This is a genomic window from Streptomyces endocoffeicus, assembly GCF_016741935.1.
GTDB classification, from domain to species: domain Bacteria; phylum Actinomycetota; class Actinomycetes; order Streptomycetales; family Streptomycetaceae; genus Streptomyces; species Streptomyces endocoffeicus.
The window spans coordinates 345,292-402,962 of record NZ_JAERRG010000008.1 but is presented as its reverse complement, the minus strand read 5'-3'; the positions used below and the strand labels follow the sequence as shown (position 1 = coordinate 402,962).

47 protein-coding genes and 1 pseudogene (2 of these 48 only partly in view) are annotated in these 57,671 nt (G+C 73.0%); 24 read left to right on the top strand and 24 right to left on the bottom strand.

Translation table 11 applies throughout. The features are described 5' to 3' along the window. The 4 genes from JK364_RS22205 to JK364_RS22190 form a co-directional block, all read right to left on the bottom strand. Positions 1–341 carry the start of a CDP-alcohol phosphatidyltransferase family protein gene (locus JK364_RS22205; RefSeq protein WP_201852881.1) on the bottom strand. It extends 694 nt beyond the left edge of the window, so only the first 341 of its 1,035 coding nucleotides appear in the window; the start codon lies at positions 339–341; its stop codon lies off the left edge, out of view. 159 nt (positions 342–500) lie between these two features. Next, the gene (locus JK364_RS22200) at positions 501–1,811 is read right to left on the bottom strand and encodes an ABC transporter substrate-binding protein (RefSeq protein ID WP_201852880.1); all 1,311 of its coding nucleotides are present in this window, start codon (positions 1,809–1,811) and stop codon (positions 501–503) included. Continuing rightward, positions 1,811–2,752 (bottom strand): carbohydrate ABC transporter permease, encoded by a 942-nt coding sequence (locus JK364_RS22195; protein ID WP_372461974.1) that lies wholly within the window; start codon positions 2,750–2,752, stop codon positions 1,811–1,813. The genes JK364_RS22200 and JK364_RS22195 overlap by 1 nt, the downstream gene beginning before the upstream one ends. Beyond that, positions 2,749–3,693: a carbohydrate ABC transporter permease gene (locus tag JK364_RS22190; protein ID WP_201852879.1), complete on the bottom strand. Its 945-nt coding sequence runs from the start codon at positions 3,691–3,693 to the stop codon at positions 2,749–2,751. Before JK364_RS22190 ends, JK364_RS22195 begins: the two co-directional genes overlap by 4 nt. 152 nt (positions 3,694–3,845) lie before the next feature. Between JK364_RS22190 and JK364_RS22185 the strand changes: the two genes are divergently transcribed. After that, positions 3,846–4,766 carry a phosphotransferase enzyme family protein gene (locus JK364_RS22185; protein WP_201852878.1) on the top strand — a complete coding sequence of 307 codons (921 nt, stop codon included), beginning with the start codon at positions 3,846–3,848 and terminating at the stop codon, positions 4,764–4,766. A 330-nt stretch (positions 4,767–5,096) separates the two neighbouring features. Here JK364_RS22185 and JK364_RS22180 read toward each other — a convergent pair whose 3' ends face one another. Then, positions 5,097–5,819, bottom strand: a complete 723-nt coding sequence (locus JK364_RS22180; protein WP_201852877.1) for an exonuclease domain-containing protein — start codon at positions 5,817–5,819, stop codon at positions 5,097–5,099. 179 nt (positions 5,820–5,998) lie between these two features. Between JK364_RS22180 and JK364_RS22175 the strand changes: the two genes are divergently transcribed. Both JK364_RS22175 and JK364_RS22170 read left to right on the top strand, forming a co-directional pair. Then, positions 5,999–6,760: a FadR/GntR family transcriptional regulator gene (locus tag JK364_RS22175; RefSeq protein ID WP_230992298.1), complete on the top strand. Its 762-nt coding sequence runs from the start codon at positions 5,999–6,001 to the stop codon at positions 6,758–6,760. Beyond that, positions 6,757–7,575, top strand: a complete 819-nt coding sequence (locus JK364_RS22170) for an ABC transporter ATP-binding protein (RefSeq protein WP_201852876.1) — start codon at positions 6,757–6,759, stop codon at positions 7,573–7,575. The genes JK364_RS22175 and JK364_RS22170 overlap by 4 nt, the downstream gene beginning before the upstream one ends. Before the next feature lie 7 nt (positions 7,576–7,582). Here JK364_RS22170 and JK364_RS22165 read toward each other — a convergent pair whose 3' ends face one another. The 3 genes from JK364_RS22165 to JK364_RS22155 form a co-directional block, all read right to left on the bottom strand. Next, the gene (locus tag JK364_RS22165; RefSeq protein WP_201852875.1) at positions 7,583–8,830 is read right to left on the bottom strand and encodes a DUF5919 domain-containing protein; all 1,248 of its coding nucleotides are present in this window, start codon (positions 8,828–8,830) and stop codon (positions 7,583–7,585) included. A gap of 89 nt (positions 8,831–8,919) precedes the next feature. Further along, complete coding sequence (locus tag JK364_RS22160) at positions 8,920–10,251, bottom strand: copper amine oxidase (protein WP_201852874.1); 1,332 nt, start codon at positions 10,249–10,251, stop codon at positions 8,920–8,922. A 55-nt stretch (positions 10,252–10,306) separates the two neighbouring features. Continuing rightward, positions 10,307–11,104, bottom strand: a complete 798-nt coding sequence (locus JK364_RS22155; protein WP_201852873.1) for a Tat pathway signal sequence domain protein — start codon at positions 11,102–11,104, stop codon at positions 10,307–10,309. A 241-nt stretch (positions 11,105–11,345) separates the two neighbouring features. Here JK364_RS22155 and glgX point away from each other — a divergent pair, with 241 nt between their 5' ends. After that, a complete protein-coding gene (glgX, locus tag JK364_RS22150; RefSeq protein ID WP_201852872.1) occupies positions 11,346–13,490 on the top strand; it encodes a glycogen debranching protein GlgX in 2,145 nt (714 codons plus the stop codon). Positions 13,491–13,708: 218 nt separating this feature from the next. On the opposite strand, the gene JK364_RS22145 is transcribed toward glgX, so the two are convergent. After that, entirely contained in the window at positions 13,709–14,014 is a 306-nt protein-coding gene (locus JK364_RS22145; protein WP_201852871.1) for a hypothetical protein, read from the bottom strand. Positions 14,015–14,086: 72 nt separating this feature from the next. After that, positions 14,087–15,229, bottom strand: coding sequence for an FAD-dependent monooxygenase (locus tag JK364_RS22140; protein ID WP_201852870.1), 1,143 nt, complete (start codon positions 15,227–15,229; stop codon positions 14,087–14,089). A gap of 170 nt (positions 15,230–15,399) precedes the next feature. Here JK364_RS22140 and JK364_RS22135 point away from each other — a divergent pair, with 170 nt between their 5' ends. The 6 genes and pseudogenes from JK364_RS22135 to treZ all read left to right on the top strand — a co-directional run bounded on the left by JK364_RS22135 (position 15,400) and on the right by treZ (position 23,759). Next, a complete protein-coding gene (locus JK364_RS22135; protein ID WP_201852869.1) occupies positions 15,400–15,735 on the top strand; it encodes an ArsR/SmtB family transcription factor in 336 nt (111 codons plus the stop codon). A gap of 239 nt (positions 15,736–15,974) precedes the next feature. After that, positions 15,975–16,267: pseudogene (locus JK364_RS22130) on the top strand (IS5/IS1182 family transposase); the annotation flags it as partial. A gap of 446 nt (positions 16,268–16,713) precedes the next feature. Next, positions 16,714–19,311, top strand: a complete 2,598-nt coding sequence (gene treY, locus JK364_RS22125; RefSeq protein ID WP_201852868.1) for a malto-oligosyltrehalose synthase — start codon at positions 16,714–16,716, stop codon at positions 19,309–19,311. Between the two features lie 240 nt (positions 19,312–19,551). Next, positions 19,552–20,667, top strand: a complete 1,116-nt coding sequence (locus JK364_RS22120; RefSeq protein WP_201852867.1) for a lytic polysaccharide monooxygenase — start codon at positions 19,552–19,554, stop codon at positions 20,665–20,667. A gap of 322 nt (positions 20,668–20,989) precedes the next feature. Next, positions 20,990–21,898, top strand: a complete 909-nt coding sequence (locus tag JK364_RS22115; RefSeq protein ID WP_201852866.1) for a GNAT family N-acetyltransferase — start codon at positions 20,990–20,992, stop codon at positions 21,896–21,898. A gap of 103 nt (positions 21,899–22,001) precedes the next feature. After that, positions 22,002–23,759: a malto-oligosyltrehalose trehalohydrolase gene (treZ, locus tag JK364_RS22110; protein WP_201852865.1), complete on the top strand. Its 1,758-nt coding sequence runs from the start codon at positions 22,002–22,004 to the stop codon at positions 23,757–23,759. Positions 23,760–23,771: 12 nt separating this feature from the next. Here treZ and msrB read toward each other — a convergent pair whose 3' ends face one another. The 4 genes from msrB to JK364_RS22090 all read right to left on the bottom strand — a co-directional run bounded on the left by msrB (position 23,772) and on the right by JK364_RS22090 (position 27,189). Then, entirely contained in the window at positions 23,772–24,179 is a 408-nt protein-coding gene (gene msrB, locus JK364_RS22105) for a peptide-methionine (R)-S-oxide reductase MsrB (RefSeq protein WP_201852864.1), read from the bottom strand. Positions 24,180–24,193: 14 nt separating this feature from the next. Next, positions 24,194–25,615, bottom strand: a complete 1,422-nt coding sequence (murC, locus tag JK364_RS22100) for a UDP-N-acetylmuramate--L-alanine ligase (RefSeq protein ID WP_201852863.1) — start codon at positions 25,613–25,615, stop codon at positions 24,194–24,196. Between the two features lie 212 nt (positions 25,616–25,827). Continuing rightward, positions 25,828–26,304, bottom strand: a complete 477-nt coding sequence (locus JK364_RS22095) for an indole-3-glycerol phosphate synthase (RefSeq protein WP_201852862.1) — start codon at positions 26,302–26,304, stop codon at positions 25,828–25,830. Positions 26,305–26,379: 75 nt separating this feature from the next. Then, on the bottom strand, positions 26,380–27,189 hold the full coding sequence (locus tag JK364_RS22090; RefSeq protein WP_201852861.1) for a pyrimidine reductase family protein: 810 nt from the start codon (positions 27,187–27,189) through the stop codon (positions 26,380–26,382). 67 nt (positions 27,190–27,256) lie between these two features. Between JK364_RS22090 and zapE the strand changes: the two genes are divergently transcribed. Both zapE and JK364_RS22080 read left to right on the top strand, forming a co-directional pair. Then, positions 27,257–28,381 carry a cell division protein ZapE gene (gene zapE, locus JK364_RS22085; protein ID WP_201852860.1) on the top strand — a complete coding sequence of 375 codons (1,125 nt, stop codon included), beginning with the start codon at positions 27,257–27,259 and terminating at the stop codon, positions 28,379–28,381. A 124-nt stretch (positions 28,382–28,505) separates the two neighbouring features. After that, a complete protein-coding gene (locus tag JK364_RS22080; RefSeq protein ID WP_201852859.1) occupies positions 28,506–29,909 on the top strand; it encodes an alkaline phosphatase PhoX in 1,404 nt (467 codons plus the stop codon). 331 nt (positions 29,910–30,240) lie between these two features. Here JK364_RS22080 and JK364_RS22075 read toward each other — a convergent pair whose 3' ends face one another. From JK364_RS22075 to JK364_RS22065, 3 genes are read right to left on the bottom strand one after another with little or no spacing between them, the layout of a single operon-like run. Continuing rightward, complete coding sequence (locus JK364_RS22075; protein ID WP_166483361.1) at positions 30,241–30,393, bottom strand: hypothetical protein; 153 nt, start codon at positions 30,391–30,393, stop codon at positions 30,241–30,243. A 10-nt stretch (positions 30,394–30,403) separates the two neighbouring features. Continuing rightward, positions 30,404–31,072 carry an ABC transporter gene (locus JK364_RS22070; protein WP_201852858.1) on the bottom strand — a complete coding sequence of 223 codons (669 nt, stop codon included), beginning with the start codon at positions 31,070–31,072 and terminating at the stop codon, positions 30,404–30,406. Next, positions 31,069–32,037, bottom strand: coding sequence for an ABC transporter ATP-binding protein (locus JK364_RS22065; RefSeq protein ID WP_201852857.1), 969 nt, complete (start codon positions 32,035–32,037; stop codon positions 31,069–31,071). Before JK364_RS22065 ends, JK364_RS22070 begins: the two co-directional genes overlap by 4 nt. Positions 32,038–32,172: 135 nt before the next feature. Here JK364_RS22065 and JK364_RS22060 point away from each other — a divergent pair, with 135 nt between their 5' ends. Then, positions 32,173–33,042, top strand: a complete 870-nt coding sequence (locus tag JK364_RS22060; RefSeq protein WP_201852856.1) for a peptidyl-tRNA hydrolase — start codon at positions 32,173–32,175, stop codon at positions 33,040–33,042. Between the two features lie 77 nt (positions 33,043–33,119). On the opposite strand, the gene JK364_RS22055 is transcribed toward JK364_RS22060, so the two are convergent. Further along, complete coding sequence (locus tag JK364_RS22055) at positions 33,120–34,031, bottom strand: class I SAM-dependent methyltransferase (protein ID WP_201852855.1); 912 nt, start codon at positions 34,029–34,031, stop codon at positions 33,120–33,122. Between the two features lie 280 nt (positions 34,032–34,311). Between JK364_RS22055 and JK364_RS22050 the strand changes: the two genes are divergently transcribed. Next, entirely contained in the window at positions 34,312–35,379 is a 1,068-nt protein-coding gene (locus JK364_RS22050) for an NAD-dependent epimerase/dehydratase family protein (protein WP_201852854.1), read from the top strand. Positions 35,380–35,464: 85 nt separating this feature from the next. On the opposite strand, the gene JK364_RS22045 is transcribed toward JK364_RS22050, so the two are convergent. Together JK364_RS22045 and JK364_RS22040 are read right to left on the bottom strand one after the other, a co-directional pair. Then, entirely contained in the window at positions 35,465–36,580 is a 1,116-nt protein-coding gene (locus JK364_RS22045; RefSeq protein ID WP_201852853.1) for a sensor histidine kinase, read from the bottom strand. Then, the gene (locus JK364_RS22040; protein WP_230992297.1) at positions 36,573–37,463 is read right to left on the bottom strand and encodes a response regulator transcription factor; all 891 of its coding nucleotides are present in this window, start codon (positions 37,461–37,463) and stop codon (positions 36,573–36,575) included. The genes JK364_RS22045 and JK364_RS22040 overlap by 8 nt, the downstream gene beginning before the upstream one ends. Before the next feature lie 116 nt (positions 37,464–37,579). Between JK364_RS22040 and JK364_RS22035 the strand changes: the two genes are divergently transcribed. From JK364_RS22035 to JK364_RS22020, 4 genes are all read left to right on the top strand, one after another. Further along, on the top strand, positions 37,580–38,302 hold the full coding sequence (locus JK364_RS22035; RefSeq protein ID WP_201852852.1) for a glycosyltransferase family 2 protein: 723 nt from the start codon (positions 37,580–37,582) through the stop codon (positions 38,300–38,302). A gap of 305 nt (positions 38,303–38,607) precedes the next feature. Further along, complete coding sequence (locus JK364_RS22030; protein ID WP_201852930.1) at positions 38,608–39,234, top strand: TIGR04282 family arsenosugar biosynthesis glycosyltransferase; 627 nt, start codon at positions 38,608–38,610, stop codon at positions 39,232–39,234. Continuing rightward, entirely contained in the window at positions 39,231–40,061 is an 831-nt protein-coding gene (locus JK364_RS22025) for a methyltransferase domain-containing protein (RefSeq protein ID WP_201852851.1), read from the top strand. Before JK364_RS22030 ends, JK364_RS22025 begins: the two co-directional genes overlap by 4 nt. Before the next feature lie 444 nt (positions 40,062–40,505). Beyond that, entirely contained in the window at positions 40,506–42,194 is a 1,689-nt protein-coding gene (locus tag JK364_RS22020) for a glycosyltransferase 87 family protein (protein ID WP_443732263.1), read from the top strand. 447 nt (positions 42,195–42,641) lie between these two features. Here the strand turns inward: JK364_RS22020 and JK364_RS22010 are convergent, their stop codons facing one another. Beyond that, positions 42,642–43,925, bottom strand: coding sequence for a molybdopterin-dependent oxidoreductase (locus JK364_RS22010; protein ID WP_201852849.1), 1,284 nt, complete (start codon positions 43,923–43,925; stop codon positions 42,642–42,644). Positions 43,926–44,078: 153 nt separating this feature from the next. On the opposite strand from JK364_RS22010, the gene JK364_RS22005 reads away from it, so the two are divergent. Further along, positions 44,079–45,539 carry a hypothetical protein gene (locus tag JK364_RS22005; RefSeq protein WP_201852848.1) on the top strand — a complete coding sequence of 487 codons (1,461 nt, stop codon included), beginning with the start codon at positions 44,079–44,081 and terminating at the stop codon, positions 45,537–45,539. A 143-nt stretch (positions 45,540–45,682) separates the two neighbouring features. After that, positions 45,683–46,939 carry a polysaccharide deacetylase family protein gene (locus JK364_RS22000; RefSeq protein ID WP_307841350.1) on the top strand — a complete coding sequence of 419 codons (1,257 nt, stop codon included), beginning with the start codon at positions 45,683–45,685 and terminating at the stop codon, positions 46,937–46,939. A gap of 81 nt (positions 46,940–47,020) precedes the next feature. Here the strand turns inward: JK364_RS22000 and JK364_RS21995 are convergent, their stop codons facing one another. After that, a complete protein-coding gene (locus JK364_RS21995; protein ID WP_307841349.1) occupies positions 47,021–49,075 on the bottom strand; it encodes a transglycosylase domain-containing protein in 2,055 nt (684 codons plus the stop codon). A 427-nt stretch (positions 49,076–49,502) separates the two neighbouring features. On the opposite strand from JK364_RS21995, the gene JK364_RS21990 reads away from it, so the two are divergent. The 4 genes from JK364_RS21990 to JK364_RS21975 all read left to right on the top strand — a co-directional run bounded on the left by JK364_RS21990 (position 49,503) and on the right by JK364_RS21975 (position 55,207). Further along, the gene (locus JK364_RS21990) at positions 49,503–50,924 is read left to right on the top strand and encodes an MbnB/TglH/ChrH family RiPP precursor modification enzyme (protein ID WP_201852846.1); all 1,422 of its coding nucleotides are present in this window, start codon (positions 49,503–49,505) and stop codon (positions 50,922–50,924) included. 5 nt (positions 50,925–50,929) lie between these two features. Continuing rightward, positions 50,930–51,946 carry a TIGR04222 domain-containing membrane protein gene (locus tag JK364_RS21985; RefSeq protein WP_201852845.1) on the top strand — a complete coding sequence of 339 codons (1,017 nt, stop codon included), beginning with the start codon at positions 50,930–50,932 and terminating at the stop codon, positions 51,944–51,946. 491 nt (positions 51,947–52,437) lie between these two features. Beyond that, positions 52,438–53,244 carry a TIGR04222 domain-containing membrane protein gene (locus JK364_RS21980; RefSeq protein WP_201852844.1) on the top strand — a complete coding sequence of 269 codons (807 nt, stop codon included), beginning with the start codon at positions 52,438–52,440 and terminating at the stop codon, positions 53,242–53,244. 85 nt (positions 53,245–53,329) lie between these two features. After that, positions 53,330–55,207, top strand: a complete 1,878-nt coding sequence (locus tag JK364_RS21975) for an alpha/beta hydrolase (RefSeq protein WP_201852843.1) — start codon at positions 53,330–53,332, stop codon at positions 55,205–55,207. Positions 55,208–55,502: 295 nt separating this feature from the next. Here the strand turns inward: JK364_RS21975 and hemQ are convergent, their stop codons facing one another. Then, entirely contained in the window at positions 55,503–56,219 is a 717-nt protein-coding gene (gene hemQ, locus JK364_RS21970) for a hydrogen peroxide-dependent heme synthase (RefSeq protein WP_201852842.1), read from the bottom strand. A gap of 4 nt (positions 56,220–56,223) precedes the next feature. Beyond that, positions 56,224–57,671: the 3' portion of a protoporphyrinogen oxidase gene (gene hemG / locus JK364_RS21965; protein WP_201852841.1), read on the bottom strand. 88 nt of this gene lie beyond the right edge of the window; the window shows 1,448 of its 1,536 coding nt (coding positions 89–1,536); its start codon lies off the right edge, out of view; its stop codon occupies positions 56,224–56,226.

The window sequence follows — 57,671 nt, the reverse complement described above, 5'->3', positions numbered from 1 at the left end:
ATCCGGTCGAAGACGAAGTCCAGCCACGCCCCGAAGACCGAGCCGGTGCCGGTCAGCCGGGCCAGCTTGCCGTCCATGCAGTCGAAGATGAAGCTCACGTGGTAGAGCACGGCCCCGAGCAGCAGCCATCTCCAGTCGCCCTGAGCGAAGCACGCGGCGGAGCCGAGGCCCACCAGGAACGCACCCCAGGTGAGCTGGTTGGGGGTGGCCCGGGTGTACTTGGCGATCCAGCGGACCAGCGGTGTGGCCACCGGGTCCACGAGCATGACGGTCCACCACGCGTCTCGCTTCTTCTCGGTGATCCGGCGGACCTCGGCGAGCGGCGGTATGTCTCGGGGCATGGTCAATCTTTCTGGCGTTAGACACGAGTTCACCTGAAGGTAAGAAACCGTTAAGGGAAGAGACAAGATCGGGCAAGGGCAACCTTTGCCAGGGGGTAAGGGTCTGCTTGGAGGACCGGGTCCATGGCAGGACCAGGTGCGCCGACGGCGCAGCGGGTCTTACCGCTGGTAGCGGGCGAGCACCAGGTTCCCGTCGTCGACGAGCCGCTCGCGCAGCTCCCCCATTCCGATCGCCCCGCTGTAGTACTCCTGCAGCGCCGGAGTGGCCACCTTGTCCTTCCACTCCGGATAGCCGCGCACCGTCTGCGCGGGCGCCGGGCGCAGCTGTCCGGCCAGAGCGGTGCCGGTGGCCCAGCCGTGGCGGCGGGTGCGCAGGGCGGGATCCCGCAGCGCGGTCCGGCCCGTGGGGAGCATCCAGTCGCCCAGGGCGAGCCGCACCATGTGCGGCGGGCGCAGGAAGAAGTCGATGAAGCGGGCCGCCTCCCGCTGGTACGGGCTGTCGGCGGCGATGGACAGCGTCTGCGGGCTGACCCCCTGCCGCTGGTCGCCGCCGGGCCCGGCCGGGGACGGCAGTACGGTCCAGGCGAACCCCTTGGGCGCCTGCTGCACGATCTGCTGGCGGTAGGAGAAACCGAGCGGCACCATCGCGTACTTCCCGCCGAAGAAGCCGGGGAGGGTGTCGGAGCCGCCCATGCCGAGGGTGGTCCGCGCGGCGGTGCGGTCGCCACCCAGCTGGTCGTGGATGACGCGGGGCACCCGCTGGTCGGCGGCGTCGAACCGGACGGTGACCTTGCCGTCCGCGCCCCGGCCCCGGCCCCGGCCCCGGCCCCGATGGAAGACCTTGCCGCCGGTGGAGAGCGAGAGGTTGAGGGTCGCGGAGACCGGCTCCTTGAGCGGCCAGGCCACGCCGTACGCCCCGTCCCGGGTCAGCGCTTCGGCCGCGTCCTCGAACTCGGCCCAGCTCCAGGGCCGTTCGGCGGTGGGGATCCGCACCCGGGCCCGCTCCAGCAGCGCGCGGTTGGCGATGAGCACGCGCGGCTCCTGGAGGAACGGCACACCGTGGACGCCGCCGCCGAAGGTGGCGGTCTGCCAGGTACGGGGCGGGATCTCGTCCTTGAGCCGCCGGGGCAGCAGGTCGGTGAGATCGGCGAGATAGCCGCCGTAGGCGAAGTCGGCGAAGTCGTCGGTGGCGTCATGGATGATGTCGGGTGCCTCACCGCCCTCGAAGGAGGTGAGCAGCTGGTCGTGGACGCCGTCCCAGCTGCCCTGGACATACTCGACCCGGATGTCGGGATGGGCCGCGTTCCACTCCCCCACCAGTTGCTTGTTGGCCGCCACCGATTCCTGCTGCCAGGCCAGGGACTGGAAGCGCAGGGTGATCCGGCCGCCGGTCGCCCGCCGCCGCTCCGGCGCGCAGCCGGACAGCAGCGCCCCGGTGGCGGACGCGGCCAGCAGCGTTCGGCGGCGCATCAGTGCTTCACCGCCCCGGCCAGGGTGCCGCTGGTGATCCGGCGCTGGATGAGCGCGAACAGCACGAGCGAGGGCAGCGTCGCCAGCAGTGAGGCGGCGGCGAGCGGGCCGAGATCGGCGACACCCTCGGTTCCGATGAAGTGGGTGAGGATGATCGGCATCGTCTGTTTCCGCGGGGACTTGAGCAGGACGAGCGCGAAGAAGAACTCATTCCAGGCGGTGATGAACGCGAAGAGGGCGGTGGCCACGATGCCCGGGGTCAGCAGCGGCATGGTGACGGAGATCAGCACCCGCAGTCTGCCCGCGCCGTCCACGGCCGCGGCCTCCTCCAGTTCGCGCGGTACGGCCCGGGCGTACCCGGCCAGCATCCACAGGGCGAACGGCAGGGACCACACCACGTACACCATGATCAACCCGCCGAGGGAGTCGATCAGTCGGACCTCCTTGAGCACCAGGAACAGCGGGATGATCACCAGGACGAAGGGGAACGCCTGGCTGACCACGATCCAGCCGGTGGCCGCCCGGGACAGCGACGAGCGGTGGTGGCGGGCCATCACATAGGCCATCGGGGTGGCGATGACGACGGTGATGACCGCGGCGGCGAGGGAGGCGATCAGGCTGTTGCCCGCGGACCGCAGCAGCGGCTGCTCATCGAACGCCTGACGGAAGTTGTCGAGGGTGGGGTGGTCGGGGAGCCAGCCCGGGTGGAGGCTCGCCAGCTCGCGCGGCGGCTTGAACGCGGTGGAGACCAGCCACAGCAGGGGGAAGGCGAGGAAGACCAGATAGCCGAGGAGGGCGAGGTACTGGCCGGTGCGCGCCGCGCGGCGCCGGGCGGCGGGGCCGCGAGGGACGGCGGCGGGGGTGGTACTGGGGCTGGGGCGAGGCACGGCGCCGGGACGGGGACGGGGACGGGAACGCCTGACGGTGATGCGGGACCTCATGCGTCCTCGTCCCCCTTCAGCCGGGCCACGAGATGGACGGCCAGCAGGATGGAGACCACCGCCACCAGCACACAGCCCATCGCCGCCGCGTAACCGAACTGGCCGTAGCGGAACGCCTCTTCATAGGCGAAGAGCATCGGCAGCCGGGTGCGGCCGCCGGGCCCGCCGCCCGTCAGCACGTACACCAGCGCGAAGGAGTTGACGTTCCAGATGAAGCTGAGCGCGCTGATGGCGAGGGCGATGGGCCTGATGGCGGGCCAGGTGACGGCGCGGAAGCGGCGCCACGCACCGGCGCCGTCCATGGCCGCGGCCTCGTGCAGTTCGCGCGGCACATTCGAGAGCCCGGCCAGCAGGGTGACCGTGACCTGCGGAAGCCGTGCCCAGATACCGACCACGACGACGGCGGGAAGGGCGGTGGACAAGCTGCCGAGCCAGTCGCGGTGGGTGCCCAGCGTTTCGTTGAGCACCCCCGCGTCGGGGTGGTAGACCAGCCGCCACATGATGCCGACCACGACCTCCGGCATCGCCCAGGGGACGATCGCGAGCGCCCGCGACAGCCAGCGGAACCGCAGCTCCTGGTGGAGCAGCAGCGCGAGGCCGAGCGCGAGCAGGAACTGCGGTACGGAGACGGCCACCGCCCACACCAGGCCGATCCGGAAGGACTCCCAGAAGAGGGTGTCGCGCAGCAGGTCCTGGAAGTTGAGCAGCCCGATCCACTGGGTGGGTTCGGTGCGGCCCGCCTGGGAGTCGGTGAAGGCGAGCGCGATGCCGTAGAGGAGCGGGCCGACGCTGAGGAGGAGGATCGGGATCAGCGCGGGCAGCACCAGGAACCACGCCCGGTGGCCACTCGCCGCACGGCCCTGGCCCTTGCCGGGGGCGCCGGACGGGGGTGGGGCGGAGCCCTGGTCCGAGCGCGCCGGGTCGGCGGTCGCGGGTATCACGGCAGGGCCCCCTTCGGACGCGGTGGGAGGGCGGTCCGGGTGGGAGAGCCCACGTCATCGTGCGGAGGGCGGGCGGTGCGGTCAAGAGGTGCGTCGGCCGGTTCACCTGCGGCGCCTGATGCGAGACTTGAGCGCCGACGAGGAGAAGAGGCATGGCGGTGGCGGAAGTCGCGTTCACGGAGGAGCGGGCGCGGGCGGTGCTCTCGGCCGCGCTGCCGCCCTACCGGGCCGGTACGGCGGAGGCCCGGCTGCTGGCCCTCGGTGAGAACGCCGTCTTCGCCGTCGACAGCCTCTCCCTAATGGTCCGGATCAGCCGCGACCTGGAGGTGTGGGACCGGGCAGCCCGGGAGCTGAGGATCGCCGACTGGCTCGCCCGGGAGGGGCTGCCCGCGGTCCGCCCCGACCGGCGCTTCGGCCCCGAGCAGCCGCTTCCGTTCGCCAACCATCTCGTCACGTACTGGCAGCGGCTTCCCGATCCGGTACGCCCCGCCGGGGCACGCGATCTCGCGGAGCTGCTGCGGATGGTGCACGCCCTGCCCGACCCGCCCGGCGACCCGGCGCCGCTTCCGCTGCCGCGCCGCGATCTGCTGGGCGGGGTCGAGCGCTGGCTGCGGCTGGCCGGGGACGCGATCGACCCGGCGGACGCGGCGTATCTGCGTGCCCGCCGGGACGACTTCGCGTCCGCCGTCGAGGAGCTGACCCCGCGCCTCACTCCCGGCCCGATCCACGGCGACGCGCTGCCGCGCAATGTGCACATCGGCCCGGACGGCCCGGTGCTGGTGGACCTGGAGACCTTCTCGCACGATCTGCGCGAGCACGATCTGGTGGTGATGGCCCTGTCCCGGGACCGCTATGGGCTCGGCGCGGCGGAGTACGACGCGTTCGTGGCGGAGTACGGCTGGGACGTCCGCGAGTGGCCCGGCTGCGCGGCGCTGCGGGGCGCGCGCGAGACCGCCAGCTGCGCCTGGGTCTCCCAACACGCCCCGGGCAACCCGGCGGCCCGCACCGAGTTCACCCGCCGCATCGCCTCCCTGCGCGAGGGCGACACGGCGGTGCGCTGGCACACATTCTGAACGAACGACTCCGCTCCAGCGCCCACCACGCGGCACACCATGCGGCGGAGCCGCATATAGGTGCTGCGGGAAGGGGCGAAGCCCCGGTCCGAGGTCTGGGCCGAAGCCCCCGCCCGAGGCCTGGGCCGGAGCCAGGTCCGGGGTCTGGGGCGGAGCCCCAGTTTCGGGAAGGGGCGGGGAGGGGAACAGCCCGCCGCAGGCGGCACGATCCGCTCGACACCCCCAGGCCGGGGCGAACGGGTTGGAACCGGGGCCGTGCGGACCGGCCATCCGCCGGAAACTCATCGGCGCGGCGCGCCCGGATATCCGCCCGGCGGGCCGCTGCCCCGGTTACCCCACCACCGCGCCCGCCTCCCGCAGCGGCCAGCCGCCGTCCACGACCGCGTCCGGGGTGCCCTTGCGGCGCAGCCAGGACTGGAAGTCGGCCGCCCAGTGCGCGTACCACCCCACCTGCTTGCGGTGGAGGTCCCACAGCTCGAGCCCGGCGACCTCGCCGTACCGCTCGGCGAGCGCGCGGGCGACCCGCACCGCCGCCAGCGCGTCCGCACCGGCGTCATGGGCGCGGTCGTGCACCACCCCGTACTCCCCGCAGACGGCCTCCAGCGTGCGCTTGCCCTTGCGGTAGCGGTCGACGGCGCGGTCTATCGTGTACGGATCCACGACGGGTCCGGTCTCCGCGCCCTCCAGCCGCTCGCTCAGCGGGCGCAGCCCGTGCCGCCCCAACTCGGCGGCGAGCAGGCTGAGATCGAACGCCGCGTTGTACGCCACCACCGGGGCGCCGGCGCGCCAGTGGGCCACCAGCACCTCGGCGACCTCCTCGACCACCTCGCGCGCGGGCCTGCCCTCCGCCGCCGCCCGCTCACCGGTGATCCCGTGCACCGCCACGGCGTCCTCGGGGATGGGCACTTGAGGGTCGGCCAGCCACTCGCGGCGCCCGACCGGCTCCCCGCCCCTCACCTCGACCACGGCCGCCGTCACGATCCGTGCCGCGCGCGGGTCGGTGCCCGTCGTCTCCAGGTCGAATCCGATCAGCAGCCCCCGGTGCCAGCTCATGGCCGCCCCTCCCTTTGTCGTACTTCCCCCATGTGTGCACCACCTTCCCATGCACCACTGACAACGGCCGGTGCGCCGAAGCGAGTCCTCAGACGTCTGAGGACTCTGTGTTAGAGTCCCCGCCGTCCTCGGTTGATCGTTCAGGGAGAGGCGGCGCGGTGGCGGCGGAGACGGCACGCTTGCGGCACGGACCCGTGGTGCCACGGGTCGAGAGCGCCCTGCGCGCGATGCTCACCGAGGGCCGCTGGCGGCCCGGCGAGCGGCTGCCCAACGAGGTGGCGCTCGCCGCCGAACTGGGCGTCGGCCGCTCCTCGGTGCGGGAGGCCGTGCGGCTGCTGGCCCATGACGGGCTGGTCGAGGTGCGCCACGGCTCGGGCACCTACGCCGCGCGGCCCCCGGCCCCCGCCGGGGAGGGCGATATGCGGCGGCTGCTGCGCCGGGCCCGGCTGCGCGAGGTGTACGAGGTGCGCCGCGCCCTCGAGGTGGAGGCCGCCCGGCTGGCCGCCGGGCGCATCCGCCCCGAGGACATCGGGCGGCTGCGGGACCAGCTCGCGCTGCGCGAGGAGCGGGCCGGAGGCGATCCGTCCGCCTTCATCGACGCCGATCTGGCCTTCCACCGGACCGTGGTGGAGCTGTCCGGGAACGCCGTGCTGCTCGGCCTGTTCACCTCCGTCCTGCCGGTGCTGCACGAGGCACTGGTGGAGATGGTCAGCCACGAGCCGGCCCTGCCCGATGTGTCGTGCGCCCACGCCGAACTGCTGGACGGGCTGGCGCGCGGCGACGCCGACACCGCGATCGCGGCCACGGTCTCCCATCTCGAGGCCGTCATGGAACTCTTCGACAGCGGCAGCGGCAGCGAGAGCAACACCGACAGCGACACCGACAGCGACACAAGCGAACTCGAAAGCGACAACAGCGAAAAGGAGGTGGCGGCCCCGTGACCGCCCCGGCCGTCCCCGTACTCAACCTGCGCGAGGTGGATGTGGTGCGCGACGGCGCCCCGCTGCTGCGCTCGATCTCGCTCACCGTCCACCAGGGCGAGCACTGGGCGCTGCTCGGTTCCAACGGCGCGGGCAAGTCCACCCTGCTCAGCCTCGCGGGCGCCCTGGTGCACCCCACGCGTGGCACGGTGGAGGTCCTCGGCCGCACGCTGGGGCGGGTGGACATGCGGGAGCTGCGGTCGTTCGTGGGCCATGTGGATCCCCGGCATCCGCTGCGCTCCCCGCTGCGGGTGCGGAACGTGGTGCTCACCGGGCTGACCAACACCGTGGAGCCGGTCCCCCGCCACCGCCCCACCCCCGACCAGTGCGACCGGGCCGAGCGGCTGCTCACCACCCTCGGCATGGGCGGGAAGCTGGACGCGCGCTGGCCGACCCTGTCGCATGGCCAGCGCGGCCGGGTGCTGATCGCCCGGGCGCTGATGCCCCTCCCCCGGCTGCTGCTGCTCGACGAACCGGCCACCGGTCTGGACCTGGCCGCCCGTGAGCAGCTGCTGGAGAGCCTGGACGCCCTGCGCCGGGACCACCCCGAGCTGGCCACGGTCCTGGTCACCCACCATCTGGAGGAGCTGCCCGCCAGCACCACCCACGCCATGCTGCTGCGCACCGGGGAGTGCCTGGCGTCGGGCGCGGTGGACGAGGTGGTGACCACGGACCACATCACCAAGTGCTTCGACCACCCGGTGCACATCAGCCGCACCGACGGCCGCTGGGCCGCCCGCGCCCTACGGCCCCCGCACCGGGGCACCGGCTCATGACGTCAGTTCAGGACACCGGCCGGGAGTCCGCCCAGACGCTCTCGAACTCCTCGCGGTAGGTGCCGAAGAGCCCGCCCTCGCCCTCCTCGGCCACGCCCTCGCGGACGACCTCGCGGCCCCGCCCGCCGCCGCGCAGCACCAGGACCGGGGCCTCCATGCCCCGGGCCTTGCGCAGATACGACTGGACGACGGCGAGGCCGTCCGTGCCGTCGCCGTTGACCAGGTAGGCGGTGAAGCGGGGGGTCTCGTCGAAGACATGGATCTCGAACGCGCCGGGGTCCCGCAGCCGGGCGCGCACCCGCCGCATATGGAGGATGTTCATCTCCACCGAGCGGCTCATCTCGCCCTTCTTCAGGCCGAGCTCGCGCTCCCGCCGCCGCACCGCGCTGCTCGCCGGGTTGAGGAAGAGCAGCCGGGCCCGGCAGCCGGATTCGGCCAGCCGGACCAGCCGGCGGCCCGAGTAGTTCTGGACCAGGAGGTTGAGCCCGATGCCGACGGCGTCGAGGCGGCGGGCGTTGCCGAAGAGGTCCTCGGCGGGCAGCTGGCGCTGGAGCCGCACCCGGTCGGAATGGACGCCCACCACATCCGCGTAGCGGTCGCCGACGAGGTCCTCGACGGCGTCGATGGGCAGCCGGTCGGCGGAGGGGGAGCCGGTGCCGCTGCCGAGGATCTCCAGCAGCCGGGCGGAGGCCCGCTCGGCCTGGGCGAGGACCGTCTCGGACAGGGCGCGGTTACGGGAGACCACATTGCGGGAGACCTCCAGCTCGTCCAGGGCCAGCTCCACCTCGCGGCGGTCGTCGAGGTACGGCTCGAAGCACGGCCAGTGCTGGACGAGGAGCTCCCGCAGCTGCGGCAGGGTCAGGAAGCTGATGACGTTGTCGTCGGCCGGGTCGAGCAGATAGCCCTTGCGCCGGCTGACCTCCCGTACGGCGACCGCCCGCTGCACCCACTCCTGCCCGGCGGGGCCGGCCGCGGCGATGACCCAGTCCTCGCCGTGGACGGGTTCGTAGATGGGCCGCAGCACGGCGCTGACGACGGCGCGCAGCCGCTGTTCCACGAGGTTGAGCCAGATATAGGCCCGCCCGGCCCGGCGTGCGCGTGTGCGCACCTCGCTCCAGGCGTCGGCGCCCCAGTCCAGTTCCGCTCCGATCTCCATCGGCCGCACCAGGGACACCGCGCCGGGAGGTGCGTCGGTGGAGCCATCACCCCCGGGACCTCCGTCACCGGGGGGCAGCTCCAGCCCGCCCGAGCTCACCTGTGCACCGCCTTCCGCCCCCGTCCAACGATCACCGCAGACTACTGCGCTGCCGGGGGCGGTGCGACACTCAGGTCCTGCCTATCAGGTCAACCTTCCTCTTCTGTATGGCCGTTGTGTCCGGACAGTGCAGGAGGCGTGAGGGGATTCATAGCGGTGACATCGCGCGGGGAGAGCTGGAAGCCCTGCCAGTGCAGCGGCATGGGCTCCTGATCCTCGTCCCGGGCGATGTGATGGAACCCGATGTTGACCCATACGATCGGGTGTTTGAGGGTCTGGCCATTGACCCACTTGTCGACGCTCTTGCCCGCCCCGGCGCCGCAGTTGCGCAGGTTGTTGCTGGCGAACTGCTCACACTTCTTGTACTCGGTGAAGTAGACGTCGTGTTTAGTGAAACTACGGCCCTGGTACTTGGTGGTGTGGCCGGGAACGATCTCGTAGCTGCGCGGATGGCCGTCCTTGTTCTTGCCCGCCGAGCTGACCACGCGCCACCACCGCGCCGCCGCCGCGTCGCCCGCCAGCTCCTTGGTGACCTTGGTGCGGGTGGTCTTGGTCTTCGGAATCCGCCCCGAGGTCGCGGTGGTCTTCGAGTCGTACTGCTCGACCTTGTTCTTGGACGAGCCGTCGAGCCCGAAGTTCAGCCGCCAGAAGACGTTGTGCGCATGGCTGGTGGCGTAGTCCTTGGCGCCCTTGCCGATGGGCCAGCCGCGGCCGTCGCCCGCGTCGTAGTCCATCGGGGAGAGCGTGCCGGTGGCGCCGACCTGCATGGTCATGGTGCCGTCACCGGCGAACCGCCACTCGGTGATGTACTCGTACCAGCCGACCTGGTTGACGGTGTAGACCAGCAGGTCCTTGCCCTGGAGCTGGTAGACCTTGTTGGCCTCGTCACCGCCGAAGCCCCCCGTGCCCATGCGGTAGGCGTGGCCGCGGGCCCGGGTGGTGGCGCACAGGCCCTTCACATTCGGGTGGTCGGGGTCCCAGGCGTCGGGCACCCGCACGGTCTTGATGGTGCCGCCGGGGCATTCGGCCGGGTCGAGCTGCTGAAGCCCCTGGGCGAAGCCCTGCCCGGTGAGGTCGTCGTACTCATTGCTGCCGTCGTCGTACGGCACATGGATCTGGCCCAGCTTGGCCGAGGTCAGCACCTTGATCGGGGCGCTTTCGCCCTTGGGCTGGTACGAGACCTTGTCGAGCACCAGCCCGGCGTTGCTCTCGTAGTGCCAGCACATCCGCCAGGTGGTGCCGCCGTCGAGCTTCTGCTCGATTCTGTACGGGGCGCTGCAGTCCGCCGCGGCAGCGGTCCGCGGGGCCGCCTGGGCGCTGCCGACCGGCCCGGCGGCGATCGCCACGGTGCCGAGCAGCGCCGAGGCGCCGATGGCCGCCGCGACCCGGGCACGGGCGCGGCGGAGCCTGCTGTCAGGCATGGGGAGACTCCTGTAATGAAGCGTTGAGAGGTGTGCGAGACGCTGGGACCGGGCCCTAGCCGAGCTTGGTGACCTTGTGGGCGCTCAGGTCGACCACCATCTGCCGGGTGTCGATCCAGGGGCCGTTCACCACCCGGGTGAACAGCCGGACGCAGCGGTGCTTGCCGCAGTCCTGGACCGAGGCCGGACCGGGGTTGCTGCCCTCGCCCGCGCGGTAGACGAAGCCGGTGGCGGTCAGCTGGTCCGGTCGGGTCAGCGCCTTACCGGTGGCGTCCTTGAAGTCCTTCTTCAGCCCCTCGCCCAGCTTGTCGCCCATCAGCAGCCGCGCGGCCTCCATCACCTCGTCGCGGTTGGGCGGCGGCTGCACCCCGTGCTGGGTGTCGGTGCCGGTGACCTTGCCGCTGCCGAGGTCGACCGTCTTGGTGACGTAGGAGTCGTCCTTGTAGTCGTAGTACGTCACCTCGGCGCGGCGCGGCGGGTCGGCGGCCCCCACCTCGCCGGGGCTCAGCTCCGCGAGGTCGGTGGAGAGCCGCTCGGGGCCCTTGGCACCCTTGACGTCCTCGCTGCTCATGCGGAAGTCACGGCCGGCCGCGAGGCTCTGGGCGCGCTTCATCTCGTCGTCGGTCAGCGGATCGCGGCCGCTGCCGGTCTTGCCTTGCTCCGGCGCCTCTTCCACCACTCCGGGCTGCTGCCGGGCCGCCTGGCCCTGCTCCGCCGAGGAGCTCTGGGGTCCCCCACCCGACCCCTCCTCGCCGGACGCGCTCCCCGGGAGCGTCACCCCGATCAGGACCGCCGTGGCGGTGGCCGCCACGGCCGCGCCGGCCACCACCTTGCCCAGGTGGCGGTGCATCATCTTGCGCACATCCTCCCCCAATCCCCCCTGTCATCACATCGGACCGCATAGCGGGATACGCGTACGCGGAGGTCACCCGGTAGGACGAACCGAAATGGCCGTAGGTTGCCTCACTTTTGAGGAAGTTCTGTCGAAAGAGCGGATGGGTCAGGCCAGTTGGGCAAGGATGCAGGGTCGGTCATGTTCCGTCCGGTGCCCGGGGTGCTCGCGGCCCCCGGAGAAGAAGTGGAAGAGTCGACGTATGCAGGTCTGGCCGGGACAGGCTTATCCCCTTGGCGCCACCTACGACGGCGCCGGAACCAACTTCGCGGTGTTCTCCGAGGCCGCTGTCCGTATCGAGCTGTGCCTCCTGCACGACGACGGCTCGGAGACGGCGGTCGAGCTGCGGGAGTCCGACGCGTTCGTGCGCCACGCCTATCTGCCGGGGATCATGCCGGGGCAGCGCTACGGCTTCCGGGCCCACGGCCCGTACGAACCGGAGCTCGGCCACCGCTGCAATTCCGCCAAGCTGCTGCTGGATCCGTACGCCAAGGCGATCAGCGGGCGGGTCGGGTGGGGCGAGGAGGTCTACGGCTACCACTTCGGGCGGCCCGACAAGCGCAATGACCTCGACTCCGCCCCGCACACCATGGCGTCGGTGGTGGTCAATCCGTACTTCGACTGGGGCGACGACCGCCCGCCGCGCACCGACTACCACCGCATGGTCATCTACGAGGCGCATGTCAAGGGGCTGACCATGCGCCACCCCCGGCTGCCGGAGGAGCTGCGCGGGACCTACGCGGCGCTCGCCCATCCGGCGATCATCGAACACCTGACCGAGCTGGGCGTCACCACGCTGGAACTGATGCCCGTGCACCAGTTCGTCCACGACCACCGGCTGGCCGACGCGGGGCTGGCCAACTACTGGGGCTACAACACCATCGGCTTCTTCGCCCCGCACAACGCCTACGCCTCCTGGGGCGACCGTGGCCAGCAGGTACTGGAGTTCAAATCGGCCGTCCGGGCGCTGCACCAGGCGGGCATCGAGGTCATCCTGGACGTGGTCTACAACCACACGGCCGAGGGCAACCACCTCGGCCCCACGCTCTCCTTCCGGGGCCTGGACAACGCCTCGTACTACCGGCTGACCGAGGACCGCCGGTACTACATGGACACCACCGGCACCGGGAACTCCCTGCTGATGCGGTCCCCGCACGTGCTCCAGCTGATCATGGACTCGCTGCGCTACTGGGTGACCGAGATGCATGTGGACGGCTTCCGCTTCGACCTGGCGGCGACGCTGGCCCGGCAGTTCCACGAGGTGGACCGGCTGTCGTCGTTCTTCGACCTGGTCCAGCAGGATCCGGTGGTGAGCCAGGTGAAGCTGATCGCCGAGCCCTGGGACGTCGGCGAGGGCGGCTATCAGGTCGGCAACTTCCCACCCCTGTGGACCGAATGGAACGGCAAGTTCCGGGACACCGTGCGGGATCTGTGGCGCGGTGAGCCGAGGACGCTGGCCGAGTTCGCCTCCCGGCTGACCGGCTCCTCCGACCTCTACCAGGGCGACGGGCGGCGCCCGCTGGCCTCGGTCAACTTCGTCACCTGCCATGACGGCTTCACCCTGCGCGACCTGGTGAGCTACGACGAGAAGCACAACGAGGCCAACGGCGAGTCCAACCAGGACGGCGAGAGCTACAACCGGTCCTGGAACTGCGGAGTCGAGGGCGAGACCGACGATCCGGCGGTGCGGACGCTGCGCGAGCGCCAGATGCGCAACTTCATCGCCACCCTGATGCTCTCCCAGGGCGTGCCGATGCTCAGCCACGGCGATGAGTTCGGGCGCACCCAGGGCGGCAACAACAACGCGTACTGCCAGGACAACGAGGTGTCCTGGGTGCGCTGGCCGGACCACGCCAAGGGGCAGGACGGCGAGTGGGAGGACAGCTCGGCGCTGGAGCTGCTGCGCTTCGCCCGCTCACTGGTGTGGCTGCGCCGCGACCACCCCGTCTTCCGGCGCCGCCGCTTCTTCCACGGGCGGCCGGTGGAAGGCACCCATGACGAGCTGTCGGACATCGCCTGGTTCACCCATGAGGGAGAGGAGATGACACCACGCGACTGGCAGGCGGCGCACGCCAAGTCCCTCGCGGTCTTCCTCAACGGCAGCGCGATCTCCGAACCGGGAGCGCGCGGTGAGCCGATCACCGATGACTCGTTCCTGCTGCTGTTCAACGCCCACCACGAGCCACTGGACTTCGTCGTGCCCATCGACCACGGCAAGCAGTGGCAGCTCATCGTGGACACGGCGGTGGCGGCGGGCGTGGAGCCGGGCAGCGGGTCGAAGGTGGCGGCGGGCGACCGGCTGACCCTGGTGGACCGCAGCCTGATGGTGCTGCAGCGGCCCGCCTAGGCCGAGGGGCCTGCTCGGGCCCAGGGACCTGCTCGGGCCCAGGGACCTGCTCGGGCCCAGGGACCTGCTCGGGCCGCGGACCCCGACGCCCGGGTCACGGATTGACGTGGCGGTGAACGTCACCAGCCGAAGCCGCTGCTGACGAAGGTGACCGTACCGCCGGGGGCGCCCGCGCCGGGCACGACCGGGGTGATCACATGTCAACCGTTACTCGCGAGCTAGATATCGAGCACGATGACGTCATCGACTGCACGGACGACGCAGGGAAAGCAGACATCGGCGGCACGAGTCAGCCCGACGAGGCTATCGCCATGGTCGGTCCGGCCGGAGATCAAAGGGGTTTCGCGTGACGCGCCGCGGTCCAGGTCTCGGTCACCACTACCGGAAAGCTTGGTTCTGACAAAGAAACCTCCACGTTGACGGTGCCCGGTTGACCGACGGCCCGGAATGGTGGGTGAGGCCGCCAGCAGCCGACCTGCCGCGTCGGCGATGACCTGCCACGCCGAGCCGGGCTCGTCGGACATGGCGGCGCCGACACGGCTGAGAGCTACCGCGGAGCTGCGCACCGACCGGTGACCGGTCGGTGCGGGCCCGGTCTACCGGTTCGCGGCTTCGCGAGCGGCGATCCGGTTCGTGCGACCGACCGCGCGGCCCACGGCGTTGCGCACCGCGAGGCCCGGCCGGGTGCGGGGCACCATGAGCCTGGAGAGCGGACCGACGCGTCGCTGCCGCGGGCCTACCTCACGGCGGAGCCGCGACTCGTAGGCGGCGAAGGCGCGGGCGTGATCACCGGGATGGGCGGCGAGCTCTTCCGCGAGGGCGTACGCGCCCGCCATCGCCATGCTGGACCCGTCGCCCAGCAGGGCTGTCGCCGCCGCCGCGTCCCCGAGCAGTACGACCCGTCCGCGGGACCACGAGGGCATCCGGACGGTGGTCAGGGGGTCGAAGAACGGAGCCGGGTGGTCGAGGAACGCCGCCACGAGTTCCGGTGCCCGCCACCGCACGTCGGCGTAGGCGTCGGCCACGGTCTGCTTGTGAAGGGCGATGTTCTTGCGGTCGTGGGGCGCCGGCTGTGCGGCCCGGAAGGTGAAGATCGCGAGGGGAGTGGTCCGCGAGGGGTGGAGGACCAACATCCGGTTCGGCGCGGTCAGCATCGTCATCTCGTTCGGGTCCTCGATGGCGTCGGGTTCCAGCGGGACGGTCGCGCCGTACAGGCCCAGGTCGCTCGCGAACTGCCGCTCGGGTCCGAATACCAGGCGCCGTACGGTGGAGTGCATCCCGTCGGCACCGACTATCAAGTCGAAGCGCCGTGGCGCGGACCGCCGGAAGGTGACGTCCACCCCGCCTTCATCCTGGTCGAGAGCGGTGACCGTGTCGTCGAACAAGAACTCGGCCTCGGTCTGCGCCGACCGGTGGAGCACCTCGGACAGGTCGGCTCGGGTCACCTCGACCGTCGGAGCCTTGTCCGAGGTGAGCGGGAGTTGCAGGATCCGCCTGCCGCCGGGGTCGAGCAGGGTCAGTGACCGATTGCGGGTGGCGAGCCCGCGGAGCTGCGGAAGGATGCCCATGCGGTCGGCGACCGGGATCGCGGGCCCCTTCACGACGATCGCGCTACCACCGGAGCGCAGCTGCCGGGCGTGTTCGATGACCGTCGGCCGGTATCCATTCCGGGAGAGCCAGTATGCGAGTGCGGGCCCTGCGATTCCGGCACCGACTATCAGCACCTCGGGCTTCTTCATGACGATGACCTCGCGGAGTGTCGATGACCAGGTCCCCGGCGAGTGCCGGGCCGGGTCTCAGGGGGCGGCGGCACCGGGCAGCGCAATCGGGTCAAGGTACGATCAATTTCGTACCTCAGTGGAGCACATCCTTGAGGTACGATGCAATTCGTACCTGAAGGGAGTGCCGCGTGGCCGGGATGAACCTGGTCGGCCCGGAGGCCGATGCGCTCGATCTGGGTGCGGTATTTCGCGCCCTCGCCGACGAGCACCGTCGTTCGGTGATGACGGAGTTGGCCGCCGACCGCAGCGACAGCGAGCGGGGCTGCAACTCGTTCAATCTTCCGATCTCGAAGCAGACCCAGACCCACCACTTCCGGGTCCTGCGCGAGGCAGGTCTCATTGACGAGATCGACTACGGCAACCGCAAGGGCATCCGACTACGACGCACGGACATCGAGAAGAGATTCCCCGGGCTGCTCACGCTCCTGGGCGCGGAGTCCCCGGGCGGTACCGCTCCTCGCTGAACACAGCTGAGCACACCGGAAGGAGTCCGAGTCGGCCCCGAGCCGCGAGCTCGACCGGATCCAGCTCGCGCCCGGCTCGCAGGTAGCCGAGCACGACGCGGACACGAATGGATCGGTGTCGCTTCGACCACCGTCCCGCGCTCGTGATCGGCGCCGAGCTCTTCCGCACGCTCCCTCACGCCAACACCCACTGAGGTTTCCTCAACCGGCGTGCGGAGCAGGGCCGCTGGGCCTCCGCTCTGCGCTTCCTCGCCCGTGAGTTGACCGCACGTCGTCTTGCGCAAGGGACACGATGGCGCCGGCCGGCCGCCGGACGGCAGGCGCTGCTCGTGCCGGCTCATCTACGATGCGGCCATACCTACGCCCAGCTGTGGGCACCACCACCGCCTACCGGTACATCGCCGAGGCCGTCGACATCCTGGCCGCTCTGGCTCCAACCCTCGCCGAGGCGGTGAGGACAGCCTCCGGCAAGGCGTTCGTGTGCGCAAACTGCGATGCTCTACCAGCCGTATCACCAGCCTCGTCCAGGCCGTCCTCACACTGCACGACCGCCCGCAGCAGACCAGGGCCCGGGCTCCCCGTCCCGGGTTCGACTTCGCCGCTGGTGGTCCGCCCTCCTAGCCCGCTGTCGGTCGGTACAGCCGATACAGCACGCCGTTGTCCGCCAGGACCCGGAAGACGGCGACACCATGCCGGACGCGGACGCCCCGTCACCGAGTGGTGGGACGCCTGGCAACTCGGACGACGGCCGCCAGTACGCGAGGTAACCAGCGTCAAGCGCCATAGGTAAGCGGCGGCCCGCCCTGGACAGATCTCCACCCGGCCGGAGTGGGCCGTTCCCACTACCAGGAGGTATCCCAGATGACCGCTCCGCCCCCGCCCATGCCGGCTCACGCTCACTGGCACTGCTACCGCTGGACCGGAGAGCTCCGCACGCGAATTTCTGGTGGGGCGCTTCGGGTGGGTACGTAGGTTCATATGACGGCTGCCCCCGGCACACCCACCGCCACCTATCGCCTCCAGCTCCAGCCCGCCTTCCCCTTCGCGGCGGCGGAGCGAGCGGTGCCGTATCTGGCCTCGCTCGGCGTCTCCCATCTGCATCTGTCCCCCGTGCTGGAGGCGGTGCCCGGCTCCACCCACGGCTATGACGTGGTGGACCACTCCGCCGTCCGGGCCGAACTGGGCGGCGAGGAGGGGCTGCGCGCACTCGCCCGTACGGCGCGGACGCATGGCCTCGGGCTGATCGTCGACATCGTGCCGAACCATATGGCCGCCCCCGCCCCCGAGCGGCTCAACGCCCCGCTGTGGGAGGTGCTGCGGGAGGGGCCGGAGTCCCCTTACGCGCGGTGGTTCGACATCGACTGGCGGGCCCACGGCGGCAAGGTGCTGCTGCCGGTGCTGGGCGGTCCGCTCGGCGAGGAGTGGGACCGGCTGCGGGTCGGGGACGGGACGCTGCGCTACTACGACCACGCCTTCCCGCTGCGGCCCGGCACCGAGGGGCTGCCGCTCGCCGAGTTGCTGGACGCCCAGTGGTACCGGCTCGGCTGGTGGCGGCTGGCCCGCACCGAGCTCAACTACCGGCGGTTCTTCACCATCTCCGAGCTGATCGCGGTGCGGGTGGAGGACCCGGAGGTGTTCGCCGCGACCCATGCCACGCTGCTGGAGCTGGTGCGGGACGGGGTCGTGGACGGGCTGCGGATCGACCATCCGGACGGGCTCGCCGACCCGGAGGGCTATCTGCGACGGCTGGACCGTGCGGTGCGGGCGGCGGCGGGAGACGGGGAAGGCGGGGGCGGGCGGCGGATCACGCCAGAGGGCGCGGGCGGCCGGGGGATCACGCCAGGAGGCGGCGGCGGGCGGCGGATCACGCCAGGAGGCAGCGGCCGGTGGACCGCGCCGGAAGGCGACATCGGCCGGTGGACCGCGCCGGAAGGCGGCGGCGCCCGGTGGACCGTCGTGGAGAAGATCCTCGCCCGGGACGAGCCGCTGCCCGCCGGCTGGCCGGTCGCCGGGACCACCGGCTATGACGCGCTGCACCACATCGACGGGCTCTTCCTCGACCCGGACGGTCTGGAGAAGCTGACCGCCCTCTACCGCGCCTTCGCCGCTCCACCGGCCCACCTGGGCGGCGACTGGGCCGCCACGGTCCGCCGCGCCGCCCATGAGGTGGTCACGCATGACCTGGCCGCCGAGGTGGAGCGGCTGACGCGTACCGCCTCCCGGATCTGCGCGGCCGATCCCCGGCTGCGCGACCACGCGCCCTGGGCGCTGCGCACGGCGATTCGCGAGCTGCTGGTGCGGCTGCCGGTCTACCGTCCGTACGCCTCCGTGGGCGGTCCGCCCGCGACGGACGCCGACGCGGTGATGCTGCGCTCGGCGGCGGCGGACGCCCGGGAGGCGTTCACGGTGGCGCAGGAGGCCCAGGTGGTGGGGGTGGTGCGGGACGCGGCGCTGGGCGGGCTCGGGGACGGCCCGGACCACCGCGACTTCTGCGCCCGCTTCGCCCAGACGGCGGCCGCGCTGCGCGCCAAGTCGGTCGAGGACACCGCCTTCTACCGCTACGCCCCGCTGCTGTCGGCCGCCGAGGTGGGCGGCGATCCGGGGCGGCCGGCCGTGGCCCCCGAGGAGTTCCACGCCTTCGCCGCCCGGCGCTCAAGGGACTGGCCCGCCACCGGCACGGTGCTCTCCACGCACGACACCAAGCGCAGCGCGGACGCCCGCGCCCGGCTCGCGGCGCTCACCGAATGCCCGGACTGGTGGGGGCGGACGGTCGAGGAGTTGACCCGCTCCGCCCCCGCCCCCGATCCCCATCTCGCCTGGACGGCCTGGCAGACCGCGCTCGCGCTGGGCCACGGGGACGCCGAACGGCTGGTCCCGGCCGTGCTCAAGGCGGTGCGCGAGGCGGGGCTGCGGACCACCTGGACGGAGCAGAACGCGGCGTACGAGGAGGAGGTGACCACCTTCCTGGAGACCGGACCCTGCGCGGCCGAGCCGTCGGTATGGGCCGCGATCGGCGCCGGACTCGACGGACCGGCGCGAGCCAACGCGCTCGGCGCCGCCCTGCTCCAGCTCACCATGCCGGGCGTCCCCGACCTCTATATGGGCACCGAACACGTCTATACGGCCCTCGTCGACCCGGACAACCGCCGCCCGCCCGAGCTGGGCGGCGAACCGGCGGACGGCCCGTCGGCCGAAAAGCTGCTGCTCACCCGGGCGGCACTCAACCTGCGCCGGGAGCGTCCGGGGTGGTTCGGCCCCGGGAGTACGTATACGCCGCTGCTCGCCTCCGGTCCGTCCGCCGAGCACTGCGTGGCCTTCTTACGGACAGACAACGGCACGGGCGGCATGGACGGCACGAACGGCATGGACGACACGGACGGCGCACCCGGCGGCGCCGTCACCGTGATCACCCGGCTGTCGCGGCGGCTGGCGGAGGCGGGCGGCTGGGGCGCCACCCGGTTGCCGCTGCCGCCGGGCCGCTGGCGGGACCTGCTGACCGGGCGGACCGCCGAGGGCCCGGCGGCGCTGGATGAGCTGCTGTCCCGGCTTCCGGTGGCGCTGCTGATCCGGATCTGACGGGCCCATCGGATCGCCCCATCGGATCGGCCCACCGGATCGGCCCACTGGATCGGCCCATTTGTGCCCATCGAAACAGCCCGTCCGGCGCTCTCCCTGACAACCCGCCAGAAAGCCTGCGGCCTTCATGTCCTGAAGCATTTACAGCTGCCCCGGGGCGCGCTACGTTCACCAAGAAATTGGGAGCGCTCCCACGCCGACGGTTCCTGACCCGTTCACGTCGAAGGGAAAGCACGCGCAATGCCTCGACGATCACTTCCACTCGCCTCATCCGCACGCCCATCGGGCGGCTCCCGCGCGCGCAGGTCCGTACTGCTGGTCCTGCTCTCGGTCCTGCCCGCCCTGGGCCTCGTCTTCTTCTCCGGCGGCAGCGCCTCCGCACATGGCGCACCGATGGCGCCGGGAAGCCGCACCTATCTCTGCTGGAAGTACAGCCTGTCCTCGACCGGTGAGGTCAAGCCGACCAACCCGGCGTGCAAGGCCGCGTACGACAAGAGCGGTGCGACGCCGTTCTACAACTGGTTCGCGGTACTCCGCTCGGACGGCGCGGGCCGCACCAAGGGGTTCATCCCGGACGGCAAGCTGTGCAGCGGCGCGGCCACCGTCTATGACTTCTCAGGGTTCGACGTGGGCAGCAAGGACTGGCCGGTGACCCATCTGACATCCGGTAAGTCGATGCAGTTCTCGTACAACGCCTGGGCCGCGCACCCGGGGTCGTTCCGCAGCTATGTCACCAAGAGCCCGATCGACCCGACCAAGCCGCTCACCTGGAACGACCTGGAGGACCAGCCGTTCAACACGGTGACGAACCCGCCGCTGTCCGGCCAGGTCGGCACGGTGGACGGCAAGTACACCTGGACGGCCAATCTGCCCTCCGGCAAGAGCGGGCGCCACATCATCTACACCGTGTGGACGCGCTCGGACAGCCAGGAGACCTTCTACAGCTGCTCCGACGTGGTCTTCGACGGCGGCAACGGCGAGGTGACGGTCCCGGGCGCCGGCAGCGGTGGCGGTGGCAGCGACCCCACGGACCCGCCGGGCAATCCGCCGACGGCCTCCTGCGCCGCCACCCAGAAGGTGACCAGCACCTGGAACGGCGGCTACCAGGCCGAGGTGACGGTCTCCAACTCCGGTGCCACGCCCATCTCCTCATGGATGGTCGACTGGACGGTGCCGTCCGGGCAGCGGATCGACAGCGTCTGGAACGGCAAGCTGAGCACCACCGGTTCCTCGGCGTCGGTCACCAACGCCGACTGGAACGGTTCACTGGCCACCGGGGCGTCGACGACCTTCGGCTATGCGGCCGGCGGCGGCTCTCCTGACACAACGGCCGCGCCGATCTGCATGGTGCACTAGTCTGCGTCTCACACCGGTCCACGCAGGTGCTCCGACCCGCTGATTGATCTGTCAGGTGCACCTCATCCTGCGCGCCGGTCTGCCGCTCCTTCCCCCTCGCGGGCGGCAGACCGGCCCCGCCTGGAAAATATCGCGTGGACACGGAGACATCGGCGCCCATAGAGTGCGGGCACGCCCTTGATCGAGGAAGGAGGCGAGAGCAATGGACATCACGACGTTTCCGCGCTCCCGCCCCTTGTCCCCCGGGCGTAACCCCGTCTGATCACACATCGTTCGATCAGGCATCCGACCGGGAGCGCAACACTCTCCTGGAAGGAATTCCATGACCGATCTGGTCATCCGTCCCCTCACCGAGGGCGACGCCCATCTGTTCCACGACCTGCATGTGCCCGCGCTCGTCGGCCGGGCCACCCTCGGCCACACCTACGCCACCGTCGGCCAGGGCGGCGAGTACCGCCCCGACTGGACCTGGGTGGCGCTGCGCGAGGGGCGGGTCGTGGCCCGCGCCGCGTGGTGGGCCGGGCCGGAGGACTCCGCTCCCGTCGCCCTGGACTGGTTCGACTTCGCCGAGGGCGAGGCCGACGCCGCCGCCGAACTGCTGCGCACCGCACCGCTGCACACCGAGTACACCCTGCTGGCCCCGCCCGGCTGGCGCGATCAGCCCGAGGTGCGGGCCGCCGCCCAGGCCCGTATCGACGCCGCCGTCGCGGGCGGGCTCAAGCCCCTGGTCGAGCGCTACCGCTACGAGTGGACGCCGGAGTGCGGACTGCCCGAGCGCCCGGGGCGGCTGGAGTTCCGGCCGGCGCCCGATGACGCGGCGATCGAGGACGTACTGCGCCGCATCATGCCGGGCACGCTCGACGCCCACGACCGCCATGCCATCGAACGAGGAGGGGTCGAGGCCGCGGTGCGGGAGCTCCTGGACGTCCTCTCCTGGTTCCCGTCGCCGCGCGAGTGGTGGCGGCTGGCGTGGACGCCCGAGGGAGAGCTGGTCGGCATCCAGATGCCCGCGCACAATCCCAACGGCCCGTGCGTGGGCTATATCGGGGTCGTCGCCGAGCAGCGCGGCCACGGCTACGCGTACGACCTGCTCGTGGAGTGCACCCACGATCTGGTGGAACGGGGGGCCACGAAGATCGCGGCGGCGACGGACCAGCCCAACCTCCCCATGGCCGCGCACTTCGCCAGGGCGGGGTATCCCATCACCCAGGAGCGCATCGACCTCGTCTGACCGATGTCGCCCTGCTGCGCCGCCGGCGCCGCGTCCCGCAGCATGGTCGAGGACCGTAGCCAGGTCGAGAGGACCGTAGCCAGGTCGAGGTGAGGAGACGCCAGTGCTGTTCGAGGTGTGGGCGCCGCACGCCGAGCGGGTCGGGCTCCATGTGGACGGGCGGGACCGTCCCATGGAGCCCGACCCGGGCCGCGCGGGGTGGTGGCGGGCCGAGGCCGAGGCCGGGCCCGGCACGCGGTACGGCTTCGCGCTCGACGACGGCCCGCCGCTCCCCGATCCGCGCTCCCGCCGCCAGCCGGACGGCCCGGAGGGGCTGAGCGCGGTGGTCGACCACTCCCGCTTCCGCTGGGAGCGGGAGTGGTTCGGGCGGCCACTGCCGGGCGCGGTCCTCTACGAGCTGCACATCGGCACCTTCACCCATGAGGGCACCTTCGACGCGGCGGCCGAACAGCTGCCGCATCTGGCCGAGTTGGGCATCACCCATGTACAGCTGATGCCCGTCTGCCCGTTCCCCGGGACCCATGGCTGGGGGTACGACGGCGTGGCGCCCTGGGCGGTGCACGAGCCCTACGGCGGGCCGGAGGGTCTGGCGCGCTTCGTGGACGCCGCGCACGGGCACGGCCTCGGCGTGGTCCTCGATGTGGTCCACAACCATCTGGGCCCCTCCGGCAACCACCTCCCGGCCTTCGGTCCGTACTTCACCGACACCCACCACACCCCCTGGGGCGCGGCGGTCAACCTCGACGCGCCCGGCTCCGACGAGGTGCGCGCGTACTTCATCGGCAGCGCGCTCGCCTGGCTGCGCGACTTCCGCCTCGACGGGCTGCGGCTGGACGCGGTGCACGCGCTGCGCGACACCCGGGCCCGGCACTTCCTGGCCGAGCTGTCGGCCGCCGTGGAGGCGCTGGCCGCCCGCACCGGCCGTCCGCTCTTCCTCATCGGCGAGTCCGATCTCAACGATCCGCGCACCACCGCCCCGCGCGAGGCGGGCGGCCACGGTCTGCACGCGCAGTGGAACGACGACTTCCATCACGCCCTGCACACATTCCTCACCGGTGAGCGGCAGGGCTACTACGCCGACTTCGCCGCCGAGGGGCCCGGGGCGCTGGTCAAAACGCTGATGGGCGGCTTCTTCCACGACGGCACCCATTCGGCGTTCCGGAGCCGCCGCCACGGCAGTCCGCTGAACACCCACACCACCCCCGCGCACCGGCTGCTCGGCTACGCCCAGACCCATGACCAGGTGGGCAACCGCGCGGTCGGCGACCGGCTCTCCGCCCGGCTCTCCCCCGGGCTGCTGGCCTGCGCGGCGGCCGTGGTGCTGTGCGCGCCCTTCACCCCCATGCTCTTCATGGGCGAGGAGTGGGGCGCCCGCACGCCCTGGCAGTACTTCACCGACCACCAGGATCCGGAGCTGGCGGAGGCGGTGCGGTCCGGCCGCCGCCGCGAGTTCGCCGCCCACGGCTGGGCGGCGGGGGACGTGCCGGACCCCCAGGACCCGGCCACCCGGCTGCGGTCCTGCCTCGACTGGCGGGAGCCGGAGCGGGAGCCGCACCGGGCGCTGCTCGACTGGTACCGCCGGCTGATCGCGCTGCGCCGCGCCGAACCGGCCCTGACCGACCCCACCTGGTCGTACACGGGCCTGTCCTCCGGTTCGGATGGCTGCTTCAGCTTTCAGCGCGGCCCGCTGCGGGTCCTGCTCAACCCGGGCGACCGGCCGGTCAAGACCTGGCTCGGGCCCCGGACCGGCGAGGTCACCGAGGTGGTGGCCGCCTGGCGGCGGGTCGAGCTGCCGGGCCCGGACGGCATGCTGAGACTGCCGCCCGAGACCGCCGCCGTGCTGCGCTGCGGCTCACGATGAGGAGCCCGAGGCTCAGCTCTCCTCGGGGCTCAGCCGCAGCGAGATGGAGTTGATGCAGTACCGCTGGTCGGTCGGGGTCGGGTAGCCCTCGCCCGAGAAGACATGGCCCAGGTGGGAGCCGCAGCGGGTGCACCGCACCTCGGTGCGGGCCATGCCGTGCGAGCGGTCCTCGAGCAGTTCGACGGCCGAGCTGTCCGCCGGGTCGTAGAACGACGGCCAGCCGCAGTGGCTCTCGAACTTCGTCTCCGAGCGGAAGAGCTCCGCCCCGCACGCCCGGCACGCATAGACGCCGACCGTCTTGGAATCGGTGTACTCACCGGTGAAGGCACGCTCGGTACCGGCCTCCCGCAGTACGTGGTACTCCTGCGGAGTCAGCTCCGCGCGCCACTGCTCCTCCGGCTTGTCGATCTCGTACGCCATGGGGACGGACCTCCTCAGTTCTCCGGGCTTTGCAGACGGGCGAGGATCTCCGGACCGAGGTCGGTCACATCGCCAGCGCCCATGGTGAGAACAAGGTCACCCGGCTTCGCCATTCCGGCGATGAGCTCGGGCACCGCGTCCCGGTCGTGCTCGGCGGTCACATCCGCCCCGTGACGGGCCGCGGCGTCGATGATCAGGGCGCTGGTGACGCCGGGGACCGGGTCCTCACGGGCGGGGTAGATGTCCAGGACCACGGAGGCGTCGGCGAGCGCGAGCGCCTCGCCCATCTCGGTGCCCAGCTCCTGGGTGCGGCTGAACAGATGCGGCTGGAAGACCACCAGCACCCGGCCCTCCCCGGCGCCGCCGCGGATCGCCTCGAGGTCCGCGGCGATCTCGGTGGGGTGGTGGGCGTAGGAGTCGATCACCTGCACCCCGGCCGCGGTGCCCTTGAGCTGGAGCCGCCGCTTGACGCCCGTGTACGAGGCGAGGGCGGGGGCCAGCTCCGGGGCCGGGACGTCGAGGGCGGCGCCCGCGGTGAGGGCGGCCACGGCGTTGAGCGCGTAGTGCCGGCCGGGGACGGAGACGGTGAAGGTGAGCTCCGCGCCGCCCAGGGACTCCGCGAGCCGTACGGTGACCTCGCTGGTCAGCCCGTGCGGCTCGATGGCCAGGACGCTCACGTCCGCGCCCGCGTCCGCGCCGTAGGTGAGCACCCGCAGCCCGTCGCGCCCGGTGACCCGGGCGGTCAGCTCACGGGCGCCGGGGTGGTCGGCGGAGATCACCAGCGCGCCGCCGGGCCGGACCCGGCCGACGAAGGTCTCGAACGATTCGTAGATCTCGTCCATCGAGGCGTAGTTGGCGTGGTGGTCGAGCTCCACATTGAGGATGATCGCCACCTCGGGCGCGTACTTGTGGAAGCTGCGGTCGCTCTCGTCGGCCTCGGCGACGAAGATCTCGCCCTCGCCGTGGAGGGCGCTGGAGCCGGGGGCGTCCAGATCGCCGCCGATGACGTACGACGGGTCCAGCCCGAGGGTGCGCAGCGAGACGGCAAGCATCGAGGTCGTGGTCGTCTTGCCGTGGGTGCCCGCGACCGCGATCGGCCGGGAGCCGTCCATCAGCGCGGCGAGCGCGTCGGAGCGGTGCACCACCGGGATACCGCGCTCCCGCGCCGTGACCAGTTCGAGGTTGTCGTCCCGGATGGCGCTGGAGACGACGACGCTGGTGGCGTCGGCGGCGAGGTTGCCGGCGGAGTGGCCGATGTGCACCGTGGCGCCGAGCTCACGCAGCGCCCCGACGATCGGCGAGTCCTTGGTGTCGCTGCCCGAGACCCGCGCGCCGCGCATGGCGAGGACCTTCGCCACGCCCGACATCCCGGCGCCGCCGATGCCGATGAAGTGCGGTCGATCCAGCGTGTCGGAGGCGGTGCCGGCCGGTGCCATGTACGGGTCTCCCCTGGTTCGCGGTGTGTGTTGTCGGCCCGATTCTCGCACCCCCGGCGGCCCGGCCCCGCCGATGGCCGCGAGGGCCGCGAGGGCCGTCCGCCGGGCCGGGACCGAGGCCGGGGCCGGGACCGGGGCTCAGCCGATGCCCACCGGGGCCGGGCGGGGCGGCGGCTCAGCCGATGCCCACCGGAACAGGGCCGGGCCGCGGCTCAGCCGCCGGCCGAGGGCTGGTCCTCGTCCACCGCGTGCGCGAAGAGCTTCAGCACCGGGACCCCCACCTTGTGGCGCGCCCGCGAGGCCCAGTCCCGGTGGAAAAACTCCTCCACGAAGTGCGGGGCGGTGAGCACGATCACCTCATCGGCCCGGGTCTCCTCCACCACCCCGCGCAGCACCTCCAGCGGATGGCGCTGGACGACATGGCCCCGGGCCCGGCTCCCGGCCGCCTCGAGCGCCGCCACCGAGTGGGTCAGCGCCCGCTCGGCGGGCTCCAGCGCCTCCTTGCCCTCCGGCTCGTCCCCCTCCTGGGCGGCCTGCTCCAGCTCGCCGAGGGCGATGTCGTCGATCGCGCGCAGCAGCCGGTCCTTGCTGCCCCGGGGTTGCATCAGGACGACGAAGGAGACCGGATCATCGCCGTGCAGGGTGGTGACGAATTCCACGTCGGCGGGGGTCAGGGGCTTCTCAATCATCAATACGCTCGTGAACACGGCGGATGCCCTTCTCCTTCGCGATCCCATTCGCGGGTTTACAGACGTTTTTATGAGTTATTGGTGAATCCGACGGTAGCGGGTGAAAAGAAACCCGGCTTCCTCCAGAACGGAAGCGAGAGTGAAGCGTTCCGGTTCCGCCAGTACGGGGCCGTTCATGATCCGCTTCGCGTCCCCCGCGGTGACCAGGGGGGCCACCGCCAGACACAGCTCGTCCAGCACCCCGGCCGCCGCGAACTCCGCCAGCAGCGTGGGGCCGCCCTCGGCGAGCAGCCGGGTGTGGCCGAGCCCCGCGAGCGCGGTCACGAGCGCCGCCGCGTCCACCCGCCCGGATGGCCCGGCCCCGGCGAAGACCACCTCGGCCCCCGCCGCACGGGCCGCTTCGACCCGCTCCTCCGCGGCCGCCGCGCCCGTGAGCACGATCGTCGGGACCAGCGGCTCGGTGAACAGCGGCCGCGCGAAGTCCAGCTCCAGGCTCGCGCTCACGACGGCGATCGCGGGCGCGGGCGGCTGGCCGAGCGCCGCCCGCCGCTCGGCGAACGCCTCCCGGGCGCGCGCCGGGCGGTAGCCCTCGCGGCGCACGGTCTCCGCGCCCACGACGACGGCGTCGGCGAGCCCGCGCAGCACCCCGAAGATCCGCATATCGGCGTCGGAGGACAGCGGCTTCGACCGGCCGTCGTGATGAGCCGCCCCGTCGAGCGAGGACACCATGTTGGCCCGCAGCCAGGCGCCGGAGGGGCCGTGCGGCGGCTCCGGGTACGCATAGGCGTCGGCCAGTTCACCAAGGGTCCATTCGCGGTCCTCGGCGGGCGTTCCGGCAGGTGTTTCGGCAGGCGCGGGGACAGGCACGGGGAACAGGCGTCGCATAGGCCGCAGTGTGACATGCCTCCCTCTCGGACAGTGGCCGGGTGAAGAGCGACTACCCTGGACATCCGTGTCTGCACCAACCACCGCATCCGGCTCGGCAGGCCGCATAGCCGCCGAAGCCACTGAAGCCCCCGCAGCCCTCACCACCCGTGCGCCGCAGGTTCCGGCGGAGCGTCTGGTCGCCGAGATGGTGCCGCCGCCCCGCTTCGCCACCGTGAGCTTCGACAACTACATCACCGACCCCGGCCAGCCCAGCCAGGCCGAGGCGGTCGAGGCGCTGAGAGCCTTCGCCGCACGGCTCGGCGGCGGCGCGGACGCGAAGGGCGGGCGCCGCAGGCACTGGTTCCGCCGGAAGGCCAAGCCCGCCGCGATCTGCGGCCCGCGCGGCATGTACCTCGACGGCGGCTACGGCGTCGGCAAGACCCATCTGCTGGCCTCCCTGTGGCACGCCACCCCGGCCGCCCCCGAGCTGAAGGCGTTCGGCACCTTCGTGGAGCTGACGAACCTGGTCGGCGCGCTCGGCTTCCAGCAGACCGTGAAGACCCTGAGCGGGCACCGGCTGCTGTGCATCGACGAGTTCGAGCTGGACGACCCGGGCGACACCGTCCTGGTCTCCACGCTGCTGGGCAAGCTGGTCGAGGCGGGCGTGGCGCTCGCCGCGACGTCCAACACGCTGCCCGGCAAGCTGGGCGAGGGCCGGTTCGCCGCGGCCGACTTCCTGCGCGAGATACAGGGGCTGTCCGCCCGCTTCCGTACGCTGCGCATCGACGGCGAGGACTACCGCCACCGCGGCCTCCCTGCGGCCCCGCCCCCGCACTCCGACGAGACGGTCACCCGGGCCGCGCACCGCGTCCCCGGCGCCTCCCTGGACGACTTCCCCGCCCTGCTGGACCACCTGTCCCAGGTGCATCCGAGCCGCTACGGCGCGATGTGCGACGGCGTCCAGGCCGTCTGCCTGACCGGGGTCGCCCCGGTCCCCGACCAGTCCACCGCGCTGCGTCTGGTGGTGCTGGCCGACCGGCTCTACGACCGCGAGGTGCCGGTGCTGGCCTCCGGGGTGCCGTTCGACCAGCTCTTCAGCGAGGAGATGCTGAGCGGCGGCTACCGGAAGAAGTACTTCCGGGCGATATCCCGGCTCACCGCCCTGGCCCGGGACGCGAAGACACTGGCCGACGCGCCGTACAAGCGCTGATCGGACAGTTCCCGCGCATCGCTGATCGAATGGCGCGCATCGCTGATCGAATGGTTCCCGCGCGCCCGCGCGCGTGATACACACATCCGGTCATCTTCTCTGTCCGCCAGCAGGGAGTTACCGCATGTCAGCGACACGACGTCAGCTTCTCGGCCGCACCGGCGCGCTGGGGGCCACCATGGCCTCGATCGCCTTCACCGGCAGCGTCTCCGAGCTCTTCGCCGGAACGGCCGCGGCCGCCGAACCGGATTCCCCACCACTCGGCCGGGGTGGCTACGGCCCCCTGGTCCCCGACCCCGATGGACTGCTCGACCTCCCGGAGGGATTCCGCTACCGGGTGCTCTCGCGCGAGGGCGATGAACTCCGGTCCGGCGAGGGCAAGGTCCCCAGCCACTGCGACGGCATGGCCGCCTTCCCGGGCCGCGCCGGCGGCCACCGCGGCCGTACGCATCTGGTCCGCAACCATGAGAACCGTAAGGACGCCGCGATCCGCGTCCCCGCCGTGAACGGCCTCACCTACGACCCGATGGGCCTGGGCGGCTGCACCGCCCTGGAGCTCGGCCCCGGCAACCACGTACTGTCCGAGCGAGTGGCCATCGCGGGCACCGCGGTCAACTGCGCGGGCGGCCCCACCCCCTGGCACACGTGGCTGACCTGTGAGGAAACCGAGGACCGGGCCGGTACGAACGGCTACACCAAGGACCACGGCTTCATCTTCGAGGTCGACCCCTACGATCCGCGCCGCACCGGCGCCGTACCGCTCACCGCCATGGGCCGCTTCCAGCACGAGGCCATCGCGGTCGATCCGCGCAGCGGCGTCGTCTACGAGACCGAGGACGCCTTCGAGAAGCCCTTCGGGCTCTTCTACCGCTTCCGGCCGAGGAAGCCGCTCGGCGGCATCGGCTCACTGCGCGCGGGCGGGGAGCTGCAGGCGCTGCGGGTGCCGGGGGTGCCCGATCTGTCCACCGTCCAGGAGCCGGGCACCACTTTCGACCGCGTCGAGTGGGTGGACGTCCCCGACCCGCTCGCCCGCCAAACCCCCATCCGCTTCCAGGACTTCGGCCCCGGAGGCATCACCCACGCCCAGAAGCTGGAGGGGTGCTACTGGGGCGGTACGTCGGTCTACTTCGTCTCCAGCTTCGCCAAGAGCGCGGACGGCTCGGCGGCCGACCACTTCGGCCAGATCTGGCGCTACGACCCCGACCGCGGACGCCTCACGCTGGTGATCGTCTTCGGCCCCGGGACGGATGTCCAGCTCCCCGGCGAGTCCCCCGACAACATCACGCTCGCACCCAGCGGCGGCCTGATGGTCTGCGAGGACGGCAACGGCGCGCAGCATGTCTTCGGGGTGACCCGGCGCGGCGAGGTCTACGCGATGGCGCGAGGGCGGCAGAACATTGGCTCACCGGAGGAGCCGGAGTGGGGCGAGTTCGCGGGCGTCACCTTCGCGCCGGACCGCCGCACGATGTACGTGAACTGCTACACCCCGGGCACGACGTTCGCCGTGACGGGGCCCTGGCGTCGCTGAGCGCTCCGCGGGAAGTGGCGCGATGCGTCGTCGGCCGACTGCGGCGCCGTCGTGGCTGGTCCCACGCGGCGGAGCCGCACATCGACACAGCCCCGCGCCCCTTCGGGGCGCAACCGAACCGCACCGGACTTCGGCGAGGCCGCTTAGCGCCTGTCCGGCGGAGCTTCCTGTCGCTGCGTGGCGGCCTCTGGTGCGGGGGCCGCCGCCTCGCGGTGGTGGCCGGGACGCGGACGCCGGGCGCCGCGGCAGGCTTCGCGGGCCCGCGAAGCTCCGCCGGGACAGGGCCGAGCGGCCCGTATGCGATCCCGCCGGGGCAGCCGGTGGGTGGTCGCTAGCCGGAGCAGGCGGTGCGCTGGGCCTCCTGCCATTCGCAGACGGGGCACAGCGTCGCTCCGGGGCGCGTGGCGGGGTACTCGGTGGGCTCGCCGCACTGCACGCAGTCGGCGTACGGCGGGCCCTCGGGGAGGTCCGTACGGTCGTCCATGCCCCGAACCCTACGACCGGCGGGAGCTCAGCGCGCAGGCCAGCGCGGTCGCCCCGGCGGCGGCCGCGCCGGTCAGGGCCAGGGGCAGCAGGGGCATCGGCACGGTGCCGCTGTGCGAGCCGTCGACCAGCCCCGACACGGCGGCGTTCGCGGGCGAGGCACCGGCCACCGACACCAGCAGCGCGGCGAGCAGCGTGGCCGGGATCGCCCAGCCGGGGCGGCGCAGCAGCGGCCGGTTGCACAGCGCGCCGACGGCCGTGCCGAGCAGCGCGCACGCGATCGCGGTGAGCAGCCCGGAGACGGTCGCCTCGGGCACGGGGATCTCGTGCAGGTGGTCCGCGGTGTACGGATCGCTGACCGCCGCGACGAACAGCGTCCCGGCGGTGCCGAGCACCAGCGCCGCGCCCAGCGCGGTCAGCACCGAGGCGAGGTGCACCCGGCCGGGCCCCACCGCCGCCGAGGCGCAGTCGCGGGCCGCGGCGGGCTCCTGGGTGACGCACGCCCGCACCAGCCAGGCGGCGACGGGCAGCAGCGCGGCGGCGGCGTAGCCGAGCGAGTCGAGGATCGGCTGCCCGGTCTGCACCCCGATCCCCAGGAACGCGCCGTAGAGCAGCAACGGTGGCAGCCAGCGGTGCGAGCGGGCCAGCAGGGCCGCCTGATAGCGCAGCAGCGCGGTCATGCCTTCTCCTTCGCCCCTCGGGCGGGATGCCGGGTGTCGTTGTCGTCGATGGTCGTCACCGCGCGGATGTGCCAGGGCGGGTCGGCGGTCAGGAGGGTGCGGAGCAGGGCATCGGAGTCGGCGGCGCCGACCTCGACCGCCAGCCGTACGCCCCGCCCCGCCGGACCGTCGGCCCCGCTCCGGAGCGCGGACGCGGGCGCGGGTGCCGGCGCGAGCGCGGGCACGGGCGCGTACTCGCGTACCACGGCGCCCGACAGCTCATCGGGCAACCCGGCCCCCGGCCGCCCCTCGGCCTCCACCCGCACCCGTGGCCCGACGCCGGGTCCGTCCCGCACCACCGGCGGCCGAACCGTGCCGTCCACCGGCTCCAGCCGGGTCTCGGTGACGCGCAGGACGCGGTCCGGAGCCCCGGCCAGGCGGCGTGGGTCGTGGTCGACGAAGACGACCGCGCCACCGTCGGCGACGCGCTCGGCGACCGCCGTGTCCAGCACCCCGCGTGCGGCCTGGTCGAGGCCGGTCCACGCCTCGTCCAGGACCAGCAGGCCGGGTGCGGCCAGCAGCGCCTGTGCCACGGCGATCTTCTGGCTGGTGCCCTTGGACAGCTCGGCGAGCGGGGTACCGGCGTAGCCGTCCGCGCCGAACCGCTCCAGCCACTCCCCCGCCCCGCGTGCCGCCGCGGCGCGGGACAGCCCGTGGATCCGACCCAGGTGGGTGAGGTAGCCGAGGGCGGAGAAGGGCAGCTCGGCCGGGAATCGCTCCGGGACGTAGGCGGTGGCCGGACGGCCGGTGATACGGCCCGCGCTGGGGGCGTCGATCCCGGCGAGCAGCCTCAGCAGCGTGGACTTGCCGCTGCCGTTGTGCCCCTGGACACGGGTCAGCGAGCCTGGCGGCACCTCAAGATCGACACCCCGCAGCACCCAGGGTCCGCCCAGGCCGTAGCGGCGGCCGACTCCTCGCAGTCTCATGCCGGTTGAGCATAGGCGCGCCTCTCGGCGAGGGGAGGCCCTCGGCGAGGGAGGCCCTCGGTAAGGGGAAGCCCCCAGCGAGGGGAAGCCCCCGGCGCGCGGAGGCCCTGGCGGCGGTCCTGGCACACTTGGCGCGTGACCAGCACCGACGCCGACACCGAGACCGGCACCCAGACCGGCACCCAGACGACCGCTCACCAGAGCACCGGATCCGGCGCCCGCAGCAGCCCCTTCCGGCATGCCGAGACCGACCGGGACGCCGCGCCGCAGTTCGTGCTGCCCCTGGTGGTCCGGATCGAGAAGGCCGCGCCCCCGGCGCGTACGGACGCCCTGGAGACGGCGGCGCGCGCGGTGCTGGTGCTGCTGTCGGACGAGCGGGCGACGGCCGCCGACGGCGAGTGGGCGCAGGCCGTACGGGACTGGCAGGACGCCCGGATCCGCAAGGTCGTACGGCGGGCGCGCGGCGCGGAGTGGCGGCGCGCGGCCGGGCTGCCGGGCATCACGGTCACGGGCCGGGCGCCCGCCGCGCCCCCGGCCGAGGACGTAAGCGGGCACAAAGACGCGCACGAGGACGGGGACAGGGACGAGGCTTCGTCGGCGGCCGCCGAGGTGCGGGTGTTCCCGCCGGTGCCGCTGGACGGCTGGCCCAAGGAGCTGGCCAAGCTCCAGGTCTCCGGCACCGACCTGGACGACCCCGAGCCGCCGCCCGCCCCCGACCCCACCGGTCCGGTGCTGTGGCTGAGCCCCCAGGTGGAGATGTCGGCGGGCAAGGCGATGGCCCAGGCCGGGCACGGCGCCCAGCTGGCCTGGTGGGAGCTGGACGACGCGGCGCGGGCGGCCTGGCGCGAGGCCGGGTTCCCGCTGGCGGTGCGTACGGCGTCGGCCGACCGGTGGGACGAGCTCACCGCGAGCGGCCTGCCGGTGGTGCGCGACGCGGGGTTCACCGAGATCGCGCCGGGGTCCTGCACGGTGGTGGCGGACCACCCGGCACTGCGGCGGCAGTAAGGCGTCGTCCGCGGTGCCGGGAGTCCTTGGGAGTCCGGGGACAGACAGTCCCCGGACTCCCTCCGTGCCCGGGGGCGCTATCCCCTGCGGCGGCGGATCGCGCGGGTGACGACCGGCGGGAGCACATCGGCGGCGAACCGCCGGACCGCGGTGGGGCGGCGCGCCGCGGGCGCGGACGCCGGTGCGGTGGACGCGGAGCGCGGCTCGGGAGCCGGGTCGCGCGGCTCATTGACGAAGCGGGAGGTGGGCGGGGTCGGGTTCGCGGGCTTCCCCGAGAACCGCAGCACCCTGCGGCCCGCGATCTCCTGCACACTGGTGTGCATCCCCTTGCGCCACTCCTCGTCCGCGAGCATCTCGTTCTGGATCGGCTCCGGGTCGCCCCAGGTGCCGTAGAGCTTCTGTGTGGACAGGCAGATGGGCCGCAGGCCGCGCGTGAACACCGCCTCCCAGGTCGCGGCGGCCACGCCCGGGGTGTGCTCGGAGCGGAAGTCGTCGAGGATAACGAGGCCGTCGGGCACCAGCGTGTTGTGCGCGGTGTCGATGTCGCCCGCCACGTGCTCGTACAGATGCGAGGCGTCCACGTGGATGAAGCGGCAGGTGTTCGCGCCGACGTGGTCGGGCACGACGGAGGTGGGGCCCTGGATGACGTTCGGCAGCTCGTCCCAGAAGGCCAGGTAGTTCTGCTCGAAGGCGGTGCGGGTCAGGGTGGAGTACGACTTGCGTGCCTCCGCCGCGTTCTTCTCGTCCGGCGCCTCGGCGTCGAAGAGGTCACAGATCGTGAAACGCTCGTTCGCCCGCATGTAGGCGGCGGTGAAGATGGCGCTCTTGCCCATGTAGGCACCCATCTCCATCAGGTCCCCGCGCTGTCCGAGGCGCTCCTGGCGGCTCAGAAAGTGGTCGAACAGCACTTGGTCAAGGCTGGGGAACCATCCCTTGACGTCGTTGAGGCAGCGGGGACGCTGGGCCGCGGGGGCGGTGGTGACCGTCATGTGGCTCTCTGTTCGTCGATGGCGGCGGTCTTGAGAGACGTGTCCGGTTGAACTATCCGTTTGAACGTGTCTGAACGTGTCCGTGAGCCCCAGGAGGACAGACCTCGGGGACGGGGCCCCAGGGACGCGAGTGGCCGCCACGGTCGCAGTGAAAGGCAACGCAGGGCCGTCCCCCTTGTGACCATTCTGTGACCACGCCTCCTCCGGAAGGTCTTACGGAGCGGTGACGGAACGGCGCGGGGGCGGGCCCGGACGCCCGCTCGGGCCTAGCGTCGCCCCCATGCGCGTACTGGTCACCGGAGGTGCGGGCTTCATCGGCTCGCACATCGTCACCGCCCTCGTCGAGCACGGCCATGAGGCCGTCGTCCTCGACGCCCTGCTTCCCGCCGCTCACCCGACCGCCACCCATCCGGCTCCGCCATCCGTGGACGGGGAGTGGATCCACGCCGATGTACGGGACCGGGAGGCGGTCCTCGCGGCGCTGCGCGGCGTGGACGCCGTATGCCACCAGGCGGCAATGGTCGGCCTCGGCAAGGACTTCGCGGACGCCCCGGCCTATGTGGGCTGCAATGACCTGGGCACGGCGGTGCTGCTGGCGGCGATGGCCGAGCGCGGGGTGCGCGAACTGGTCCTCGCCGGGTCGATGGTCGTCTACGGCGAGGGGCGCTACGACTGCCCCCGCCACGGCCGGGTCCGTCCCGGCCCGCGCGCCGAGGCGGACCTCGCGGCGGGCCGCTTCGACCCCCTCTGCCCCGAATGCGGCACCCCGCTGCGGCCCGGCCTGGTGGGGGAGGACGCACCAGTCGATCCCCGCAATGTGTACGCGACGACGAAGCTGGCCCAGGAACACCTGGCGGCGGCCTGGGCCCGGTCGGTGGGCGGCCGCGCGGTGTCGCTGCGCTACCACAATGTGTACGGGCCTGGAATGCCGCGCGACACCCCCTATGCGGGCGTCGCCTCCTTCTTCCGCTCGGCCCTGGCGCGCGGCGAGGCGCCCACGGTCTTCGAGGACGGGAACCAGCGCCGGGACTTCATCCATGTACGTGACGTGGCCGCCGCCAATGTCGCCGCCCTGGAGGCGGCGCCGGACGCGGCGGCCCCGGCCGCGCTGACCGCGTACAACACCGGCAGCGACGATCCTCACACGGTGGGTGAGATGGCCACGGCCCTGGCCACGGCGTTCGGCGGCCCCGCACCCGTGGTGACGGGCGACTACCGATTGGGCGACGTCCGGCACATCACCGCGTCGTCCCGCCGGATCCGCGACCAGCTGGGCTGGCGCCCGGCGGTCTCGTTCCACGAGGGCATGACCGAATTCGCCCACGCCCCGCAACGGGCGGGGGTGTGAGGCGGGGGTGTGAGGCGGGCATGAGCGGGGGTGTGAGGCGGATGTGAGGGGAGCGGGGTCGCTCAGGACGTGACGGCGGCGGCGCTCAGGACGTGACGGCGGCGGGGAGGCGGACCTCGAAGCGGCAGCCGCCGTCGACGTTGCGGACCGCCGCCTGGCCGTCGTGGGCCTCGACGATGCCACGGACGATGGCGAGGCCCAGACCGGCGCCCGCCGGGGGTGTGCGGGCGTCGCTGCCGCGCCAGCCGGTGTCGAAGACGCGCGGAAGGTCCTCCTCCGGAATTCCGCCGCAGCCGTCGGTGACCGACAGCACGACCGTGTCCGCCTCGCGCTCGGCGGACACCGCGACCGTGCCGTCCGCCGGGGTGCGGCGGACCGCGTTGACGAGGAGGTTCCCGAGCACACGGGTCATCTCCTTGCCGTCGACCTCCACCGGGACGGGGTCCACGCGGTCGCCGATCAGCTGGACACCCAGCTCGCGGGCGAGCGGATCGACCCCGGCGAGGGCGTCGCCGACCAGGTCGTAGACGGAAATCCGGGTGGGCGCGAGGGAGAGCGCCCCGGCGTGGATGCGGGAGAGCTCGAAGAGGTCGCCGACCATCGTGTTCAGCCGCTCCACCTCGGTGCGTATGCGGCGGAGGTAGCGGTCCGGGTCCGGGGCCACCCCGTCCTCCAGCGCCTCGGACATCGCGCGCAGCCCCGCCAGCGGGGTGCGCAGATCGTGGGAGATCCAGGCGACCAGCTCCCGGCGGGAGGACTCCAGGGCCCGCTCACGCTCGCGGGAGGCGGCCAACTTGGCACTGGTGGCGGCCAGTTCACGGCCGAGCGCGGCGAGTTCGGCGGTGGCCTGGCCGTCGGGGGCGGCGAAGCTCCCGCCGTCCCCGAAGGAGCGGGCGGCGAGGGCCAGCGCGTTGCTGCGCGCGACCACCCAGCGGCCCAGCAGCAGCGCGGTGGCCAGGGACACCACGGCGGCCATGGCACAGACGGTCGTGACCACCGTCAGGTCGTGCGGGGACAGGAACATCGCCCAGGCGACGGCCAGCGTCCCGGTGAGCATCGCCGTGACCGCGACGGCGGCGACGACGGCGAGGGACACCGCGACCGAACGGCCGCGCACCAGCCGCAGCGCCAGCGCGCCCAGCAGACCGGCCGCCGCCGCGCCGAGGAAGGCGAACGCGGCCATGAGGAGCACATTACCCATCGGAGCCCGGCCCCCTTCCCTCGTCCCGCCCCTGGTCCGCGCGCCCCTCGTACCGTTGCCCTTCGCACCTTTGCCCCTCGTCCCCACGTCCCTCGTCCCGCCGTCTCTCGCCGTGGGGCTCGTCGTCGGCCTCGCCGCCGGCCTCGGGCGGGGCGTCGAAGCGGTAGCCGATGCCCCATACAGTCTGGATGAGCCGGGGCGCGGCGGGATCGTCCTCGACCTTTCCGCGCAGCCGCCGCACATGGACGGTGACGGTGGACAGATCGCCGAAGTCCCAGCCCCACACCTCGCGCATCAGCTCCTCGCGGGTGAAGGCCACCCCGGGGTGGCGCAGCAGAAAGGCCAGCAGGTCGAATTCGCGCACGGTCAGGGCGAGCTCCCGGCCGTCCCGGGCGGCGCGCCGGGCCAGCGGGTCGAGGGTGATCCCGGCGCGATGCGTCACCTCGCCCGGGTCGGGGCCCTGGCCGGGGCCGGGGCCGGACGAGCCGGGGACCCGCGGACCGGTCCGGCCGCGCCGCAGCACCGACTCCACGCGCAGCACCAGCTCCCGCGGGCTGAACGGCTTGGTGACGTAGTCGTCCGCGCCGATCTCCAGGCCGAGGATCCGGTCCTCCTCGTCGCCGCGTGCGGTGAGCATGATGACCGGCACCGGGCCCTTGTCCCGGAGCGCGCGGCACACCTCCAGCCCGTCCATGCCGGGCAGCATCAGGTCGAGGACGACCAGGTCCGGCCGGCGGGCGGCGGCACGGGCGAGCGCCCCGGGGCCGTCGGCGGCCCGGTCCACGGCGAAGCCGGCCCGGCCGAGGTACCCGGCGACGACCTCGGCCACGGTCGGGTCGTCGTCGACGACGAGCACGCGGGTGGGAGAGGGGTTCTGCTGCATGCCCCACAGCGTGACACCGGGTGCGCCGCCAGGGGGCGCCGGGGAGCCCGCCGCCCGGCCGACGTCCGTGTTTCGTAAGAACCTGAAGCCCGAAATGTCGCTTTCTCCTTCGTAGTGTGGTGCGGGTGACGAACTCGACCACCCCCTGTGCGGACATCGTCCTGCCATGTCTGGACGAGGCCGCCGCCCTGCCCTGGGTGCTGGCCCGCATCCCCGACGGCTGGCGCGCCATCGTCGTCGACAACGGCTCCACGGACGGCTCGGCCACGATCGCCCGCGCCCACGGCGCCACCGTCGTCCACGAACCCCGCCGTGGCTTCGGCGCCGCCTGCCACACCGGGCTCCTCGCCGCCGAGGCCGACATCGTCTGCTTCTGCGACTGCGACGCCTCGCTCGACCCCGGGCTGCTGACCGCCTTCGTGCGGACCGTGGCGGCGGGCGACGCCGACCTCGTGCTGGGCCGGCGACGCCCCCAGGAGCGGGGAGCCTGGCCGGTGCACGCCCGGCTCGGCAACCTCGCGCTGACCCGGATGCTGCGGCGGCGCACCGGCCTCACGCTGGGCGATCTGGGCCCGCTGCGGGCCGCCCGGCGCGAACCGCTGCTCGCCCTCGGCCTCACCGACCGCCGCAGCGGCTACCCGCTGCAGATGGTCGTGCGGGCCGCCGACGCCGGATGGCGGATCGAGGAACGCGACGTGCCGTACCGGCCGCGCACCGGGAAGTCGAAGGTCACCGGCACCTGGCGGGGCACCTGGCACACGGTGCGCGATATGCGCGCCGTGCTGCGCCAACCGCCGGAGGTCCGCGACCTCGCCACCCCCACGAGGGCCGCGCGGTGAGCGCCGCGCCACACGAGGAGGCCCACGGGGCGGACGCCCACGCGGCGGAGGCCCATGCGGCGGAGACCCCCTCGGCCGAGGCCCACGCGGCGGAGACCCCCTCGGCCGAGGCCCACGCGGCGGAGACCCCCTCGGCCGAGGCCCACGCGGCGGAGACCCCCTCGGCCGAGGCCCACGCGGCGGAGACCCCCTCGGCTCCGGACCGCCTCGACTCCGGACCAGGTAGCGCCGACGGGCGGCCGGTCGCCGATGCGGACGTCCGCACGGACACCTGCTCCCGGGCGGCCCACGCGGGCGGGACGACGCTGCTCATCATCGCCAAGGAGCCGGTGCCCGGGCGGGTGAAGACCAGGCTCACTCCCCCGTACACCCCCGCCGAGGCCGCCTTGCTCGCCGAGGCGTCCCTCGCCGACACGCTGCACGCCGCGCTCGCCATGCCCGCCCGGCGCCGGGTGCTGGTGCTCGACGGACACCCCGGCCCGTGGTTGCCGCCGGGATTCGAGGTGGTGGGGCAGTGCGACGGCGGTCTGGACGAACGGCTCGCCGCGGCCTTCGCCGCCTGCCGGGGCGCCACCCTGCTGATCGGCATGGACACCCCGCAGGTCACCCCCGCTCTCCTCGCCCCCGCGCTGACACCGGGGAGCCGGCACGACTGCGACGCCTGGTTCGGCCCGGCCGCCGACGGTGGCTTCTGGGCCTTGGGCCTGGCCGAACCGGACCCCGAACTGCTGCGGGGCGTGCCGATGTCCACCGCCACCACCGGTGCCGCCCAGCGGCGTCGGCTGACGGACGCGGGGCTGCGGGTGCGCGACCTTCCGATACTGCGCGACGTGGACACGGCCGAGGACGCCGTACGGGTGGCGGCCGACGCCCCGGGCGGGCGGTTCGCCCGGACCCTCGCCCGTCTCTCGTCCCGGACCACCGCCCGATGAGCACGGCCGAGACGGTGCGCGACGGATCGGTGCACGAGGGATCGGTGCACGAGGGATCGGTGCACGAGGGGGCCGTACACGACGGAGCGGTACGTGAGGGATCCGTACATGACGTGTCTGTGCGCGACGGAGCGGTGGGTGAGCGGACGCCCGCTCGCCGCGCGGCCGCCCACTGGCACGCCGACCCCTATGTCCGAGCACTCCACGCGGGCCGAGGGCCGCTGTTCCTGCGCCGGGCCGACGGCTGGATGCTGCCCTTGGACGTCGAACGCTGGTGTGCGGACGCCGACGCGGCCGACCGGACCGTGCTGCGGCGCTGTCAGGGCCCGATACTCGACATCGGCTGCGGACCCGGTCGGCTGGTGGCCGCGCTGGCCCTGCACGGCCGCCCCTGCCTGGGCATCGACGTCAGCCAGACGGCAGTCGCCCGTACGGTCCGCGCGGGCGGTCCCGCGCTGTGCCGCTCGGTCTTCGAACCGCTGCCCGGCGAGGGGCGCTGGGGCACGACGCTGCTGATCGACGGCAACATCGGCATCGGCGGCGATCCGCGCGCCCTGCTGGCGCGCGTCGCCCAACTCATGGCCCCCGACGGACTGCTGATCGTGGAGGCCGCGGCGACCGATGTGGACGAGCGGGTGCGGGTGCGCGTGGACGACGGCCGGGGCGACGTGGGAACGGCCTTCCCCTGGGCCCGCGTCGGCGTCCGGGCGCTGCTGCGCCACGCACGCGCGGTGGGCTGGAGCCCGGTCGAGCAGTGGACCGCGCGCGACCGCGGGTTCGTATCGCTGCGCCGCACGCCGCCGCCCCGGACCGGCACGGAGCGCTGAGCCATGCCCACATCGCCGCGCGGCCTGCCGCGGCCCGGCCGATTCGCCCGGTGGACCGGCCGGGTGCCCGATCAGGCGCCCCGGCCGCACTCCGTCCCGGGCCCGCGGCCATCGGCTCGCGACCGCCCCGCGCCACCGCCCGACGGCGCGGACGAGCCCCGACCGCCTGAGCGCCCCGCACCACCGCCCGACAACACGGACAAGCCTCGTCCACGGGGCTGCCCCGCCCCACCTGCGCAGGTGCGGACCGACCCACTCGCGCGGGCACAGACCGACCCACCCACGCAGGCGCGAACCAACCCGCCTGCGCAGGCACAGACCGACCCGCCCGCGCAGGCACAGACCAACCCACCCACGCAAGCGCCAACCGACCCACCCACGCAGGCACAGACCGACCCGCCCGCGCGGGGGCGTGCCGCCCGCCGCTGGGTCACCCCGCTCGCTCTGGCCACGCTGCTCGGCTCGCTGGTCGCCGTCCTCGCCCTCACCTTCCGCGGGGACGACTTCCACACCGCGCCCGGCGTACTGTCCCGCTGGTACGCCATCGCCTGGGCGCTGTTCGCCGCAGCCGCGTGGACGGTCCGCCGCCTGGGCGCCCGCCAGGCCGCGGTGTTCGTGCTCGCGGGCAGCGCGGCGGTCGCCGCCACGGGGCTGCTCGCCCCGCCGCGCACCAGCACCGACGCCTACCGCTACGCCTGGGACGGACGCGTGCAGGCCGCGGGCATATCCCCCTATGACCACGCGCCCGAGGATCCCGCGCTCGCTTCGCTGCGCGACCGCTGGCTCTTCCCGCGGGGCTCCTCCTGCCATGGCCCCGACCGCGCCCCCGTCCGCGCCGCGCCCGAACGTCCCACGCCCAAACATCCCGCGCCCGAACGTCCCACGCCCGGCGCCGTCCCGCGCGCCGATCCGGAACCCGATCACCCGCCAAGCGCCTCCGCCGAGCCGCAGTGCACGCGCCTGAACCGCCCCTCGGTCCATACGATTTATCCTCCCGCCGCAGAGGGCTATTTCTTGCTTGTACACCGCTCGGCGCCGTCAGGTTCCACCCTCCTCCCCCTGCAGACCGGCGGCGCGCTGCTGTCCGTCGCCACCACCGCCGTGCTGCTCGCCGCCGCGCGGCGCCGCCGCGACCCCCGCCTCGCGACCGCCCGCGCCGCGCTCTGGGCCTGGTGCCCGGCCGTACCGGTGGAGGCGGTGAACAACGCGCATATCGACGCGCTCGGCGTGCTGTTGACCGTCGCGGGCCTCGTCGCCGTTCCCCGCCGCCGCGCCCTGGGCGGTGCGCTGCTCGGCGCGGCGACCGCGGCCAAGCTGCTGCCCGCCGTGACCCTGCCGGGCGCGCTCTCCGGCGTCCTCGCCACGGGTACCGGCGTCCTCGCCACGAGCACCGGGAGCCCCGCCTCGCCGGCCGGGCGGACCCGCCGCGCCGCGGCCGTCGTGCTGCCCGCCACCGCCGTCGTCGCGCTCGGCTACCTCCCGTACGTCCTGCTCTCGCACTCCTCCGTCCTCGGCTATCTCACCGGCTATGTGGCCGAGGAGGGCTACGAGACGGGCGCCACCGCCGCCGACGACAAGAACCGCTACGCGCTGCTGCGCCTGCTCCACCCCGATCCGGAGACCTGGGCCCTCCCCGTGATCGCCGCCGTCCTGGTCATGGTCGTGGCCCGGGTGCTGCTGCGCGGCGATCCCCAACGGCCCTGGCGCGGCGCGCTGGTGGTGACCGGGACCGCGTTCCTGCTGATGACGCCCGGCTACCCCTGGTACGCGCTGCTGGTGGTGGCGCTGGTGGCCCTCGACGGGCGCTGGGAGTGGCTCGGCCTGCCGCTCGCCGGAGTCGCCCAGTATGTGACGGCCCGTGCGGTGGACGACGGCGCGTGGGTCGGGACGCTGGGGTACGCGGTCGCCGCCGCGGCGGTCATGGCCGGCTGGGCCCTGCGGGCCCGGCAGGCCCGGTGGGCCCGGCGGGCGGCTTCCGCTCCCCGGTCGAAGCGTCCGAAGCGTCCGAAGCGGGCGAAGCGGGCGAAGAGGCCTCCGCGGCCCCGCCCCGAGCCCCCGGGCGCCGCCGCCACCCCCGGATCGCCACCCGGATCACCAGCCACAGGGCCGAGGCGCCGAAGAGTACGGCGGTGATCAGCAGCCAGCGCGGCCAGAAGACATCGGCGCTCAGCCCGGTCGCGTTCTCGTACCGGCGCTCCTGCCGGCCGAGGATCAGCGGGAACCACACCAGCAGCAGCACACCGGAGACGAAGGCGGGCACCCGCACATGGTTGATCCACCGGGCCGGGGCCGGGAGCACGGCCGCCACGGCACGGTCGGCGAGCGCGTACAGCGGCAGCAGCACCAGATCGTGGAGGACGGCGGCGCCGACGAACCACAGCGCGATCCCGAACCAGTCGCCGCTCAGCAGCCTGAGCCCGGCGTAACCGGTCAGCGCGAAGGAGCACAACAGCAGCACCAGCCGCAGCGGTGACTCCCCGTCCAGCCGCCGCAGCCCGACACGGCTCCGCCTGAGAAACCTCATACCGTCCCCCCGAAGTCCGAGAAGCCTCGCGCCGTCCCCCCGAAGTCCGAGAAACCTCATGCCGTCCCCCCGAACGTCAGCCGCCCGACCCACTTGGTGTTGTGCACACCCGGAGCCCCGGGCACGATCACCCGCGCCGGATAGCCGTGGTCCGGCGACAGATCCGCGCCGTTGACCTTCAGTGCCAGCAGCGAGCGCGGATCGCGGACCTGGTGCTCGCTCAGCACGACGCTGCGGAAGGAGCCGTGCCGCTGCACGGACTCCACCAGCACCCTCGGCGGCCGGTCGGCATGCCCCACCAGCGCGGCGAGGTCGGCCAGCCGCACCCCCTCCCACCGCTGGTCGGTCGTGGACCACCCCTCCACACAGGCGATGGGCAGCGCCGCGCCGTGGCTCTCCAGCCGCAGCAGCCGCTCCCGGGTGAGGACGGTCTCGCGGCCCGCCGCGCCCCGCACCACAAGCCGCCAGTCGGGCCCGATGTCGCGGGCGCGGATGCCGACGGCCACGGTGGTCTTGTTGATCTGGAAGCCGTTCGGCCCCCGGCCCGGCTCGCGCCCGTGCGGGGCGAGCAGCGCGCTCGTACGCAGCGGCCCGCCGATGCTCTGACCGGCCGTCACCACCAGCAGCGCGAAGGAGCCGGTGCCGACCATGGCGAGCGCGCCCCGCCGCGACGTGGTCGGCGCGGCGGGCCGGGGGCTGACCAGGCCGGTCTCGTCCGGCGGCTCCGGCCGGGTGTCGGAGGTGCGGGTGCGCAGTTCGGCCCGCAGCTCGCGGCTCCGCAGCGTCCGCACCATGAGCGGGAGCCGCAGCGCCACATGGACCACGAGAGCGGCCATGAAGATCCACGCCCCGTAGAAGTGCAGCGGGTAGAAGGAGCCGGGGAAGATGTAGTCCAGCTGGACGTTGAGCACGCCGGTCGCGAATTCGAACAGTCCCCCGCCGACCAGCAGGAGCAGCGAGAGCCGCTCCAGCGCGTGCCCCAGGGACCGCACCGGCGGCCAGGCGAACAGCTTGGGGATGACCGACCACAGCTTGGCCAGCAGCACGGGGACGAGCACGATCCCGAGCGTGACGTGCACCCCCTGGGTGACGCGGTAGAGCCAGGAGGGGTCGGTCGGCCAGGAGAAGAGGTAGAAGCCGAGCAGCCCCTTGTCCGGTGTCTTGTCGTTGACCGGGGACAGATCGGGGTTGTAGGCGGCGTACGACAGCAGTCCGGTCACGAAGAGTACGGGGATGCCGAAGAGCAGGATCAGGCCGAAGACGGACGTCAGCCAGGGGCCGCGGAGCGGGCTGCGCCACAGGGCGCGGCGGTCACGGTCGGTACGGGGAGGGTGGCTCATGGCATGACCGTAGGACCGCCGCACCGCCTCCGGCGGCCTTGAGCCCATGACAAAACGGTGACGTCACGGGCCCTGGCCGGGAAGATCTGACGGTCCGGTGACAGCGCGCGGCGCGGCGGTCCGGCGGCGGGCTCGGCGACGTAGCGTGACGTCGTGAAGCTCCCTCTCCGCAACGGCGCCGACATCCAGCCCACCCAGGACGACACACGGACCGGCCGTCGTCGGGACGTGCTCGCCGCCGCTGCCGCCGCCCTGGTCTTCGCCGTCGCCGCCGTCGTCGGCACCCTGATCCAGCGGACGGATCACTCCTTGTACGTCGACTGGGCGCCGCTGTACGCCGACTGGCTGCCTCATGTGGGCCCCGGCACGCCCCTCGCCCTGGCCGTCGCCGCGGCGGTCGTCCTCCATGGCCACCGGCTGGCGGCGCGGCTGCCGTGGCGGGGGCTGCTGGGGGCCGTCTGGGCGGCGGCCATGGCCTGGATCTGGTCGCTGGCGCTGGTCGACGGATGGCGGCGCGGGGTGGCGGAGCGGCTGACCGCGCGTCACGAGTATCTGCGCGGCATCGACCGGTTCCAGGACATCGGCGCGGCCCTGCGCGGCTTCACCGGCCATATCCTGCTCACTCAGCCCGACCACTGGCCCGCCCATATCGCGGGCCATCCGCCGGGTGCCGTGCTCACCTTCGTGGGCCTGGACCGGCTGGGCCTGGGCGGCGGCGGTTGGGCGGGGGCCTTCTGCGTCACCGTGGGCGGCTCGGCGGCGGTCGCGATCCTGGTCACGCTGCGCGCCCTGGGGCAGGAGCGGGCGGCGCGTACGGCCGCCCCGTTCCTGGTCCTGGCGCCCGGGGCGGTATGGGTGGGTGCCTCGGCCGACGGCTACTTCGCGGCCGTCGCGGCCTGGGGGCTCGCACTGCTGGCGCTCGCGGCGACGCGTACGGTCCGGGCGCCCGGGGCGGTCGCGCTGGCCTCCGGGCTGCTGCTGGGGCTGACGGCGTATCTCTCCTACGGGCTGACGCTGCTGGCGCTGCCCGCCGCCGCCGTACTGCTGCTCGCCCGCACCGCGCGGCCGCTGCCCTTCGTGCTGACCGGGGTGGCGGTGGTGGCCGGGGCGTTCACGCTGGCCGGGTTCCGGTGGTGGGAGGGGTACTCCCTGCTGGTCGAGCGCTACTACCAGGGCGTGGCTTCCGACCGCCCGTACGCGTACTGGGTCTGGGCCAACCTGGCCGTCGCGTCGGTGGCCGCCGGTCCCGCCTGTGTCGCGGGCGCGCGGCGGATGCTGTCGGCGGTGCCCGACGCCGTCCGGCGGCTGCGCCCGAGCGGGCCGGGCGGTCCTGGCAGGCCGGGCAGGCCGGGCGGTCCTGGCGGTCCTGGCGCTCTTGGTGGTCCTGGCGCCCCGGACGGGCTCGTCGTGCTGACCTTCGCCGCGCTGCTGGCGCTCGCCGTGGCCGATCTGTCCGGGATGAGCAAGGCCGAGACGGAGCGGATCTGGCTTCCGTTCCTCGTCTGGCTGCTGCCGACCACCGCGCTCCTGCCCGCCCGTGATCACCGCCGATGGCTCTTGGTCCAGGCCTGCCTCTCACTGCTCGTCAATCACCTGCTTTTGACCGGTTGGTGAGGATGACCGATGTGAAGGGCACGTGATACTTCTGTGATACTGAGGGGGACGTACATCTGTACTGTTGCCAGGGGGCGGGACCCGTGAAGGCGCTGGAGATCGTGAAAGCGTTGAAGGCTTTAAGTGCGAGGAACGCCTATGGCGTGGCCGCGCCCTTAGGCGCGCTGACGGCCGTGGCCGTCGTGGTGGCGCTGCTGATAGCCCTGACCTCGCCGGGGGACGCGGGGGGCGCGCAGGACGGGGACCTCCCCGCCGCCGCGGCGTCCCCCAAGTCGGACCGGGTCCCCAGGGAGCCCAAGAAGGAAGACAAGTACGCACATTGGGACGGCAAGGACAAGGTGCTCGGGGACGGCTCGACGTCCTACACCGGACCGCAGCCGCATCAGCTCAAGCCCGAGAAGCTCAAACCGGGTGAGAAGCCGCCGCAGTTCGTGGTCTTCTCCTGGGACGGCGCGCTGGAGAACGACGACCATCTCTTCTCCCGCTTCCGCGAGGTGGCCAAGGAGACCAACGCCACCATGACGTTCTTCCTGAGCGGCATGTATCTGCTGCCCAAGTCGAAGAGCGACCTCTATCGGCCGCCGCAGCACAAGCCGGGCTCGGCCGCCATATCCTTCCCCACCGACGAGCACATCAGGGAGACCCTGGAGCAGTTACGCGGGGCCTGGCTGGACGGCAATGAGATCGGCTCCCACTTCAACGGCCATTTCTGCGGCGCCAAGGGCGGGGAGGACTGGTCCACCGCGGACTGGAAGAGCGAAACGGAGCAGGCGTATTCGTTCGTGAAGCAGTGGAAGACGAACACCGGCTTCACCGACATCAAACCGCTGCCGTTCGACTATGACGTGGAGCTGGTGGGCGGGCGCGCGCCGTGCCTGGAGGGCCAGAAGACGCTGATACCGGCGATCAAATCCCTCGGCTGGCGCTATGACGCGAGTTCCCCGGGCGACTTCCAGCTCTGGCCGTCCAAGATCGATGGAATCTGGAACTTCCCGCTGCAGCTGGTGCCGTACCCGGAGAGCGAGAAGCAGGTCCTCTCGATGGACTTCAACTTCCTCTTCAACCAGTCCGGTGACAGCACCGAGGGCGATCCGGGGAAATACGCGGAGTGGGAGCGGCTGACCCGCGAAGGATATCTGAACGGGTTTGAGCGGGCCTACAACGGCAGCCGGGCACCGCTGTTCATCGGCAATCACTTCGAGACCTGGAACGGCGGCATCTATATGCAGGCCATCGAGGACGTGATGCGGAGCGTCTGCCGCCGCGACGGAGTGCGGTGCGTGTCGTTCAAGCAGCTCGCCGACTGGCTGGACGCCCAGGACCCGAAGGTCCTGGCGAAGCTGCGGATGCTGGACCCGGCGGAATCGCCGGACTGGTCCACGTACACCAAGAGCAAGTAAGCGGTCCCGTTGCGGGGCCCATTCCGCCAATGCGGCACATGCCGATGCGGCTTATGCCGAGGCGACTCGCGCCGGGGCGGCTCATTCCGCCGCGCCGTCCGTCATATAGCTCTTCCAGATGTCCATGGGGTAGGTGTCGCCCGACGTATCGGCCCCTCCCCCGCCCATTCCCTTGAGCGGCATCAGCTCCTGCGACTTCGGATCCACCCGGGACAGCGAGACCGCCGTCGAGAGCTTCTTGGTGTACCCGACGAACCAGGCGGAGGTGCCGTCCTGCGCCGTGCCGCCCTTACCGGCCACCTCGCCACCGCCCACGGCGGCCCCGCGCGCCGAGCCGTCCGGGCTCTGGACCGCGCCGCGCAGCGCGTCGTCCACCTGCGCCGCGACCGCCGCGCTGAAGGCCCGCTTGGCGCGGTCCTTGCGCAGCTCGACCTTCTGCCCGCCGTGGGTGAGCCCGCCCACCGAGTACGGCGCGTAGTGCGTGCCGTCGGCCGCGAACGTCCCGTAGGCGCTGGCCATACGGATCGAACTGGGCGTCGCGGTGCCGAGCGAGAACGCGGGCACCCGCGCGCCGAAGCTGCTGGGCAGCAGCCCCGCGTCGATGGACGCCCGACGGACCCGGTCCAGGCCGACGTCCATGCCCAGCTGGATCATCGGGGTGTTGATGGACCGCACGATCGCCTGGCGCAGCGGGACCTGCCCATAGGAGGCGTCACCGTCATTGGTGGCCCGCACGATCTTGCCGCCGCGGTCCCAGTACGGGCCCTCGGGCGTATGCACCGCGATCTTGTTGTCACCGTCGTAGAGCGTCGAGGGCGTCACGGGCGTCCGCGCCCCGTTGCGCTCCAGCAGGACGCCGTCGCGCAGCGCCGCGGCGTAGACGAAGGGCGTGAAGGAGGTGCCGGCCGGGACGGTGGAGGCGTTCGCGTCGTTGAATCCCTGCTCCAGATAACCGGGGCCGCCGTACAGCGCGCGTATGGCGCCTCCCGGGGCCACGGACGCGGCGCCTATGCGCACATGGCGGTCCTCGGGGCGCTCCTCGGGGTCGAGGTTGTCCCGGGTCTCCTTCACCGCCTTGGCGAGCGCCTGGACCTTCGGCTTCTCGAAGGTGGTGTGGATCTGATAGCCGCCCAGGTCGAAATCGGCGTCGGATATGTCGGTGTGGGAGCTGACATACGCCTTGGCCGTCTCCACCAGATAGCCGACCTGACCGGTGAGCCCCACCGGCCTGGGCTGCGCCTTGGGCTCGGGGAACTTCGTATAGCGCGCCCGCTCGGACTTGGACAGCTTTCCGATGTCCACCATCCGGTCCAGCACCCACTTCCAGCGGTCGACGGCCCGCTTGTGGTTCTTGGCACTGACCGTCGGATCGAAGGTCCCGGCGCCCTTGAGCAGCGAGGCGAGCAACGCGCCCTCGCTCGCGTTGAGTTCCGAGACGTCCTTGCCGTAGTACGCGTACGCCGCCCGCTGAATGCCGTAACTGCCGCGTCCGAACCAGCTGGTGTTCAGATAGCGCTGGAGGATCTCCCGCTTGCTCATCCGGTCGTCCAGCTTGATGGCCATGAACATCTCGGTGAGCTTGCGGGAGAAGGTCTGGCGCTGATTCAGATAGGCGTTCTTCACATACTGCTGGGTGATGGTCGAGCCGCCCTGCGTCTCACCACCCGTCACCATCCGCGTCACGGCGCGCATCAGCCCGCTCGGGGACACCCCGCTGTCGGTGTAGAAACTGGCGTTCTCGGCGGCGAGCACCGCCCACTGGACCTCTTCCGGCACCTTGCCCAGCGGCACTTCCTGCCGGTTGACCGGGCCGGTGCGGGCCATCTCGGTGCCGTCGGCCCAGTAGTAGACGTTGTCCTGCTGGGTGGCGAAGTCGTTGAGGTTCTTCGGGATGTCGGTCTGCAGATACAGAAGGCTCAGCAGACCGGTCAGACTGCCGAGGCAGAACAGGAAGAACAGGGCGATCTGACGCCACGACGGCAGCCATCGCGTCGCACCGCGCCGCCCGGCCCGGGGGTAGTCCAGCCGGATCCGCGCGGCCGCCCAGCGGCGCAGCCGCATCCCCCGGGTCCTCGAGGGCGGCTTACGGCGGTGCTTGCGGTGCTTCCCCATGGCGTTGTCGCTGCTGCCCAGCACGTGTTTCCCCCACGCTCGCTCCGCGCGCGGGCGCGGCACAAAGGTGTGATCTTCCATCCCCCCAGACCAGACCGATCCTATTTTCCCTTCCGAACGTCTGTCGCCACAGGGCCCTAAATTTTTGTAACAGTGACCATATTCAGGGACTCCACCCACCCGGTGACCTTTCGCACCGCCCGGGGCCGCCCCTGACCACGGCCCGGACCGCCACGGCCCGGACCGCCACGGCCCGGACCGCCACCGCCCGACGGTCCGGCGCGTGACGGTCCGGCGCGTGACCCCGAGGGCGTCCCCGCCGTGACACCCCGAAGCTCAAATGAACCTCTGAACCATGCGGCCGGGGGATTCGTCCTCCCTGTATGGGGTCATGACCCCGGCACGCGAGAAACACCGCGGGGGACGCGGTACGGAACGAGGAGGGGGAGCCATGGTGCGCCTCGGTACCGGAATCGGCTGGCGACCGGAGATCGCCGATGACATCGCGCGGCTGCCCGGCATCGACTGGGTGGAGGTGGTGGCGGAGAACATCTGCCCCGACCATGTGCCGGACGCGCTCCGGCGGCTGCGCGAGCGCGGGACCGCGGTGGTCCCGCACGGGGTGTCGCTCGGCCTCGGGGGAGCCGAGCGGCCCGACCCCGGCCGCCTGCGGGCGCTGGCCGAGCGGGCCGAGGCGCTGGGCTCGCCGCTGATCACCGAGCACATCGCGTTCGTCAGGGCCGGGGGGCCGCTGACCGCGTCACCGGCCATGGAGGCCGGGCATCTGCTGCCCGTGCCCCGGACCCGTGACGCGCTGGACGTGCTGTGCGAGAACGTGCGCATCGCGCAGGACGCGCTGCCGGTGCCGCTCGCGGTGGAGAACATCGCGGCGCTGATCTCCTGGCCCGGCGAGGAGATGACGGAGGGCCAGTTCCTGGCCGAGCTCGTCGAGCGCACGGGGGTGCGGCTGCTCATCGACGTGGCCAATCTGCACACCAACCACGTCAACCGGGGCGAGGACCCGGCCAAGGCGCTGGACGAGCTGCCCACGTCGGCGATCGCCTACGTCCATGTGGCGGGCGGGGTGGAGCGGGACGGGGTGTGGCACGACAGCCACGCCCACCCGGTGACCCAGCCGGTGCTGGACGTGCTCGCCGAGCTGTGCGCCCGTACGGCACCGCCCGGGGTGCTGCTGGAGCGCGACGAGGACTTCCCGGCGGCCGGGGAGCTCGCGGGCGAACTGGACGCGATCCGCGCGGTGACGGCGGCGGGGGCCGGGGGCGAGGGCTGGGCCGCCGAGGCTTCGGTGAGGGCCGGGGCTCCGGTGAGGGCCGGGGGCGGGGCCGCCGAGACTTCGGTGAGGACGTCCGCCGCGCCCGAGGCTCCGATGAGGGAATCCGCCGTGCCCGAGGCTTCGGTGAGGACGTCCGCCGTGCCCGACGCGCCCGTACCGGACGCCGTCCGGGAGCGGCTGGCGCTCGCCCAGACCGCGCTGCTGTCCGCGCTGGTCGGGGGCACCCCGCCGCCCGAGGGCTTCGACCGGCGGCGGCTGCGGGTGCAGAGCACGGCGCTGACCGCCAAGCGGGCGTCCGTGATCGCCAAGGTGGCCCCGGAACTGCCCGAGATCCTGGGTACCGGCTACCGCCCGGCGTTCGCGCGGTACGCCGACGGCCGCCCGATGACCGGCGGCTACCGCCGCGACGCGATGTCGTTCGCCGAGCATCTGCTGGCGGACGGCCGGCCCGACGACGCGGCCGCCCGGCGCCGGCTGACGCTGTGGTGGCAGGAGCGGTCCGGGCCCGCGCCCCTGGCGTCCCATCCGGCGGCGCGGCTGGCCCGCCGGGTCCGGCTCGCGCTGAGCGGGGGGCGGTGAGCGGCATGGGCGCGATCGTGAGCCTGATCTACCTGGCGGTCGCCGTGTCGTCGGTGGTGCTCATCACGGGTACGGTCCGGTCCCGGCGCAGGGAGGTCTCGGGGCCGGTGTACGCCCGGGCGCACGACCTGCTGGAGGCCGCGTTCCTGGCGGGCGGGCCGGGCCGGGTGGCGGACACCGTGATCAGCGCGATGTACGCGGACGGGCGACTGGCGATCGGCGACCCCGGCGTGGTCTCGGTACGGCAGCCGGTCGCGCGCGGCCCGGTCGAGGAGGAGTTGCTGCGGCTGTGCGCCATCTCCCCGCACGGCGGCCTGAAGTGGCTGCGCCGGGAGCTGATGCGCGGTCCGGTGGTGCAGGCGATCGGCGACCAGCTGGCGGGGCGCGGGCTGATGGTGCGGCCGGACGCCCTCCGGTTCTGGCACGGGCTGGCACGGCTCCAGGTCGGGCTCTGCTTCGCGGGCACGTTCCTGGGCATCGCGATGGCCATCAACATCACGGACAGCGACGAACTTCCGCTGATCCTCAAGATCGCCCCCGCGCTGTTCACCGGCCTCGTCGTCGGCGGAATCTGTGCCGGTGCGGGCAAGCGCCGGCTGACCGCCGCCGGGCAGCGGGCGCTGGCGACGTACCGGAGGGACTCGGGGGTCGGCATACGGCGCGCCCGGTCCGTCGGCCACCCGGCGACGGTCCCCCTGACGGTCGTCGTCGCGCTGACCGGTGCGGCCGCCCTGACGGACGATCCGCTGCTGCGGGCCCAGCTGCTGGATGCGCAAAAGGTGCCCGCCACTTCGAGTTCGTCGACCGACTCGGGTTCGTCGGGACCGACGGGACCGTCGGACTCCGGTGGTGGATCGTGGTGCGGAGGAGGTGGAGGCGGTGGCGGGGGCGGCGGTGGTTCCGGCTGCGGAGGCTCCTCATGCGGCGGCTCATCCTGCGGCGGAGGCGGCGGCGGTTCGGGCTGCGGTGGGGGCGGCGGCTGCGGTGGGGGCGGGGGCGGCGGCTGCGGAGGCGGCGGCTGAGCCGCCACGACGAAGGGCCGCGCCGCGGCCAGGAGGCCCGGCGGGGCCCGCCAAGCACCGGTGGGCACCGGTGAGCCCGCCGGGTGCGGGCGGCCGACCGCGGCCCGACCGAGCCGAGCAGCGGCGGGTCAAGCCGCCCGGGCCCCCGGGTGCCAGGTGGGTCCTTCCCCTCCCCCGCCCCTTCCCGATACCAGGGGCTCCGCCCCTGGACCCCAGGGTCAGGGGCGGAGCCCCGCCACTCGGCGGAGCCGCATACCGATGCCGCGGGAGGAACGGAGCCTCGGACCGGAGTCTGGGGCGGAGTCCCGGTCCGGGGTCTGGGGCGGAGCCCCGGTTTTGGGGAGGGGCGGGGAGGGGAGCAGCCCGCCGCAGGCGTCACGATCCGTCGGGCACCCCGTCACACGCCTGCGCGGAGCGATCCGCATGCGTGCGAGTCGTTCATATCGTGAAAACTGTGGCGCGGTAGAGGCCGGGTCGAGTAGAACTCGGCCATGTTGTGGGTCCTCTTCCTGCTCGTCGCGTGGGGCGCGGCGGTCGTCAGTTGCACGCGGCTGTGCCTGGCGGCGGTGGCCGCCGCTCAGCCGATGGAGCCCGATCCGGGGGCCGACGGGAAAGGGCTGGGCCTGTACGAGGCGGCGTTCCTGTCCGGCGGGCCACGGCGGGTGGGAGATCTGGCGCTCGTCTTGATGTACCGCGAGCGGCGGCTGCTGCTCGCGCACACCGGCTGGGTCACCGTGGTGGACCCGGACGGGCGGGACGAGCTGGAGCGGGCCGTGATCGGCACGATAGGGCCGGAGGGGCAGGCCCCGGTGCGGCCGGTGCGGGCCGCGCTCGCCACGGCCGCCCCGGTGCGGGCGCTGGGCGACCGGCTGGTGGCGGCGGGGCTCGCGGTGCCCGCCTCGGCCCGTACGAATGTGGCGGTCGCGGTGCGGCATGTGCGGGCGGCCTGCGCGCTGGTGCTGGTGACGGCGGCCGCCGCACTGCTGCTGGTGCCGCCCGCGGCGGGGCGCGGTCCGGTGGCCGCGTGGTTCGTGCTGCCGCTGCTGCTGACGGCGAGCTGTCTGCTGATCGCCCGGGTCGAGGCGCATCCGTACTCGCGGTGGGCCTCCCCCGCCGGTCAGCGGCTGCTGGGCCGGATCGACGTGCCCCCGCGGCGGACCCTCGCCCAGCGCTCCGGCGGTGACGCGGACGGCGGCGACGACGACGGCGACCTGCTCACCGCGCTCGCCGTGCACGGCACCGCCGCCCTCCCCGACCCGGCGCTGCGGGCGGCCCTGAAGACGCATTGGGGTCATTGACCCCGACACCGCGGCCCGGTGCTTTACATGGTCATCCGGCGCGCCAAATATCCCTTTCATCGCGCGACGCACGAAGGGATGGCCAGTGAGAGCAGCAGCGCTGTACGGCATCCTCGGGCCGCTGTCCCTGTCGCTGGCCATGAGCGCGCTGCTCGCGACGCCCGCCACCGGCCGCCCGCTCGCCGCACCCACCGCACCCGCCATCGCCACCGCCCCCGCCACGAATCCCGCGACGCCCACCGCGTCCACCAGGTCCGCCACGCCCCCGGCCGGTGCGGCGGGCACGCCCTCCGCGACCCGTTCGGCCCCCGCCGCCCCCGCCGCCCCCGGCGTGCCCGTCGCCACCGCCACGCCCACCTGGGCGACCTGGTCCGCCCCGCCCGCCTCGGCCGCCCCGGCCGCCGCCCCGCCCGGCGACGCCGCCGCGGCCCGTGGCGTGGCGTTCGCCGCCCGGCGCGCGGCGCGGCGCGGTATCACCTTCCGCCGCTGCCCCCACGCCGAGGCGCTGGCCGCCCCCATCACCTGCGGAAAGGTCTCCGTACCGCTCGACTACGCCCGCCCCCGCGGCAAGCACGTCTCCCTCACCGTCAGCCGGATCCGGGCCACCGGCCCGAAGGCGCGGCGTCAGGGCGCGCTGATCTACAACCCCGGCGGACCGGGCGCCTCCGGCATGGCGTTCCCCGAGTACGCGGCCGAGGACGCCTTCCGCCGGGTGGCCGCCGCCTACGACTTCGTCGGCTACGCCCCACGGGGTGTGGGCCGCTCCGCCCCGCTGTCCTGCCAGCGGCCGTCGGCCTACGCCAAGGCCCCGGCCAGCTCCCCGCCGCACCCCACCGCCGCCTTCAAACGGCGGCTGGTGGCGCGGGCGCGCGCCTACGTGCGGGGCTGTGTCCGCCGCTCGGGCCGCGCGCTCGCGCACTACACGACGCTGAACAACGCCCGCGACCTGGAGGTGCTGCGCGCCGCGCTGGGCCAGCGGCGGCTCACCTTCGTGGGCGCCTCGTACGGCACGTACTACGGGGCCGTGTACGCCACGCTCTTCCCGGGGCGGGTGCGCCGGATGGTCTTCGACAGCGTGGTCAACCCCGCCCCCGGCCGGATCTGGTACCGCGACAACCTCGACCAGTCGCTGGCCTTCGAGCGGCGCTGGCGGGACTGGCGCCGCTGGGTCGCCCGGCACCACGCCGTCTACCACCTGGGCGCCACCGCGGACCGGGTGCTCGCCGCGTACGACACGGCGCGGCGGCGGCTGGCGCGGAAACCGGCGGGCGGGGTCATCGGCACCGCCCAGCTCCAGAGCGCGTTCCTGAGGACCGGCTACAACGACGCCTACTGGGACCCGGCCGCCCGCGCGCTCGCCGCGTATCTGCACGGTGACCCCGAGCCGCTGATCGAACTCGCCGCGCCCGATCCGGCGGAGGCGGCCGACGACGAGAACGGCAACGCCGTCTACACCGCCGTGGAGTGCAACGACGCGCCCTGGCCGCGCGCCTGGGCCACCTGGAACCGCGACAACACCGCCCTCGCCCGCCGCGCGCCCTTCGAGACCTGGGACAACGTGGCGATGAACCTGCCGTGCGCCTTCTGGCCGCTGAAGCCCGGCCGCCCCCTCGACGTGGGGAACCTGGAGGCCGTGGGCCCCCGGACCGGGCGGGTCGCGCTGCCGCCGGTGCTGCTGCTGTCAGCGGAGCGGGACGCGGCCACCCCGTACGCGGGGGCGAAGGAGCTGTGGCACCGGCTGCCCGGCTCCTCGCTGGTGACCGAGCGGAAGGCGGGCACCCACGGGCTGTGGGGCGGCCCGAACGACTGCGTCAACCGCCATGTGGACACCTATCTGCTGACCGGGAAGACCCCGGGCCGGTCCGCCTTCTGCGCCCCGCGCCCGGAGCCCGCACCGCTGCCGGAACCGGCCCCGCTGCCCGAGTCGGGCAAGCAACCGGCCGCGATCCCGGGCACGCCGTAAGAGGGCGCCAGGGCCGGTACGGGACGACCGTAAGGCCGTAGGAGGTGTCCGCCGGACCTGGACGCCTGCGGCGGGCCGCTCCCCTCCCCGCCCCTTCCCACAACTGGGGCGCTGCCCCAGACCCCGAGCCGGACGGCCCGGATATGTGCGGGCACCCGCTGAACTGACCGCGACGACAGCCGACTCGTCCACCACCGGGGTCTGGGGCAGCGCCCCAGTTGTGGGAAGGGGCGGGGAGGGGAAAACATCGAGATGCGGCTCCGCCGCGCGGCCCGCCGAAGGCGCCGTAAGGGCGTCAGGCCAGACCGGTGACGAGTTCGGAGACCGCCCTGCGCCGCCCGGTGTAGAACGGCACCTCCTCGCGCACGTGCCGGCGCGCCTCGGAGCCCCGCAGATGGCGCATCAGGTCGACGATCCGGTGCAGCTCGTCCGCCTCGAAGGCCAGGATCCACTCGTAGTCGCCGAGCGAGAAGGACGCCACCGTGTTGGCGCGCACATCGGGGTAGCCGCGGGCCATCTTGCCGTGGTCCGCGAGCATCCGGCGGCGGTCCTCGTCGGGCAGCAGGTACCAGTCGTAGGAGCGGACGAACGGATACACGCTCACGTACTCGCGCGCGTTCTCGTCCGCGAGGAACGCCGGGATGTGGGACTTGTTGAACTCCGCCGGGCGGTGCAGCGCCATGTTGGACCACACCGGCTCCAGGTGCCGCCCCAGCCGGGTGCGGCGGAAGAGGTTGTACGCCTCCTGGAGGGCGTCGGAGGTCTCCGAGTGCCACCAGATCATGACGTCCGCGTCGGCGCGCAGCCCGGACACGTCGTAGGTGCCGCGCACGGTGACGTCCTTGGCGGCGAGCTGGGAGAAGAGCTCCTCGACCTCGTCGGCGTAGCCGGTGCGGTCCTCCGGCAGCACATCGCGCAGCCGGAACACCGACCACAGGGTGTAGCGGATGACCTCGTTGAGGTCCTTGGCCTTCTTACCGGCGTTGGGAGTCTTCTCAGGTGCAGCAGTCATGGCCCTATTCTCGCTCTCCGGCTCCGGCGCCCGGCCCCAGGGGGCCCGCCAGGGCGCCCAGCAGCTCATCGGCCGCCTTACGGGCGCTGCCGACGCACGCGGGGATGCCCACCCCGTCGTAGAGGGCGCCGCACACCGCCAGCCCCGGCACCTCGGCGACCGCGGCGCGGATGCGGGCGACCCGGTCGAGATGGCCCACCGGGTACTGGGGCAGTCCGCCGTCCCAGCGGTCCACCCGGCTCGCGACGGGCTTCGCCGCCAGGCCGACGGCCTCGCCGAGATCGGCGAGCGACATCCTTACCAGATCGGCGTCGTCCCGCTTCAGATCCACCTCGTCGTCAAACCGCCCGATCGAGGTACGCAGCACGAAGAGATCGGGACCGGCGTCGCGCAGCCAGCCCCACTTGCGGCTGGAGAACGTGGCCGCCTTGATCGTCCGGCCGTCGACCGGCGGCACCAGGAAGCCGCTGCCCTCGGCGAGCGAGGCCACATCGGTGCGCCGGAAGGCCATCGTGACCAGCGCCATCGAGGCGTAGTCCACGGTGGCCAGCTCGGCGGAGGCCGCCGGGGCCCCGGCGGCCAGCAGCCGGGCGGCGGCGGGCGCGGGGACCGCCAGCACCACGGCGTCGGCCGCCACCACCGGCGGGCCGTCCGTACCGCCCGCGCCGTCCACTGCGTTCACGCCGTCCACGCCGTCCACGCCGCCCGTGCCGCCCGTGCCGCCCGTGCCGTCCACGGCGACGGTCCAGCCGTCGGCGGTGCGCCGCAGCTCCCGTACGGGCGCCCCGGTGCGGATCTCGCCGCCCGCGGCCCGTACGGCGTCGGCGACCGCGAGCGGCAGCCGCCCGATCCCGCCGTCGATGCCCATGAACACGGGGCCGTCCTGCCGTCGCGCGGAGCGCTCGGCCAGCTCCCGGACGCCCTCGGTCAGCGGGCGGCCGGACTGGGCCACCTCGAAGAGGGTGGGGACCGACGCGCGCATCGAGGTGCGGTACACATCGCCCGCGTACACCCCGCCGAGCAGCGGTTCGACCAGCCGGTCCACGACCTCGCGGCCGAGCCGCTCGGCCAGATACCCGCCGAGCGCCACGTCCTCGCCCACCGGAGTGGGCGGCAGCTCGCGGTCGCGCGCGATCCGGGCCAGCCCCTCCTCCGAGATCACCCCGGACGCGGCCAGCGGCTCCAGATCGCCGGGGACGCCCATCACATGGCCCTTGGGCATCGGGCGCAGCCCGCCACGCGTCCAGAGCGAGGCGGTCGCGGTCGCGGGCGGCCGCAGCCGGTCGCCGAGGCCCACGGCGCGCGCCAGCTCCACCGCCTCCGGGCGACGCGCGAGCATCGACTCGGCGCCCAGGTCGACCGGTACGCCCTCGATCTCGCCCGAGCGCAGCTTGCCGCCGAGCCGCCCCGACGCCTCCAGGACCGTCACCCGCGCCCCGCCGTCCAGCAGCC

Excerpts from the sequence above, each read along its gene's own strand:
- JK364_RS21985 (WP_201852845.1), top strand. The coding sequence starts at position 50,930 with ATGGGCGCGATCGTGAGCCTGATCTACCTGGCGGTCGCCGTGTCGTCG.
- JK364_RS22180 (WP_201852877.1), bottom strand. The coding sequence starts at position 5,819 with ATGAGCTGGCACCGGGGGCTGCTGATCGGATTCGACCTGGAGACGACG.
- JK364_RS21980 (WP_201852844.1), top strand. The coding sequence starts at position 52,438 with ATGTTGTGGGTCCTCTTCCTGCTCGTCGCGTGGGGCGCGGCGGTCGTC.
- JK364_RS22090 (WP_201852861.1), bottom strand. The coding sequence starts at position 27,189 with ATGCGACGCCTGTTCCCCGTGCCTGTCCCCGCGCCTGCCGAAACACCT.
- JK364_RS22065 (WP_201852857.1), bottom strand. The coding sequence starts at position 32,037 with ATGAGACTGCGAGGAGTCGGCCGCCGCTACGGCCTGGGCGGACCCTGG.
- JK364_RS21990 (WP_201852846.1), top strand. The coding sequence starts at position 49,503 with ATGGTGCGCCTCGGTACCGGAATCGGCTGGCGACCGGAGATCGCCGAT.
- JK364_RS22055 (WP_201852855.1), bottom strand. The coding sequence starts at position 34,031 with ATGACGGTCACCACCGCCCCCGCGGCCCAGCGTCCCCGCTGCCTCAAC.
- JK364_RS22145 (WP_201852871.1), bottom strand. The coding sequence starts at position 14,014 with ATGTCCGACGAGCCCGGCTCGGCGTGGCAGGTCATCGCCGACGCGGCA.
- JK364_RS22010 (WP_201852849.1), bottom strand. The coding sequence starts at position 43,925 with ATGAGCCACCCTCCCCGTACCGACCGTGACCGCCGCGCCCTGTGGCGC.
- JK364_RS22115 (WP_201852866.1), top strand. The coding sequence starts at position 20,990 with ATGACCGATCTGGTCATCCGTCCCCTCACCGAGGGCGACGCCCATCTG.
- JK364_RS22155 (WP_201852873.1), bottom strand. The coding sequence starts at position 11,104 with ATGATGCACCGCCACCTGGGCAAGGTGGTGGCCGGCGCGGCCGTGGCG.
- glgX (WP_201852872.1), top strand. The coding sequence starts at position 11,346 with ATGCAGGTCTGGCCGGGACAGGCTTATCCCCTTGGCGCCACCTACGAC.
- JK364_RS22185 (WP_201852878.1), top strand. The coding sequence starts at position 3,846 with ATGGCGGTGGCGGAAGTCGCGTTCACGGAGGAGCGGGCGCGGGCGGTG.
- JK364_RS22075 (WP_166483361.1), bottom strand. The coding sequence starts at position 30,393 with ATGGACGACCGTACGGACCTCCCCGAGGGCCCGCCGTACGCCGACTGC.
- JK364_RS22195 (WP_372461974.1), bottom strand. The coding sequence starts at position 2,752 with ATGAGGTCCCGCATCACCGTCAGGCGTTCCCGTCCCCGTCCCCGTCCC.
- JK364_RS22050 (WP_201852854.1), top strand. The coding sequence starts at position 34,312 with ATGCGCGTACTGGTCACCGGAGGTGCGGGCTTCATCGGCTCGCACATC.
- JK364_RS22040 (WP_230992297.1), bottom strand. The coding sequence starts at position 37,463 with ATGCAGCAGAACCCCTCTCCCACCCGCGTGCTCGTCGTCGACGACGAC.
- JK364_RS22025 (WP_201852851.1), top strand. The coding sequence starts at position 39,231 with ATGAGCACGGCCGAGACGGTGCGCGACGGATCGGTGCACGAGGGATCG.
- hemQ (WP_201852842.1), bottom strand. The coding sequence starts at position 56,219 with ATGACTGCTGCACCTGAGAAGACTCCCAACGCCGGTAAGAAGGCCAAG.
- treY (WP_201852868.1), top strand. The coding sequence starts at position 16,714 with ATGACGGCTGCCCCCGGCACACCCACCGCCACCTATCGCCTCCAGCTC.
- JK364_RS22095 (WP_201852862.1), bottom strand. The coding sequence starts at position 26,304 with ATGATTGAGAAGCCCCTGACCCCCGCCGACGTGGAATTCGTCACCACC.
- murC (WP_201852863.1), bottom strand. The coding sequence starts at position 25,615 with ATGGCACCGGCCGGCACCGCCTCCGACACGCTGGATCGACCGCACTTC.
- JK364_RS22045 (WP_201852853.1), bottom strand. The coding sequence starts at position 36,580 with ATGGGTAATGTGCTCCTCATGGCCGCGTTCGCCTTCCTCGGCGCGGCG.
- JK364_RS22080 (WP_201852859.1), top strand. The coding sequence starts at position 28,506 with ATGTCAGCGACACGACGTCAGCTTCTCGGCCGCACCGGCGCGCTGGGG.
- msrB (WP_201852864.1), bottom strand. The coding sequence starts at position 24,179 with ATGGCGTACGAGATCGACAAGCCGGAGGAGCAGTGGCGCGCGGAGCTG.
- JK364_RS22120 (WP_201852867.1), top strand. The coding sequence starts at position 19,552 with ATGCCTCGACGATCACTTCCACTCGCCTCATCCGCACGCCCATCGGGC.
- JK364_RS22160 (WP_201852874.1), bottom strand. The coding sequence starts at position 10,251 with ATGCCTGACAGCAGGCTCCGCCGCGCCCGTGCCCGGGTCGCGGCGGCC.
- JK364_RS22070 (WP_201852858.1), bottom strand. The coding sequence starts at position 31,072 with ATGACCGCGCTGCTGCGCTATCAGGCGGCCCTGCTGGCCCGCTCGCAC.
- JK364_RS22140 (WP_201852870.1), bottom strand. The coding sequence starts at position 15,229 with ATGAAGAAGCCCGAGGTGCTGATAGTCGGTGCCGGAATCGCAGGGCCC.
- JK364_RS22200 (WP_201852880.1), bottom strand. The coding sequence starts at position 1,811 with ATGCGCCGCCGAACGCTGCTGGCCGCGTCCGCCACCGGGGCGCTGCTG.